The 57,671-nt window shown below is 41.9% G+C and carries 52 protein-coding genes (2 of these 52 cut by a window edge); 13 read left to right on the top strand and 39 right to left on the bottom strand.

Annotated elements, in window-relative coordinates:
* On the bottom strand, positions 1-589 hold the 5' portion of the coding sequence (locus tag EP58_RS17695) for a hypothetical protein (protein ID WP_052171425.1). 95 nt of this gene lie to the left of the window's left edge; the window shows 589 of its 684 coding nt (coding positions 1-589); its start codon is at positions 587-589; the stop codon falls past the left edge of the window.
* A 575-nt stretch (positions 590-1,164) separates the two neighbouring features.
* Between EP58_RS17695 and EP58_RS09865 the strand changes: the two genes are divergently transcribed.
* The 3 genes from EP58_RS09865 to EP58_RS09855 all read left to right on the top strand — a co-directional run bounded on the left by EP58_RS09865 (position 1,165) and on the right by EP58_RS09855 (position 5,118).
* On the top strand, positions 1,165-2,610 hold the full coding sequence (locus EP58_RS09865; protein ID WP_036093016.1) for a glycoside hydrolase family 1 protein: 1,446 nt from the start codon (positions 1,165-1,167) through the stop codon (positions 2,608-2,610).
* Positions 2,611-2,865: 255 nt separating this feature from the next.
* On the top strand, positions 2,866-4,227 hold the full coding sequence (locus EP58_RS09860; RefSeq protein WP_036093014.1) for a PTS sugar transporter subunit IIC: 1,362 nt from the start codon (positions 2,866-2,868) through the stop codon (positions 4,225-4,227).
* Between the two features lie 12 nt (positions 4,228-4,239).
* Positions 4,240-5,118 (top strand): ROK family protein, encoded by an 879-nt coding sequence (locus tag EP58_RS09855; protein WP_276329416.1) that lies wholly within the window; start codon positions 4,240-4,242, stop codon positions 5,116-5,118.
* A gap of 42 nt (positions 5,119-5,160) precedes the next feature.
* Here the strand turns inward: EP58_RS09855 and EP58_RS09850 are convergent, their stop codons facing one another.
* The 7 genes from EP58_RS09850 to EP58_RS09820 form a co-directional block, all read right to left on the bottom strand.
* Positions 5,161-5,889: a MurR/RpiR family transcriptional regulator gene (locus tag EP58_RS09850; RefSeq protein ID WP_036093012.1), complete on the bottom strand. Its 729-nt coding sequence runs from the start codon at positions 5,887-5,889 to the stop codon at positions 5,161-5,163.
* A 98-nt stretch (positions 5,890-5,987) separates the two neighbouring features.
* Complete coding sequence (locus tag EP58_RS09845; protein ID WP_036093010.1) at positions 5,988-6,605, bottom strand: NUDIX hydrolase; 618 nt, start codon at positions 6,603-6,605, stop codon at positions 5,988-5,990.
* Between the two features lie 140 nt (positions 6,606-6,745).
* Positions 6,746-7,405 carry a DUF1129 domain-containing protein gene (locus EP58_RS09840; RefSeq protein WP_036093009.1) on the bottom strand — a complete coding sequence of 220 codons (660 nt, stop codon included), beginning with the start codon at positions 7,403-7,405 and terminating at the stop codon, positions 6,746-6,748.
* A 77-nt stretch (positions 7,406-7,482) separates the two neighbouring features.
* Positions 7,483-8,580 (bottom strand): hypothetical protein, encoded by a 1,098-nt coding sequence (locus tag EP58_RS09835; RefSeq protein ID WP_036093007.1) that lies wholly within the window; start codon positions 8,578-8,580, stop codon positions 7,483-7,485.
* 10 nt (positions 8,581-8,590) lie between these two features.
* A complete protein-coding gene (locus tag EP58_RS09830; protein ID WP_036093006.1) occupies positions 8,591-9,679 on the bottom strand; it encodes an ABC transporter permease subunit in 1,089 nt (362 codons plus the stop codon).
* Positions 9,680-9,692: 13 nt separating this feature from the next.
* Positions 9,693-10,580, bottom strand: a complete 888-nt coding sequence (locus tag EP58_RS09825; RefSeq protein ID WP_036093005.1) for an ATP-binding cassette domain-containing protein — start codon at positions 10,578-10,580, stop codon at positions 9,693-9,695.
* Positions 10,581-10,964 (bottom strand): GntR family transcriptional regulator, encoded by a 384-nt coding sequence (locus EP58_RS09820; RefSeq protein ID WP_036093004.1) that lies wholly within the window; start codon positions 10,962-10,964, stop codon positions 10,581-10,583.
* A gap of 198 nt (positions 10,965-11,162) precedes the next feature.
* Between EP58_RS09820 and gshAB the strand changes: the two genes are divergently transcribed.
* Positions 11,163-13,490, top strand: coding sequence for a bifunctional glutamate--cysteine ligase GshA/glutathione synthetase GshB (gshAB, locus tag EP58_RS09815; RefSeq protein WP_036093003.1), 2,328 nt, complete (start codon positions 11,163-11,165; stop codon positions 13,488-13,490).
* A gap of 21 nt (positions 13,491-13,511) precedes the next feature.
* Here gshAB and EP58_RS09810 read toward each other — a convergent pair whose 3' ends face one another.
* Positions 13,512-14,303 (bottom strand): MurR/RpiR family transcriptional regulator, encoded by a 792-nt coding sequence (locus EP58_RS09810; protein WP_241481008.1) that lies wholly within the window; start codon positions 14,301-14,303, stop codon positions 13,512-13,514.
* A gap of 215 nt (positions 14,304-14,518) precedes the next feature.
* Between EP58_RS09810 and EP58_RS09805 the strand changes: the two genes are divergently transcribed.
* The 5 genes from EP58_RS09805 to EP58_RS09785 all read left to right on the top strand — a co-directional run bounded on the left by EP58_RS09805 (position 14,519) and on the right by EP58_RS09785 (position 19,693).
* Positions 14,519-16,078 carry an alpha-glucoside-specific PTS transporter subunit IIBC gene (locus EP58_RS09805; RefSeq protein ID WP_036093002.1) on the top strand — a complete coding sequence of 520 codons (1,560 nt, stop codon included), beginning with the start codon at positions 14,519-14,521 and terminating at the stop codon, positions 16,076-16,078.
* Between the two features lie 18 nt (positions 16,079-16,096).
* On the top strand, positions 16,097-17,422 hold the full coding sequence (locus EP58_RS09800; RefSeq protein WP_036093001.1) for a 6-phospho-alpha-glucosidase: 1,326 nt from the start codon (positions 16,097-16,099) through the stop codon (positions 17,420-17,422).
* A 74-nt stretch (positions 17,423-17,496) separates the two neighbouring features.
* Positions 17,497-17,997: a hypothetical protein gene (locus EP58_RS09795; protein ID WP_036092999.1), complete on the top strand. Its 501-nt coding sequence runs from the start codon at positions 17,497-17,499 to the stop codon at positions 17,995-17,997.
* Positions 17,998-18,021: 24 nt separating this feature from the next.
* Positions 18,022-18,501: a PTS sugar transporter subunit IIA gene (locus EP58_RS09790; protein WP_036092997.1), complete on the top strand. Its 480-nt coding sequence runs from the start codon at positions 18,022-18,024 to the stop codon at positions 18,499-18,501.
* Between the two features lie 25 nt (positions 18,502-18,526).
* Positions 18,527-19,693: an MFS transporter gene (locus EP58_RS09785; RefSeq protein ID WP_103034810.1), complete on the top strand. Its 1,167-nt coding sequence runs from the start codon at positions 18,527-18,529 to the stop codon at positions 19,691-19,693.
* Between the two features lie 127 nt (positions 19,694-19,820).
* On the opposite strand, the gene ychF is transcribed toward EP58_RS09785, so the two are convergent.
* The 3 genes from ychF to EP58_RS09770 form a co-directional block, all read right to left on the bottom strand.
* Complete coding sequence (ychF, locus tag EP58_RS09780; RefSeq protein WP_036092994.1) at positions 19,821-20,924, bottom strand: redox-regulated ATPase YchF; 1,104 nt, start codon at positions 20,922-20,924, stop codon at positions 19,821-19,823.
* Positions 20,925-21,040: 116 nt separating this feature from the next.
* The gene (locus EP58_RS09775; protein WP_036092993.1) at positions 21,041-21,739 is read right to left on the bottom strand and encodes a hypothetical protein; all 699 of its coding nucleotides are present in this window, start codon (positions 21,737-21,739) and stop codon (positions 21,041-21,043) included.
* A 342-nt stretch (positions 21,740-22,081) separates the two neighbouring features.
* Entirely contained in the window at positions 22,082-23,542 is a 1,461-nt protein-coding gene (locus EP58_RS09770; RefSeq protein ID WP_036092990.1) for a catalase, read from the bottom strand.
* A gap of 343 nt (positions 23,543-23,885) precedes the next feature.
* Between EP58_RS09770 and EP58_RS09765 the strand changes: the two genes are divergently transcribed.
* The 4 genes from EP58_RS09765 (at position 23,886) to EP58_RS09750 (ending at position 26,853) form a co-directional block, all read left to right on the top strand.
* On the top strand, positions 23,886-25,061 hold the full coding sequence (locus tag EP58_RS09765; protein ID WP_036092988.1) for a pectate lyase-like adhesive domain-containing protein: 1,176 nt from the start codon (positions 23,886-23,888) through the stop codon (positions 25,059-25,061).
* Positions 25,062-25,290: 229 nt separating this feature from the next.
* Positions 25,291-25,575 (top strand): hypothetical protein, encoded by a 285-nt coding sequence (locus tag EP58_RS09760; RefSeq protein ID WP_036066439.1) that lies wholly within the window; start codon positions 25,291-25,293, stop codon positions 25,573-25,575.
* A 196-nt stretch (positions 25,576-25,771) separates the two neighbouring features.
* Positions 25,772-26,575, top strand: a complete 804-nt coding sequence (locus EP58_RS09755) for a hypothetical protein (protein ID WP_036092985.1) — start codon at positions 25,772-25,774, stop codon at positions 26,573-26,575.
* 26 nt (positions 26,576-26,601) lie between these two features.
* Positions 26,602-26,853, top strand: a complete 252-nt coding sequence (locus EP58_RS09750; protein WP_036092983.1) for a hypothetical protein — start codon at positions 26,602-26,604, stop codon at positions 26,851-26,853.
* A 46-nt stretch (positions 26,854-26,899) separates the two neighbouring features.
* On the opposite strand, the gene EP58_RS09745 is transcribed toward EP58_RS09750, so the two are convergent.
* The 27 genes from EP58_RS09745 to EP58_RS17000 all read right to left on the bottom strand — a co-directional run.
* Positions 26,900-27,091, bottom strand: coding sequence for a DUF951 domain-containing protein (locus EP58_RS09745; protein ID WP_036081989.1), 192 nt, complete (start codon positions 27,089-27,091; stop codon positions 26,900-26,902).
* Positions 27,092-27,096: 5 nt separating this feature from the next.
* Positions 27,097-27,954 carry a ParB/RepB/Spo0J family partition protein gene (locus EP58_RS09740; protein WP_036092980.1) on the bottom strand — a complete coding sequence of 286 codons (858 nt, stop codon included), beginning with the start codon at positions 27,952-27,954 and terminating at the stop codon, positions 27,097-27,099.
* Positions 27,947-28,708 (bottom strand): ParA family protein, encoded by a 762-nt coding sequence (locus tag EP58_RS09735; RefSeq protein ID WP_036092978.1) that lies wholly within the window; start codon positions 28,706-28,708, stop codon positions 27,947-27,949. The genes EP58_RS09740 and EP58_RS09735 overlap by 8 nt, the downstream gene beginning before the upstream one ends.
* Positions 28,709-28,927: 219 nt before the next feature.
* A complete protein-coding gene (locus EP58_RS09730) occupies positions 28,928-30,349 on the bottom strand; it encodes a DHA2 family efflux MFS transporter permease subunit (protein WP_036092975.1) in 1,422 nt (473 codons plus the stop codon).
* Between the two features lie 167 nt (positions 30,350-30,516).
* Entirely contained in the window at positions 30,517-31,254 is a 738-nt protein-coding gene (locus tag EP58_RS09725; protein WP_036093198.1) for a helix-turn-helix domain-containing protein, read from the bottom strand.
* 123 nt (positions 31,255-31,377) lie between these two features.
* Positions 31,378-32,052, bottom strand: coding sequence for a YqeB family protein (locus tag EP58_RS09720; RefSeq protein WP_036092971.1), 675 nt, complete (start codon positions 32,050-32,052; stop codon positions 31,378-31,380).
* Positions 32,052-32,642 carry a TetR/AcrR family transcriptional regulator gene (locus EP58_RS09715; RefSeq protein ID WP_036092969.1) on the bottom strand — a complete coding sequence of 197 codons (591 nt, stop codon included), beginning with the start codon at positions 32,640-32,642 and terminating at the stop codon, positions 32,052-32,054. Before EP58_RS09715 ends, EP58_RS09720 begins: the two co-directional genes overlap by 1 nt.
* 103 nt (positions 32,643-32,745) lie before the next feature.
* Positions 32,746-33,612 (bottom strand): nucleoid occlusion protein, encoded by an 867-nt coding sequence (gene noc, locus EP58_RS09710; RefSeq protein ID WP_036093194.1) that lies wholly within the window; start codon positions 33,610-33,612, stop codon positions 32,746-32,748.
* A gap of 187 nt (positions 33,613-33,799) precedes the next feature.
* Positions 33,800-34,516 (bottom strand): 16S rRNA (guanine(527)-N(7))-methyltransferase RsmG, encoded by a 717-nt coding sequence (gene rsmG, locus EP58_RS09705; RefSeq protein ID WP_036092967.1) that lies wholly within the window; start codon positions 34,514-34,516, stop codon positions 33,800-33,802.
* Positions 34,517-34,525: 9 nt separating this feature from the next.
* Entirely contained in the window at positions 34,526-36,412 is a 1,887-nt protein-coding gene (gene mnmG / locus EP58_RS09700) for a tRNA uridine-5-carboxymethylaminomethyl(34) synthesis enzyme MnmG (RefSeq protein ID WP_036092964.1), read from the bottom strand.
* A gap of 11 nt (positions 36,413-36,423) precedes the next feature.
* Positions 36,424-37,803, bottom strand: a complete 1,380-nt coding sequence (gene mnmE / locus EP58_RS09695; protein WP_036092963.1) for a tRNA uridine-5-carboxymethylaminomethyl(34) synthesis GTPase MnmE — start codon at positions 37,801-37,803, stop codon at positions 36,424-36,426.
* 406 nt (positions 37,804-38,209) lie between these two features.
* Positions 38,210-39,379, bottom strand: coding sequence for an aminotransferase class I/II-fold pyridoxal phosphate-dependent enzyme (locus EP58_RS09690; RefSeq protein WP_036092961.1), 1,170 nt, complete (start codon positions 39,377-39,379; stop codon positions 38,210-38,212).
* A gap of 20 nt (positions 39,380-39,399) precedes the next feature.
* A complete protein-coding gene (locus EP58_RS09685; RefSeq protein WP_201740718.1) occupies positions 39,400-39,993 on the bottom strand; it encodes a sugar transferase in 594 nt (197 codons plus the stop codon).
* Between the two features lie 2 nt (positions 39,994-39,995).
* Positions 39,996-41,177: a glycosyltransferase family 4 protein gene (locus EP58_RS09680; protein WP_036092958.1), complete on the bottom strand. Its 1,182-nt coding sequence runs from the start codon at positions 41,175-41,177 to the stop codon at positions 39,996-39,998.
* 3 nt (positions 41,178-41,180) lie between these two features.
* Positions 41,181-42,308, bottom strand: a complete 1,128-nt coding sequence (locus EP58_RS09675) for a glycosyltransferase (protein WP_052171422.1) — start codon at positions 42,306-42,308, stop codon at positions 41,181-41,183.
* Positions 42,305-43,765, bottom strand: a complete 1,461-nt coding sequence (gene murJ, locus EP58_RS09670; RefSeq protein WP_036092956.1) for a murein biosynthesis integral membrane protein MurJ — start codon at positions 43,763-43,765, stop codon at positions 42,305-42,307. Before murJ ends, EP58_RS09675 begins: the two co-directional genes overlap by 4 nt.
* A 53-nt stretch (positions 43,766-43,818) precedes the next feature.
* Entirely contained in the window at positions 43,819-44,988 is a 1,170-nt protein-coding gene (locus tag EP58_RS09665; RefSeq protein ID WP_036092954.1) for a glycosyltransferase family 4 protein, read from the bottom strand.
* Positions 44,989-45,468, bottom strand: coding sequence for a DUF4352 domain-containing protein (locus tag EP58_RS09660; RefSeq protein ID WP_036092953.1), 480 nt, complete (start codon positions 45,466-45,468; stop codon positions 44,989-44,991).
* The gene (locus EP58_RS09655; RefSeq protein ID WP_036092950.1) at positions 45,455-46,816 is read right to left on the bottom strand and encodes an O-antigen ligase family protein; all 1,362 of its coding nucleotides are present in this window, start codon (positions 46,814-46,816) and stop codon (positions 45,455-45,457) included. The genes EP58_RS09660 and EP58_RS09655 overlap by 14 nt, the downstream gene beginning before the upstream one ends.
* Positions 46,817-46,832: 16 nt before the next feature.
* On the bottom strand, positions 46,833-47,501 hold the full coding sequence (locus EP58_RS09650; protein WP_052164967.1) for a CpsD/CapB family tyrosine-protein kinase: 669 nt from the start codon (positions 47,499-47,501) through the stop codon (positions 46,833-46,835).
* A 16-nt stretch (positions 47,502-47,517) separates the two neighbouring features.
* Positions 47,518-48,195 carry a YveK family protein gene (locus EP58_RS09645; protein WP_036092948.1) on the bottom strand — a complete coding sequence of 226 codons (678 nt, stop codon included), beginning with the start codon at positions 48,193-48,195 and terminating at the stop codon, positions 47,518-47,520.
* Positions 48,196-48,212: 17 nt separating this feature from the next.
* Complete coding sequence (locus tag EP58_RS09640; RefSeq protein WP_103034811.1) at positions 48,213-49,550, bottom strand: nucleotide sugar dehydrogenase; 1,338 nt, start codon at positions 49,548-49,550, stop codon at positions 48,213-48,215.
* Positions 49,547-50,947, bottom strand: coding sequence for a polysaccharide biosynthesis protein (locus EP58_RS09635; RefSeq protein WP_052164966.1), 1,401 nt, complete (start codon positions 50,945-50,947; stop codon positions 49,547-49,549). The genes EP58_RS09640 and EP58_RS09635 overlap by 4 nt, the downstream gene beginning before the upstream one ends.
* A 47-nt stretch (positions 50,948-50,994) precedes the next feature.
* The gene (locus EP58_RS09630; protein WP_036092946.1) at positions 50,995-51,450 is read right to left on the bottom strand and encodes a hypothetical protein; all 456 of its coding nucleotides are present in this window, start codon (positions 51,448-51,450) and stop codon (positions 50,995-50,997) included.
* Positions 51,451-51,572: 122 nt separating this feature from the next.
* Positions 51,573-56,159 (bottom strand): Ig-like domain-containing protein, encoded by a 4,587-nt coding sequence (locus EP58_RS09625; RefSeq protein ID WP_052171421.1) that lies wholly within the window; start codon positions 56,157-56,159, stop codon positions 51,573-51,575.
* 120 nt (positions 56,160-56,279) lie between these two features.
* Positions 56,280-56,969 (bottom strand): Crp/Fnr family transcriptional regulator, encoded by a 690-nt coding sequence (locus tag EP58_RS09620; RefSeq protein ID WP_036092944.1) that lies wholly within the window; start codon positions 56,967-56,969, stop codon positions 56,280-56,282.
* Between the two features lie 592 nt (positions 56,970-57,561).
* Positions 57,562-57,671 carry the 3' portion of an isopeptide-forming domain-containing fimbrial protein gene (locus EP58_RS17000; protein WP_052171420.1) on the bottom strand. It continues 3,340 nt past the right edge of the window, so only the last 110 of its 3,450 coding nucleotides appear in the window; its start codon lies beyond the right edge, outside the window; its stop codon occupies positions 57,562-57,564.

The raw sequence follows: 57,671 nt of genomic DNA, 5'->3' as shown, positions 1-57,671 counted from the left end.
GGAAATTATACGTATTAAATCCATTATATTCACTAACCACGATGTCTTCCTTCACAGACGTGTTAAAATGCAAATTCCGCAAATCCGTGTTCGGTAACACCTCTTTAAATCGCGCTTCATTGCCGTCGACGCTCGCTTCCACGTCCGTCACAGCCGTTTTTTCCTTCTCACCTTCCGCAGATTCAAAACCAAACGTAATCGCTTCGTTTCCCTCTCCAAAAGTACTATATTTCCCTTTTTCCATCCTCGGTAGGAATTGCGCTTGGATCTCCGTCCGTTCCGCCTCAATAACGTCCTCATCCGTCGTCACCAAGTCGTTCGAAACCCGCTCCCACTCGCCATCTTCCTTCACATTCACCGGCTCCGTAAAAATCTGTTTCGTGAAAGAACCGTTCTGATTATCATACACAATCTCATTCTCCGTGCGTTCCTCGACCAATTCCACCGGCTTCGCTTCCGCCGTCGTTTTCGGTGTTGGTGCCACATCTCCCTTTGTTTCCTCCGCGCGTGGCTCAAATGCTGGCAATGTTGAAATAACCAATGCAAAAACCAACCACACTAACAATCCCTTTTTAAGCAAAATCTTCATGTAAAAACTCCTCCGCTTTTTGTATTTTTCTTACCATCTCATTTTGGTGAACGCTTTCACCAAACTCCAAGATATCATATCAATTATTGGAAAACAATGCTTTTTTTCGTTTTTTTCTAAAAAATTATTCTTTTATTCTATTTCTAACTATAAATTTATTCAATTCCGCTATATCCCGCATAAAGCCCTCCAAAATGACATCCCCACCTTTCTTGATCTCTTAACCATTATACGAACGTTTGTTCTTTTTGTAAATACCAAAAGTCTCCCAAATTGAAATTGATACTTTTGATACCGATGTAAATTCTATCACAAAAAATAATCGAAAAACCGTTTTAGTCCTAAACGCTTGTTTTTTGATCCTGAACGCCGATACCCACCCTAAATATTGGATATTATCCCCTCATATGAAACAAGGCGTTTCCCACATGAAACATATTCCAACTCACTGAAACATCAACCCAATTCACCAATTCATATTTACATCCGACTCGAAACCGTTTACATTTAATCTATACAGAAAGCCCGCAAAACATGCTTTCTAATCAAGCTCGATAATTTTTCGGAGGTGCATTATGCAACACAAAACGTTAAAACCATTCCCAAAGGATTTTCTTTGGGGCTCGGCGTCTGCGGCTTATCAGGTCGAAGGTGCTTGGGACACAGAGGGTAAAGGCCCGTCTGTCTGGGATGAATTTGTCCACATTCCTGGCAAAACTTTTAAAGGAACGAACGGCGATGTGGCAGTCGATCACTATCACCGCTTTAAAGAGGACGTTGCGCTGATGGCTGAACAAGGTCTGAAGGCTTACCGGTTCTCCATCGCGTGGAGTCGTATCTTCCCGAAAGGCCACGGCGAAGCGAACGAAGCTGGTCTCGCGTTTTATGACGCACTCGTTGATGAGCTCGTAGCAAACAATATTACGCCGGTCATCACGCTTTACCATTGGGATATCCCGCAAGCCATTCAAGACGAGTACGGCGGCTGGGAATCGCGTCGCATTATCCAAGATTTCACCGATTACGCCGAGGTTTGCTTCAAGCGCTACGGTGATCGCGTCAAATACTGGGTGACGCTGAACGAACAGAACGTTTTCATCTCGCACGGCTACAAGTTGGCGCTACACCCGCCCGGCCTGACCGACGACAAACGGATGTTCCAAGCGAATCACATTGCCAACCTCTCCAACGCATCAGCCATCGCAAAATTCCGCGAACTAGGCATGGACGGCAAAATCGGCCCAAGTTTTGCCTACGGACCGAATTACGCGATTGACGGCAAACCGGAGAACGCGTTAGCGGCTGATAACAGCGAGGAATTCAACGCGCACCTTTGGATGGACGTCTACACATGGGGCGAATATCCGATCGCGGTTTGGAATTGGCTCGAGGAAAACGGTTTTGCACCGGAAGTTGAACCTGGCGACACCGAACTTCTCAAAAAAGGAAAACCAGATTTCATGGGCGTCAATTATTACCGCACAATGACGAACGCGGCGAACCCGCTTGATGGCGTTGGCGTTGGTAAAATGAATACGACCGGTGAAAAAGGCTCCACACAAGAAAGCGGACTTCCTGGCGTTTACCGTCATGTTAATAATCCATACCTTGAAAAAACCAACTGGGATTGGGATATCGATCCGACCGGTCTCCGCGTTGGCCTTCGCCGTATCGCGAGTCGTTACCGTTTGCCGATACTTATAACTGAGAACGGGCTCGGCGAATATGATACATTAGAAGAAGGAAACGAAATCCATGACGAGTACCGCATCGACTACATTCGCGCCCATTCCATTGCAATTCAAGAAGCAATTACCGATGGCGTGGAAATGCTTGGCTACTGCACATGGTCGTTTACAGATCTACTCAGCTGGCTCAACGGCTATCAAAAACGTTACGGTTTCGTGTACGTAGACCGCGATGAAAATGATGAAAAAGAGTTAGCACGTTACAAAAAAGACAGTTTCTATTGGTATAAAAAGACGATTGAAGAAAATGGGGCAAATTTGATTAAAGAGTAAAATTGGGAGTCAAGTTTGCGAGGCGTACCCCAAATGCGTTTCGTGAGCTTGGTTTATCAGAGTATAAAGAAAGCGTTAACAGGGTTGGTCATGTGAGGCGTCTAGTTTAGCGCCTCCGGATCCAGCTTCAGAAGCCAGACCCTCGAAATTTTCGGGCCCTCCGTAAAAACCAAAAGAAGGTTTTCACTGCGCCCCCTAACAAATTTTTTCGGGTCTAACGGGCTTCTTCAGCTTTTCAAAATAGGAGGTTCTCAAATGAGTTTAATGACAAAGTTCGAACACGGAATGGAGAAAGCGCTAGTACCAGTTGCCAACAAATTGAATTCACAGCGGCATATTGCTGCGATTCGTGATGCATTTATTTTAGTTTTTCCTTTAATCATGGCAGGGTCAATTATCCTTTTAATCAACTTCGCAGTGCTTAGTCCAGATGGTTTCATCGCTAAAATCCTATTCTTAGGTAAGATTTTCCCGAATCTCGCGGAGGCTCAAGCTATTTTTGCGCCGGTACTGCAAGGTTCCACCAATATTATGGCCATACTTATCACCTTTTTAGTAGCACGGAATCTCGCAATCTTTTTCCAACAGGATGATCTTTTATGTGGTTTGACAGCGATCGGTGCCTTTTTCATCATCTACACGCCGTATCTTGTTGTCGAAAACCAAGCATACATGACTACAAAATTCTTAGGAGCGCAAGGCCTGTTCGTAGCACTAATCGTTGGTATTATTACTGGGGAAGTGTTCAGCCGTCTTGCACGTGCGCCGAGACTTACCATCAAAATGCCAGCCCAAGTGCCACCAGCCGTTTCGCGTTCTTTCAAAGTTTTGATTCCAGTTATTCTCGTGATGATTTTGTTCTCTGTTTTGAACTACTTGATCACTTTAATCGCTCCAGAAGGCTTGCATGACCTCGTTTATACGGTTATTCAATCGCCACTTAAAGACATGGGTACGAATATTTATTCTGTCCTATTACTTGGATTTATTTCCAACTTACTATGGGTTCTCGGGATTCACGGTCCGAACACGATTGCTGCGATCCGCGATACCATTTTCACAGAGCCTAACTTGGCAAACTTGAACTATGTCGCACAGCACGGTTCCGCATGGGGCGCGCCTTACCCAACAACTTGGGCAGGTCTAAATGACGCTTTTGCGAACTATGGTGGTTCGGGAATGACGCTCGGTCTTCTGATCGCGATTTTCATTGCTTCCAAACGTGCCGATCACCGCGATATCGCGAAACTATCGATTGCGCCGGGCTTGTTCAACATCAACGAACCAGTTATTTTCGGTCTTCCAATCGTACTGAATCCGATCATGGTGATTCCGTTCATCTTTGTTCCAGCGATCAACACGCTCATCGGTTACTTCTTCATCCACTTCAAAATTATTCCGCCAGTCGCGTATCAAGTGCCTTGGACAACACCAGGCCCACTGATTCCGTTCCTAGGCACCGGAGGAAATTGGCTGGCACTGCTCGTCGGACTGCTCTGTTTGGCCGTCGCGACCATCTGTTACCTACCATTCGTACTCGTATCCAATAAAGTCGCGGCAAGTGACGCACAAATGGACGCGAACGCAACAGAATCAGCAGTAGCAACTGAAAAATAGGAGTTGAAAAATTTGAAAAACCTGGCAGCATTTGATATCGGCGGAACAACCTTGAAAATGGGACTTGTTTCGAGTGAAGGCGATATTCTCCAACACGAAAAAATGACAATCCCTGATTTTGACGGCGAACTGATATTAGCAGGGATTTCAGAGTATACGAAAAAACACGATGTGGCGGGCGTTGCAATCAGCGCGCCCGGCTACATCAATCCGAAAACTGGATTTATCACGATGGGTGGCGCAATCCGTGCCTTCGATAATTTTCCCATTCGCGAATACTTAGAAGAAAAAACCGGCCTTCCTGTCACCGTTGAAAATGACGCCAATTGCGTAGCCCTTTGCGAAAAATGGCTTGGCGGCGCGCAAGACTTGGACAATTTTCTCTGCATGACAATCGGAACAGGCATCGGTGGTGGCATTTTCATAGACGGCAAACTATATAGCGGCTCCCGGTTCCGCGCCGGCGAATTCGGTTACCTATTCAGCGACCGACCTGGCAGCTACGAACCCGGTAACTATACAATGAACCAAACCACTACGCTACTCGTTTTGCGTCGCCAATACGCCGCACATACAGGCAAAAACCTAAACGAAGTCACTGGTGAAGAAATTTTCGCAGCGTACGACAATCACGACCCAATCGCTGGGAAACTGATTCACGACTTCTACAACGGCCTTTGCACCGGCCTATACAACCTGATTTACTGCTTCGATCCGAGCCACATCTTCATCGGCGGCGGCATCACCGACCGGCCAACGTTCCTAGACGAGCTCAAACATCACATGGCCTTCTTCGGTCTACGTGACACCGAACTCGAACTCGTCTCACACAAAAACCAAGCCGGTCTACTCGGCGCAGTATATCATCATTTGTTGTTGACAGAAATCTAAAAATAAGGCGGAAAACTCCAGATTAGGAATTTTCCGCCTTATTTATATTTGGTGCCGATTATACGTCTTCTTCGCCATCGCCTCCAGCAAAAACAACACCGGAATCTGCGTCGTAATATTCGTCTCATGAATCATTTCCTGCGTCACAAAGTAAGGAATATTCACATCCGACAACCCTGCCAACGTATTTTTGCTAGAATTCGTAATGCTGATAATCTTGCTCCCGTACTGCTTCATGTTCTGCGCCTGCAAAATAACCTGCGGCGTCTCACCCGAAACCGACAAAATCACCATCACCGCATTATCAAATTGCTGCGCCGCGTTCGGGTAAAACGGGTCCTTAATGTAAAACGTCCGCTTCTGCAAATTCGAGAAAAACCGCGAGCCATATTCCGCGAGAATTCCCGACGTCCCGATCCCCACAAACACAACCAACTGCGCATCATCAATAATGTCGACAGCCTTATCCAAACTCACATCATAATCCCGACGCAACGTTCGCTCGAAAAACTCCTCCAAAACCTCAATCGTATCCGCCGTTTTTGTCCTCGTTTTCTCCTTCGATGCCTGTTTCAACTGCACCTTAAACTCCGAAAAACCATCATAGCCAAGCTTCCTTGTAAAACGAACAATCGAAGCCGCCGAGACATGCGTTTCATCCGCCAATTCGCGCACCCGCATGTACATCACCTTTTCAGAATTATCCATTATGTATCTGTATAAATGCATCTCCGTCTCAGTAAACTTACTCACAATTTCATAAGGAAACATCCATTACCACCCTTTCAACTAAAGGTTTCACGACTTCATTATGTCATATTCCAAAATGAAAAGCTAGCCGTTATTTCCCGGGAAATAATCAAACATTCCTATAATATTCCCCGCAACTCCATCGCGTTCACTAATTTCCCATAATAATTATTCTCTTCCAACGTGAACTGACGCATCCCCAGCACCTCATTCACAACCTCAATCCCAGCATCGCGCAACTTAAATCCCTCCACACGAAGCCCGTCCGACTCCCCTTTAAAAAATGCCCGAAATTCCTGCAAATTCGCCGTCACCATTCCACCGACCTCTTCCTCCTGCAACCTGAAATCCGCCAAATTCCCAGCAAATCGATACAAAAACACATGGCAAAACTCCCGATCCACAAATCCCGGTGAAACATAGCTCGTATCAATCACACCAAGCGATACCAACGCATCAAAAGCCACATCAACACCAAGCTCCTCCTTCACCTCACGAATCCCTTCTAAAACCGTCTCATCCTCCGTCAAATGCCCCGCCGCCGTAATATCATACAGCCCCGCAAAATCCTTTTTCCGCTCACTCCGATACTGAATAAAAATCCGCGTCAAATCCTCCGACACAAACCAACAATGAAACGTCTCATGCCACAAACCTTTGTGATGCACGTCATCTCGGCTCGCCGTCCCAATTTGCTGATGCTCCAGATTAAATATTTTCAACTTTTCTACCATCATAATCACCCTTTCATGTTTGATATGGTATGGATTAACCGTTCGCTTTACTCACGCTTACATTGGGGTTGTAACTCATTTTATTTCGAACAACCCAACAATAAAAGATGCTGCTCCTATTCAAGAAACAGCATCAACATCATTTATAAATTCGGTATATTTTTCTTTCTCTTCAAATAGAAACGCAATGCCAACAGCGCTACCCCAACAATAACAGTCGGATATGGCTCTAACGCTATATTCCATTTCGCCGGAACAACCACCTGCACGACCGTCATAATCGTCATCCACACAAGAATAACCACCATCGCGATCACGAGATACTTCCACGTTCCGCCCTTCTCACCTTGACGCATGGCACCCGCGTATTTACGCAATACCATCATCGCACCACCACCGACAAGGAACGTCACGAATAGCACGGCCAAGCCAAGTGTCTGCCCTTGAAAAATCGCGCTCACACCACTGATCAGCATCATCGCACCAAGTACGAGCAAGCCGCCATCCAGCGCAATCCACCATTTCCCAGCCGTTTCACCAACTGGCGCTGCTTTTACAGTCAAAGCTTTCACATATTCCGTAGGCGTCACGTCGAATAATTTCCGAGCCGTCACACCTTGTTTCTGATTCTCAAGCACTTTCTCCACCATTTCATAGATCAAATTCGCCTGTTGCTCCTCACCATATTGCCCCGTTTCGCGAAGATGCTTCTCCACTTCCTGAACATATTGCAAGTTACGCTTCGTCAAATTCGCCTTCATCTCGCCAATCTCAGGCTTCACTGTTTCTGCTTCTGTTGTCACCGATAAAATCCTCCCTCAAACATACTACCTCTATTATAACCCAATATACATCCCAGTAGAAATATATTTATGAAAAATTACAAACGTTTCCCGTAAACAAACCGAATCCCCACAAACACAGAACCAACCACACTCACACCAAAAATCACCAAGAACCCGACAAAACCAGCCGTTCCAGTCAATTTCACGAAGTCCTGAACCATATTCGCCACGAACATCCCAATCAAAATTGCTGCAATCCCAATTCCCCATGCCCGCATTTTGAGGAAAACAAATAATCTCCCATTCGTTTCAAGCGACTCCCGTTCCGCAACAACACCCGCGAAAACCAGCGCTCCAACCAATAATCCCACTTGCAAAATAAGCGGTCCATAAGCCGGCCGAATGAATCCCAGCGGCTCCAGAACCCGACTATAGTCACTCCAAAATCCCGATTCCACCGATACACCCTTATTTAAAAACTTTTCAATATGAGCCACAAACGCCAAAATCGTACTCGGCAACAACACCAAGCCAGCCGTCACCAAAATCCCACCAAGCGGCGAACCAATCACATAACCCACAACAATCGGCAACAAAAACAACAACAAATACGCCAGCCAACTTCCCAGCACATCCATGATTAATTTTTGCTGGTGAAAATCAACGAACTCTGCCGGTACCTGAGACGTAAAATACCACACACCAAGCCCCAAACTCACAAAATAACTCACCGTAATGACCGCAAAACCAAGCAGCACCTTCACGCCTAGAATCGCCCTCTTAGAATAAGGCATCACCGCTGTGAAATGATTCCCACGAGTATACCGCTCCAAAATCACCGAACACATGCCAAGAATCACCGCCAAAACAAGCGTCAACGTAAACGGCACACTCACCGTAAAACTAAAGAAAAAATATGTATACTGATCCACTTTATCCGATAACTTCGTCTCATACGCCAAATAACGCACCGTCAAATCGTCCCGAATCTCCTGTTTCGTCATCGCAAAATCCGGATCAAGCTCCTGTTCCAACTGAAAATCCTCCGACTTATAATGCGCCTGGCTCTTATTCCAAGCCTCCGTTTCATTCACCAATCCCACAAAAAACGCCAACAAAAACACCAGAAAAACAAGCGGAACGACCCACCTGATTCCCCGCCACTCCTTGTACCACAATCCCTTTTGCCACATAAAATCACCCCTATCTCCGCATCCATGTATTTCTATAAAGCACCATGTAGCAAATCACCAAGCATCCAATAAACGACCCGATACATATAATGAGAAAACCCGTCAACGAAGGCCCATCCGCCGAGCCACCACCCATCCAAAAATTCGTGACTAAAATAGCTCCACCAAACGAAATCAAAATCGCGCTCGGAATACGCAAATACGAGAACGCCAAAACCTTCCCATTATTCTCAATCGAATACCGCTTATAGAAAAACACCGACCCAACTACAAACAAAACAAGCAAAATCAGCTGCAAAATAAACGGCCCATACTCAAACTCACTATTCCCAAAAACAAGAAATACATTCGCATACGACGTCCAATTCGTCAATTTTTCTGCATCAACATCAGGGTACAACAGCTGCATCAAAACCGACCAAACCACATAAAGATAGCGCGGCATCATGGTGATCACAAGCATCGCAATAACCGTCGCCAGCAACTCGCCCATCACCGTTCCCACAAAAACAGCCACCACAAAAAGCAACAAAAACGTCCCCAAATTCCCGATTAATCCTAGATACACCTTTTGCATATCCAAGTCAATATATTCAGTCGGAATTACCTGAAACATATGCCACAGTCCCAGCCATAAGCTGATGCCATATCCCACCGTAATCGCCAAACCACCAAGCAGCAGCTTCGTTCCAATCATACTTCCACGCTTAAACGGCGCCGCCAACGAAAAATGATCCTTTCGCGTATACCGTTCCCAGCCAACCATCGCCAGCCCCAGAATAACCACCAAAATACTCAACGCAAAATAGGACTGAGACATCGTATACTGCGTCGAAAATTTATCACCCGGAAATCCCGTCGTAAAATAGTTCAACGTCAAACTCGATTTCACCTGTTCCGGAGTCATTTTTGCATCACTCGGCGATTGTTCTTGCTCTTTTTGAAACCCATCCGATTGGAAATAGTCATATTGCGACTGCCAACTCTCCGTATCCGAGTAAAGCCCACCGGTTTGCGCATAAAGAAACAACAACATTAATACAACCACAATCCACCGCACACCGCGCCATTCCTTCAACCACAAATGCTTATTAAACAATGCTCCTCACCCCTCAAATCTCGTAGTAGTCGACCTTATCATCCGCCAATCGAATTGTAAAAACGTCCTCAATCGTAATCGCCATTTCCTGATACAAAATCGGCTCTTCCATCCTAACCTTGCTCACGAAATCATCCGTATTTTCCGTCACCAACAACGTGTAAATCCGCCCATTCCGCTGCAAAAGCTCTGATTCCTCTTTCACAAACACAGGCACATGCTTCGACTTAAACGCCACCTGGATCTTCAACGCCGTGTCACGCAACGACTCCAAATAATAATCCAATTCCAGCGTCGTTCCCTTCAAAACCAACACCCGATCCGCCACCATTTCCAGCTCATCCAAGCGATGCGAGGCAATCAACACACTCGTTTTCCGATCCGCAACCGTCTCCAAAATAAACTGCAACAACTGCTTCTTCACAATCACGTCCAGCCCATCCATCGGCTCATCCAGCAACAAATAACGCACATCCAAAGAAAACGCCAAAATCATGAAAAATAACGCCTTGCGTCCCTTCGAAAACGACATCACCTTCGCTTTTTTCGGCAATTCAAAACGGTCCATCAACGAATCAAAAAACTCCTCATCAAATGTAGCGTAAACATTCTTATAAATTTTCACAACAGCCTTCACACTATACGAATTAAAATAGTTCATGTTATCTTCCAAAAAGAAAATATTCTTCTTCAACACCGGATGTTTGCGTAAATCTTGCCCATCAATCGCCACATGACCCGCATCCGCCAAATACATCCCCGCGATAATCGAGAACAGCGTCGTTTTCCCAACCCCATTGCGTCCAATCAGCGCCGTAATCTCACCCGACTTCAGCTCAAAAGAAATGTCCTCCAATACCAAATTGCCCTCAATCCGCTTCGTGACACCATCGATAATCATCTACTCCACCACTCCCAAGCTCGTATAATATTCGCTCACCAAACCTTGCAGCTCCTGTTCCTCGATTCGTAAATAATTCGCTTCCAAAACTAATTCCTCTAAATTCTGTCTAAATAACGCAAGCGCCTCTTCATTCGGACTATTGTCACTAGCATACGCTACATACGAGCCTTTTCCAAGCTTGGTCTCAATAATCCCCAGCCGCTCTAACTCCTTGTATGCCTTACCAACCGTATTAGGATTCACTAAAATATGCGTCGACATTTCACGAACACTCATCAATTTTTCGCCTGGCTGTAGGACTCCACTGATGCAATAGCCCTTGATTAAGGCTACAATCTGCTCATAAATCGGAACATGACTTTGAGAATCTAACGTATACATCCCCATCACTCTCCTCATGTGTCCTATTATAACTAGTACACTTCTAAAAGTAAAGATTTATATTACAAATGTTTCAAAAATGTTTCTTGTACGTTTCATCACGAAATATTGGTAATCTAAAACCATTTTCTATACTATTGCTCATAATTATTGTAAGATAAAGCTATTGAACAAAATGGACTACAAGAAGGTGAAATCGTGTTATATAAAAATGACAATTTGTTTCCAATACTAGAACAACACGCCGATTTGAAAAAAAGGCTCTTTAATGGAAACTTTGGACTTGAAAAAGAAAATGTGCGAGTAGATGAAAACGGAAATTTATCACTTACACCACACCCCGCCATTTTTGGCCTAAAAGAAGAAAATCCCTACATCAAAACCGATTTTTCGGAAAGTCAAATCGAAATGATCACACCCGTCAGCGGCTCGGTTGACGAAGTATATACATCCATGGAAAACCTGCAAAATATCGTATCAGACCGGGTTCGTGACGAATATTTATGGCCAAGCAGCAACCCGCCAATCCTTCCAGCAGAACAAGATATCCCAATAGCTGTTTATCAAGATCCGAATTCAGCGAGCAGACTCTACCGTGAGCACCTAGCCCGCGAATACGGCAAGAAAATTCAACTTTTCTCCGGTATTCACTATAATTTCTCGTTCTCAGATGACTTTTTAGAACGACTACACACAAGCATGGGCGGCGAAAAATCACTACAAGACTTCAAAAACCAGATTTACCTCAAAGTCGCCAAATACTTCATGCAAAATCGCTGGTTCCTACTTTACCTAACAGGAGCAAGCCCAGTCTATCTACCAAATTTTCTGAATAAAACTCCCGACAACGAAGTTTCACGTGAAACATCCGACCTTGCGCTTAAAAATGGTATCTCTCTGCGCAATAGTCACGCCGGGTATAAAAATAAATGTTCCCTTCACGTTGACTACGATAGCTTCGACGGCTATATTTCAAGCATCGAATCGTGGATTAATCAAGGGAAAATCGACAGTATGCGCGAACTCTACAACCCAATTCGGATGAAAAACGCCCATACCGATCAATCACTCGCAGGCCTTGCCAAAGCTGGCGTCGAATACATTGAAATCCGCTCATTGGATCTAAACCCATTCGACCCAAACGGTATCACGAAAGAGACGCTACATTTTATCCAGCTGCTCCTAGTCACAGGCCTATTAACCGAGAGCACCGCTTTTGACCAAATACAACAAGAACAATCCGACCAAAACGAAGAGCGAATCGCGAGCAACGGCTTAACCAAGCCAGATATATACGTTAACGGCGTAGAAGTCCCATTCGATCAAGCAGTTGAAAAACTCCTAACAGAAATGGAAAACGTCGCAAAACTAACCGACACAACCGATTTCGAAAGCATCATCGAGACACAACGCGACATAAGCCAACACCCAGAAAAAACAATCGCGTCACAAATCACAGCAACACCCGAATCATTCGTATCCTTCAACCTTGAAAAAGCGAAAACCTACCTAGAACAAAGCATGCAGAACGCTTACAAGCTCATCGGTTACGAAGATATGGAACTCTCCACGCAAATCGTTTTGAAATCCGCGGTAACAAAAGGTTTATCCATTGAACTCCTAGACCGCGAAGAAAATTTCATTCGTCTCGAAAAAGGAAATCAAGTCGAATACATCAAACAAGCAACGAAAACCGCGCGCGACAGCTACATCAGTGCTCTTATCATGGAAAACAAAGTCGTCACGAAACAAATTCTAGCAGAAAACGACATCGAAGTACCACACGGTCAGCATTTTTCAGATATTGAAACTGCACGCGAAAGCTTCGAACTATTCGCCGACAAACCGATTGTTATCAAGCCGAAATCAACCAATTTTGGCATCGGAATCAGCATTTTCAAAGACGGATTTAGCCAAGAAAACTACGAAGAAGCTCTAAAAATCGCTTTTGGCTACGATTCTTCCGTTATCATCGAGACCTACATCCCTGGCGACGAATACCGTTTCCTAGTTATCGACGGTAAAATCGCGGGTATCCTAAAACGCGTACCAGCCAATATCACTGGTGACGGGACACGTACGATTTCAGAACTCATCGACGAAAAAAACCTAGATCCATTACGAGGCACCGATCATCTCAAGCCTTTAGAAATAATCCAAAAAGGCCCAGAAGAAACACTCATGCTCTCCATGCAAGGATTCAGCATGTCCGATGTTCCTGAAGATGGCCAAATCGTATATCTACGCGAAAATTCAAATATAAGTACTGGCGGTGACAGCATCGACGTAACAGACCTGATTCACCCCTACTACCAAGAGCTAGCGATTAAATGCGCCAAAGCCGTTGACGCGAATCTATGCGGTGTCGATATCATTGTTTCACGTGAAACAATCGCAAACGGCCCCTATGCTGTGATTGAACTCAACTTCAACCCAGCCATCCAGATTCACTCCTTCCCATACCAAGGAGAAAACCGCCGAATCGGCGATATCATTCTAGACTTTCTTTTTAAAGATAAACTATAATATGCGAACACCTCATGTCAACTAGATATGAGGTGTTTTTTCTTGGCGCAGTTGGTTCTTATACAAATTATATTTCACAAACAATAATTCTGCGACAACATATAAACTAGCAGTCGCCTCAAAAGAATGAGTACTTTGATTATCAAAATGAATCTCCGTTGTTGAGATATAGATATTTTCTACACTTAACCTCGCAAGCGTACTGTTCTTCATTTTCGAAATCGAAACCACCGGCACACCCATCAGCTTCAGCTCCATCGCGGTTGAAACAATCGATTTCGACTCACCATTAAGCGATATTAAGATGACCAAATCGTCCGGTTTCACAATCTTAAAAAACTCCTTATTTATCGTAATAGAATCCACATCATACAGACAGTCCCCACCATGCAAAAACAGCCGTTTCAAGTGCTTTGCCACCGCCATCTGGAAATCCCCTGATCCAAAAACAAAAACACGATTTGCCCCGTAAATTAGTCGACAAATCGGCTGAAAATCCTTCTTGGTTACCTCATGAATCACATCCACATAACCGTCGCTAATAACCTCCGTTACCTCGTCCGCCATGTTCACACTATACTCCAAATCCCATTTCAAGTGTACCTTCAACTCACTATACCCTTCCAAAGAAATCTTTTTAGCAAAACGAAGAATCGTCGTTCGAGAAACATTGCACAGTTTGGCCATTTCATTGATGCTCATACTACTGCAATCTTTTTTGTGTGCCTGAATATACTTCCAAATATGCAGGTCATTTTGGTTCAGCAGCTCATAATTTTTATTGACTAGTTCCTCTAATTTCATTGCATTCATTCCTCACTCCATAGTCGTGTTAGCGTTTTCATGTATATTGTATCATTAAAAACTTCCGTGCGCGACCAGGTTGTGAAATGTCACAGCTTTTGTGAAAGATTCCTGTTCTTGTAATTAGGAGATAAAACGCCAAAAGGGATTGTAATGCGCCCAACTAGTGGCTAGAATAAAGCACAAGGACGTCTTAAAAAATAAAAAGGAGGTTTTCAAAAGATATGATGAAAAAGATTCAACGTTTTGGAGGCGCAATGCTAGCCCCAGCCCTTCTGTTTTCTTTTGCAGGTATTGTGGTTGGTTTCTCAATCTTATTTATGAACCCTGATATTATGGGAGGGCTTGCGAATCCAAATGGTCTCTGGTTTAAAATTTGGAATGTCATCGCCGAGGGAGCTTGGGCGGTATTCAGACAAATTCCACTACTATTCGTTATCGGTTTACCCATCGGTCTCGCAAAATCGCAAAGTGGTCGCGCTTGTTTAGAGGCACTGGTTACTTATGTCACTTTTAACTATTTTCTATCTGCTATCCTAACAACATGGAGTTCTTTCTTTGGTGTAGATATGACGCAAGAAGTCGGTGGTACGAGCGGTCTTGCTAACATTGCCGGCATTAAAACACTAGACACAGGTATGGTTGGTGCACTCATTATTTCCGGAATCGTTGTTTTCCTGCACAATCGTTATTTCGATACCGAATTACCCGAAGTATTAGGCGTTTTCCGCGGTACATCGTTTATCGTTATTTTAGGATTCCTAGTTATGTTACCGGTTGCATTCCTGTTCGCCTTCATCTGGCCACATTTCCAATCAGTAATGCTCGACATGCAAAAATTCTTCATCTCATCCGGCGTATTCGGCGTTTGGATTTACTCCTTCTTGGAAAAAATCCTGATCCCGACCGGGTTACATCACTTCATTTATTCTCCGTTTGCCTACGATAATGCCGTCGTTCCAGGTGGTATGGCTGCTTACTGGGCAACGCATTTAGGAGAATTCCAAACAACCGAACAAACATTGAAAGAAATGTATCCCGCCGGCGGTTTCGCGCTATCTGGCATGTCGAAAGTATTCGGTTCCATCGGGATTACACTCGCTTTCTACAAAACAGCAAAACCTGAAAAACGCAAAGCAGTGCTCGGTTTAATGATTCCGGTCGCAGCCACAGCCGTTTTCGCAGGAATCACTGAACCACTCGAGTTCACATTCCTATTTTTTGCACCGATTCTGTTCGTTATTCACGCCCTACTCGCTGCAACAATTTCTACCACTGCCTATGCATTTGGCGTTGTTGGTGATTTCGGCGGCGGTCTCATTAACTGGTTTGCGATCAATTGGTTGCCACTTTGGAAGTACCATTGGCCGACCTATCTGACGCAAATCGCCATTGGAATTGTATTCGTCTTCATCTGGTATTTCATTTTCAGCTTCCTTATCAAAAAAATGGATCTGAAAACGCCTGGTAGAGAAGACGATAGCGATGAAATGAAGCTCTACAGTAAATCTGATTACAAAGAGAAAAAATCCGGAAAAGGCAATGCTAATGCGGATAAAGCAGCAAGTTTCCTAACGTATCTCGGTGGAAAAGAAAACATTGTCGACGTTACGAACTGCGCAACAAGATTGAGGCTCACCGTAACTGACCCCGATCTCGTCGCCTCCGATGCCGTTTTCAGACAAGTCGGCGCCCAAGGACTCGTGAAAAACGGTGGCGCAATCCAAATTATCGTCGGCCTATCCGTCCCATCCTTACGTGATGAATTCGAAAAACTATTATAAGAAGAGGAGTTTTTAAAAATGAAAAAAAGTTCTGTATTAATCGCTGGTGGAGGAAGTACTTATACTGCTGGAATCGTAGTTATGCTACTAGAATCAGTCAAGGAATTCCCAGTACGAAAAATCAAATTATACGATAATGATGAAGAACGTCAGCGAAAAGTAGCCGAAGCGTGTGCCATTATTGTGAACGAATACGATCCAGAAATCGAGTTTTCCTACTCAACAGACCCAGAAGAATCCTTCACAGACGTGGATTTTGTCATGGCACAATTACGCGTCGGAAAATACGCCATGCGGGAACAAGATGAGAAAATTCCATTCAAACACGGCGTTGTAGGACAAGAAACCTGCGGACCAGGCGGAATCGCATACGGCTTACGCTCGATCGGTCCAATTATCGATTTAGTAGACTACATGGAGAAATACTCCCCCGACGCATGGCTTTTAAACTACTCAAATCCCGCCGCCATTGTCGCAGAAGGAACGCGCCGCCTAAGACCGAATTCTAAAATCATCAACATTTGCGATATGCCGATTTGTTTAGAAGATATCATGGCCCGCGCAATCGGCCTACAAAACCGCAAAGCCATGGAAGTTCGCTATTTCGGTTTGAATCATTTTGGCTGGTGGACGAGCATCAAAGACCACGACGGCAATGACTTAATGGAAAAAATCAAGGCGCACGTTAGCAAACAAGGTTACACAGAAAACACGCCTGCTGGTCAACACAAAGAAGCAAGCTGGCTAGATGCAATGCGCGCCGGGAAAGAACTACTCGAAATCGAGCCTCAGTTCCTCTCCAATACGTACTTAAAATACTATTTAATGGCCGACGAAACGGTTGCTCATGCCAATAAAGAATACACGAGAGCAAACGAAATCATCGACGGACGCGAAAAAGAAGTTTTTGCAGAGTGCGCTCGTATTGTTGAAGCAAAAACAGCAAAAGGCACAACACTTCATTCCAATGAGCACGCATCATTCATCGTTGACTTGGCTAAAGCACTCACGTTCAACACGAAAGAAAGAATGCTACTCATCACAGAAAACAATGGCGCCATCAGCAATTTTAGCGACGACGCAATGGTTGAAGTTCCATGCATCGTTGGAAAAGACGGATACGAACCACTAACAATGGGCAAAATCCCAACTTTCCAAAAAGGCATGATGGAACAACAAATCGCCTCTGAAAAACTGGCAATCGAGGGCTGGATAGAAGGCTCTTATCAAAAAGTTTGGCAATCCCTAACGATGAGCAAAACCGTTCCAAGCGCGAAGGTAGCCAAAGATATTTTAGACGATTTTATCGAAGTGAACAAAGAATTTTGGCCTGAATTAAAATAAAAAGAAGCATCCGTATCGGCGTGTTTTGCCTCGTCAAGATACGCCGACACCTGGATGTGAAAGGAAGTGCCACAATGAAAACCATCGTTCTATCCAAATTCCAAACCGTGCGAAGCCAAATAACCTCAGCAAAAATTTTGCACATCGCTGAAATCTTATTTATCGTCTTTCCGTTGCTGTTCCTCGGTTTACTAGGACTCGTATCTTGGCATAGTAACGCCGACATCATGGAACCAGTACGCCTAAATCCCGTTTACGCACTATACTTCATCCTATTTTTAAGCTTCTTTTTCTGCGCTTTTATCGTCAAAAATATGAAGAAATCACTGGCTAATAAGCAGAGCCAAGGTCTCCTAAAAATCGCCACTCTAGCCCTGATATTAACACAATTATTCGCGATGAATCTGATTTGCGGCTGGCTATTACTCTGGTTTGCGAAAAAAGAATATGGTATGGATGTTTTCCGAATTAGCTGGAAAGGCCTGAAACAAGCACCGCAAAAATGGCTGCTCCTTGTTAGCGGCTACACCTTGTTTATCTCCTCGTTCGTCTGTATCATCAGATTTAGCTTATAAATTACATAGAAAGAAGGAATTATGATGTTTTCATTCAAAAAAAAGACGCCAAAAACGACTGTCCTGCTATCTCCTGCAACTGGTAAATGTATCCCCTTAGAAGACGTTCCAGACGAAGTTTTCTCCACAAAAATGATGGGGGATGGCGTCGCGTTTGACTTGGCAGAAAGTACGATTTTTGCGCCAGCTGATGGGAAAATAACGTTCATCGCCGAAACAAAGCATGCAATCGGTATGACATTGACTTCGGGTATCGAGATTTTAATCCATGTTGGGCTTGATACGGTGATGCTTGGCGGAGAAGGCTTCGATGTGTTGGTGGAAGTTGGTCAAAAAGTGAAGGCTGGCGCAGAATTATTGGAGATTGATTTGGCCTTAATGGCGAAACATCATTTGCAGCTGACCACACCTTTGATTGTGATGGCAAACGACGCTATAACGCTCACACCAATGGCTCTCGAGAAAAAAGTAATCGGCGGAGAAACTGCTGTTTTAACTTTATAACTTAATAGGAATGGAGATTTTCTCTGTGAATCAAGAACGAGAACGAAGACTTTTTAGTTGGCTTTACGTATGTATGTATATGGCTTTTTCCTTTGGTTTAACGCAATTTACGCCGTTTTTATCAAAGATTGGCTATGATGAGATGGAACGGGGTATTTTGTTATCTTCTTACGCCTTAATTACGATTTTTTTGCAGATGTTTATCGGATTTTTTGCGGATAAATACCAGACAATTAAGCGGTTTATTGTCGTTTTGATGATCATCTATTTACTCACCACATGCCTGTTCTACCTGACCGAATCGAAACTGTTTTTCCTGCATCTACTCCTACTCGCCATTAGTGGTGGCCTCATTAATACGTGTACCGGACTGAGCGACACATGGATTTTAAAAAGTAGTCCTTATCTGCGAAATAACTTCCCATTTATAAAAGCATTCGGCTCCATCGGCTGGGCTGGCGGCAGTATTTTATTATCATTTTTAATCGCAAAAGCTGGTTATACGGGCTTGAGTTTCGGGATTTTTTTATTATCGCTGTTTAGTTTAGTACTTATTTTTTTCCTGACTGATGTTGGAGAATCGGCGAAGCACAGCGCAAAAGTGACGTTGGCAGATTTTAAGGAAGTCATTTTTAATAAGGATTATCGTTTGTTAGTTTTTATTTTATTCCTACTTTACAGCGTGATTATTGCGAATAACATTACCGTTGTCGATAAAATGTTGCAGCTAGGCGCGTCGGACTTGCAGATTGGTTACAAATGGTCGATTCAATCCTTACTTGAAATACCATCCTACTTATTCGGAGCCGCCTTTTTGCGCAAATATAGCAACTTCGCTTTGCTAATGATTTGTGCCGTGACACTAACGACGCAATTTATCGGTTTTTCACTCACGGAGAACGTGTGGGTTATTATTTTGCTGAGCGGATTACAATTCCTCACAACGCCGATTATCATGATTGCATCGAAACAACTGATTTTCCATATGACCACAGAACGAATGCAATCCACGAGCCAGCTATTCGCGCTAAGCATTTTCACAGGCCTATCTTCACTCCTCATCCCAATTGTAGCCGGCTCACTCATAAAATACTTCAATGTAAATCTGACACTATTACTACTAGCCACGTTGCCCATCATCGCATTCGGATGCATCATTTTCTTGAAAAAACGAGTCATCATACACGCATAAAAAAACCGCCTCACCATCCCTGGCAAAACGATTTTTTAACTATAACCGCCAAACCTCAGCGGGCCGACAAATACTTAGATCCTGGGCAAAGCGCGTTTAAATGAGCGTTTGTCGGTCCGTTGAGAGATTAGACGTTGAATAGGAAATGCACGACATCCCCATCTTTCATCACATATTCCTTACCTTCAGAACGCAGTCTCCCAGCCACTTTTGCGGCTTGTTCTGAACCGTGTTCTAGCAAATCATCATATGAAACCACTTCAGCACGAATGAATCCACGTTCGAAATCCGTATGAATGACGCCGGCACATGCTGGAGCCTTCATGCCATTGCGGAATGTCCAAGCACGAACTTCTTGAACACCTGCCGTAAAGTAAGTAGACAAGCCAAGTAACGTATACGCTGCACGAATCAATTGATCCAAGCCAGACTCTTCAATACCAAGTGCCTCAAGGAATTCCGCTTTATCTTCCTCATCAAGCTCAGCAATCTCTTCCTCCGCACGCGCACAAATAACGATAACCTCAGAACCTTCGCCAGCAGCCAATTCACGCACTTGTTGCACGTATTTATTGTTATCTGGATCGCCAACCTCATCCTCAGCAACGTTCGCCACGTACAATACCGGTTTACGCGTCAACAAGAACAATCCACGAACAATTTTGTCCTCATCGTCATTAAATTCAATAGAACGAGCCGGTTTATCATTCTCCAAAGCCTCTTTCAGCTTCACAAGAACATTATATTCCGCAATCGCATCTTTATCTTTTTGCTTCGTCGCCAGCTTCTCAACACGGCTAATGCGCTTATCAACCGTCTCTAAATCTGCCAAAATAAGCTCCAAATTAATGACCGCGATATCATCAAGCGGGTCAATGCGGCCTTCCACATGCGTGATGTTTTCATCTTCAAAACAACGCGTTACGTGACAAATCGCGTCCACTTGGCGAATATGAGACAAGAACTGATTTCCAAGCCCCTCACCCTTACTCGCGCCCTTCACGATTCCCGCAATATCCGTAAATTCGAATGTCGTCGGTACCGTTTTCTTCGGTTTCACAAGCTCCGTCAATTTGTTCAGACGCGCATCAGGAACCTCAACAATTCCCATATTCGGTTCAATCGTCGCGAAAGGATAGTTTGCCGCTTCCACTTTTGATTTCGTAATCGCGTTAAAAAGTGTTGATTTCCCAACGTTTGGAAGACCAACAATACCTGCTGTTAATGCCATTTAAATGAACTCCTTTGATCGAAAAGCACAATCGCTTCCCTCATTTTATATTCCACTCATGTATCTATTATAAAGGTTTTCCCAATAAAAAGACACAAGAATTTACCACACGCCGCCTAAACCGTATTTCCGATATCATTCAGCTTGTTAATCTCCGCGTTCATACTCCCCAGCATATCAATCGACAGCTCGTCCATCACCTGCACCAAGCGCTTTACGACCACCTTATAATGATCCAACTCCTTGCGAAAACCCTTCGAATCCCCAATCAAAAGCTCATGCTCCATCGTACTCAAATATTTATTACTGTAATTAAACGTCGACACAATCAACTTCACCTTCTCCAAATCATCCGGAAAATAAATACTCATCAACTCAATCTCGTGAATATACTTCTCCGTCTCATTCCGATTCTCAATCAACCGCGCCCGTATTTTCTCACTCTCCAAAATCTGCCCAATATCCTTAATAAAGCTCATAATTTCCTCATTTTTATAAATCGCCGTGTTCAGCAATCCATACGTCTTCTCTATCTTCTGAAAAAGCAATTCCTTGTATAAAAATTCAGCTTGAATCTGCCGCTCTTTCCGCGCATTCAGATCAATCTCATCCCGCAACGCCTTATTCTGTTGCTTCGTCTCACTAAAAGCCAGCATCACAGCACCAATAATTCCAAAGAACGAACCGATAAAATTATACATCCCGTCAATCGTCAACTCATTATCAATACTCCGCGTCAAAACAGGCACGATAATAAACAGCAAACCAATAATAATAATCCCCAACATCAACCAATGGTCTTTGATAAATCGCATATATGCCTCATCTCCCTTTGCGTTCCCTATCTTATTCCCCGTAAAAGGCGAGTTCTAACTTGAAAAATCATCTAAAAACTAATAACCCCTGACCTCTTCCTTACCATGGAAGTGCTCTCTTTATAACGCCTATTTTTCATATGTATTTCGAACAGCTACAGAAGGTTTACATGCTCGCTTCGCTCTCATGCATATTGGCGCTGTAACTCTTTTTATTCGAACAGCCACTGATGGTTTACATGCTCGCTTCGCTCTCATGCATATTGGGGCTGTAACTCTTTTTATTCGAACAGCCCCAACAAAAACCGATGAAGCATCATGCCCCACCGGTCTCATCAAATCTTATTTCAAATCAGCAATATGTTTCTCCAAGTCAACGCCAGTTCCTTTTGCCACGCGTTCTGCAAATACTGGTTCCACTTGATAGAAGTTGCGCAGGTTACGGATTTTGATATCCTCGCGAACGCCTTCCCAATCGCCAACAATGTTGTTCACTAGCGCGTCACGCTCGCCGTCAGAATAACGGTTCCAAACCTCGCGCGCATGACCAAAGTTGTTCGGTTTTTGTTGCTCAATACGGCCAAGCTTACCAGCAACCAAATCTTGCTCATCTTCCACATAACGCGGCGTCTCTTTTGGCGTCGTATCATAGCTATTCGGCTCATAGTTAATCGAGCTCGTTTGCTGTTTGAACGGCATCGCGCCGTCACGCTGATTATTATTCACATCCACTTTTGGACTATTAATCGGCAATTGCAAGTAGTTCGGCCCAACACGGTGACGCTGCGTATCCGAATACGAGAACAGACGACCTTGCAACATACGATCCTCAGACGGCAAAATTCCAGGTACAAGCACGCCCGGATTGAAACCAACCGATTCCGTTTCCGCAAAAATGTTCTCAGGATTGCGATTCAACACCATTGTCCCAACATGCTCATACGGGAAAACATCTTCAAACCAGTCTTTCGTCGCATCAAGCGGGTTAAAATCATAGTTATCGATGTCCGCAGGGTCAAGCACTTGAATGTAGAGCTCCCACTCAGGGAAATCGCCGTTTTCAATCGCTTCATAAAGATCGCGAGTCGCATGGCTAAACTCTTTCGCCTGAATTTGCGCCGCTTGGTCCGTCGAAAGGTTCACGATACCCTCTTTTGGCACCCAACGCATTTTGATGTAAACCGTTTTGCCTTCTTCATTCGTCCATTTAAAAGCATGCACACTCGAACCACGAATTTGACGGAACGAAGCAGGAATACCCTCATCACTGAATAGGTATGTAATCATCGTCGTAGCCTCAGGAGTCAAGCTGAAAAAGTCCCAATAACGGTTCGCATCTTGCATATTCGTGCTTGGATCCGGCTTCAAAGAATGAATAACATCCGGGAATTTAATCGCATCACGAATAAAGAATACAGGCAAGTTATTACCAACAAAATCGTAATTTCCCTCTTCCGTGTAAAATTTAACCGCAAAACCACGTGGATCACGCAACGTTTCAGGAGAATGCAAGCCGTGAATTACCGTAGAAAAACGCGCGAAAACCTCTGTTTGCTGTCCTTCTTCTTGTAAAAAAGCAGCTTTCGTGTATTTCTTCATGCTATTTTTAACTGTAAATACGCCATGCGCACCAATTCCACGAGCATGCACCACACGTTCCGGAACACGTTCACGATCAAAATGAGCTAGCTTCTCGATTAACACGTAATCTTCCAATAATGTAGGACCACGATGCCCTGCCGTCATTGAATTCTGGTTATCACCAATTGGAACACCTTGGTTTGTTGTTAGTTTTTTACTCATTCATCTAACCTCCGTTTTTATAATAATTATAAAGTAATACTAACTCCATTCTACAAAACATACGCTCGGAAAACAACTATAAGCCCTTACAAACCCCAATTCGTCGCCAATCCCTCCTTTAAAAAAGTATCATTGTGTACCTATAAGTCTATAGTATCATCTGATTTTACGCGAAAAACGAACATATATTACGATAGTAGCGCTCCCAGTTAGGTTTGTTCACACTCTTTTCGTTTTTTATCCACATAACTGTCACCCCTGAACGCAGCTATAACATGGTATCATGGCTGGAGTTGCATTTTTGGCCAATTTTGCATTAACTACAACAAAAGGAGAGAAAAAAATGAAAACAACAACAAAACTTGGTTTATCCGTTTTAACAGCGGCAGCGGTTCTCATCGCGCCAACATCATTATCTTTTGGAGGAAATATTTCTAATGTCGTAGCACAAGCAGCCGAAGTCAAAACGGTTACTGTCACTACTTTTGCAGAGTTAAAAAATGCTTTGGAAACGTCACCAACAGATATCATTTCTATCAACGCGGACATCACTGCGACGAGCGATATCATCATTCCTGGGCAACATAACCCGCTAGTTCTAGGTAATAACCATAAACTAGACATGAGCAAGTATGTAATCAACGCAAAACAATTCGGTGTCATCGCACTTGAGGACCTATCTATTGAATCCACTGGTTCATACGGTATTTACCGCACCGAAACGCCTGGACAACTCGCGCTTAACAACGTGACGTTCACCGGTAAACAAGTAGCCTATGCTCCAAAAGGCGCTGTTACCTTCCACGGCACAACAAAAGTAACAACAACATCCACACTTGAAATCGCGAAAGTAAACACCATCGTATTCGATAAAAACGTTCATTTCACGGCTACAACAACCGCTGATGCCTTCCTAATGGCCCAAGCAAATCCAAAAGTTTACGTTAGCGAAAATGCGACTGTTAATATCACATCCGCGAAAAAAGTCTTCAACATGACTGGCGCAACACCATTCTTCTCTACAGAATCCGGCTCTAAACTTACAACAAACTCTGTAGATGTCGCACTTTATATGAATGGAAAACCAACATTTGGCGCTAACTCAAGCACAGAATTCAATCAAGACGCAGCCGGTACAGCAGGCCTAATCTATGCTTCCACAGGTTTGGACGTTGAAAAAGATGCTAGCTTTGTCCTAAATGGCGGCGCTAAATCAACACAACTCATCAAAACAGCGAAATCCGTGATTGATTTTAAAGATGTAGCAAACGTTTACTTGAAATCAAACAACCCAAAAGGTAACATTTTCAGCGTAAGTTCAGGTAGCCTCGTGCAATTCAACACACCACAAACACTAACGCTAGGCACAAAAACAACAGACGCAATCTACACAGCAACAAACCTACGCGCGTTCTTGTCTGGATCTGGAACCAACCTATCCGTTCAATCATTCGCTGGCGATAACTCCATTGTCACGTATGACTTCAAAACAATGGGTTCTTTCAAATTAACAAAATAAGGATAGCCTTGCACTTGGCGTGAAATCATGCTATTCTGTAAGTAATTCATATTCTCGTTCCCGATAAGGGGAGTAGCAGTAATAGTAGAGTCGTCAGTACGGGGAAACCCCGGCTTTACTAGCAATGATATCATTGTTTGCGAGACCTTACGTTTCTTACGTAAGGTCTTTTTTGCGTACTTTTTTTGGAAACGGAGTCTATGAAAATCGCACAAAAGGAGACGATAGTATGGCTTTATTCGATTTTTTGAAAGATATGGCAACAGAAAAAGTAACCGATTTACTCGGCGGTGCAGGTGACGTCGTCGATCAAGTAACTGGTGGCGCAACAGATCTGACAGAACAAGCACAAAACCTAACCGAACAAATCAACCCCGAAGAAATCACAGGTCAAATCAGCGAACAAGCTGGCGGCCTCGTTGACCAAGTAACAGAAAACGCAAATATCACAGAATCGCTCGGTGATGTTGGAAATATCGTGGATGGAATTAAAGATTTATTTGGCGGAAAGTAATATCGCATGATGAAAGGCCAAGATGACTACATGAGATCGGTAGTGTCTTGGCCTTTCGTATTTTAAAATTAAAAATCGTTTTATTTGAATAAAAATATCCAAAATAACTACTTTTTTACATAAATTTGACATCCCATAAGTTTTATGTTAACCTGATTTTGGAAGCGAATACATAAATAGAAAGGACGAAACAACTATGAAAATGAAACAAACATTAATTATCCCCACTATCGCGCTTGCTATGGTAGTCGCGCCTTCAATCAACCTGTTTGAATCCGTGCAAGCTAAAGCCTCAACATTAGTAGAAAATGAACCTTCACACACCGTAGAAAATTTAAAAGACACTGGCACTGAGCAATCCTTCACACTAATTTTAAATGATGACGCAGAAGTAGACTTTAACATCGAAAAGACTGATGATACTTTAGAGTTAAAGACTGTAACGTCTACTGAAGATGGTATTGAAGAACACCTATTTGAATATGTTGCTGGGGACGAATTCGCTACGATGGATGGTGAAAAAGTATCTATAGATAGGGAGACATTTGTGGAATCTGAACTACAGAATGAAGAATTCACTAACAGCCCACAGTTATTAAAAGCATCCTCTCCATCAACACCTGTCTATATATCCTCTGGTAAAATTAAAATTGGAAAACCTATAAAAACTTTGGGAGCTATTGTAACAGTTATCGGAGGTGGAATTGCAGTTGCCGCTTTTGCAGGTGTAACTATAGCAACTAGTGCAATTGCAAACACTGTATCTGGATGGGCTAGCGTTGTCGGTTTAGGTACATTAACAGCTGGTTATTTATTTGACGGAAATATAACGTACAAACAATACCGTACAAAAGGACAAATATCAACTGGTTACGGAAATAATAAACAAACTGCATATCGATATCAAGATATACGAGCTGTTGGCACAGTTAAAAATAAAAAAATGGACAAACAGCTGAAGAGTACAGGTTCATGGTATTTCGCTTCTAAACCATGGTAAACTAAAAGGTAAAGGAGCTAAACCAAATGACTTTTCCCAAAATAATCTCCAGTATTTTTCTAGTTATATACGCTATCCTCTTTATAAATATAACGTATAGCATGATTCAAACACAAGAAGGCTTTGCTTACCCTATTTGGATTCAAATTCTACTTGCACTCTCCTTTTTAGCGGTAGCATTGCTGAATTTTACTCAAAAGCGTTACATTCTTGGTGGCGTCTTAACAAGCGCGGTTCTCATGCTTGGAATTAGCATTGTTATTACTTCCATTGCATAGTAAAAGCGTTGAATGAACCGCTCAGGCACTCATTCAACGCTTTTACTTACTCCGCTCTCTCCAAAACCCGCTTCATTTTCTTCGTAAACTCGCGTCTTGGAATCATCACACTGTGTCCGCAACCTTCGCACTTAATCCGAATATCCATACCCAATCGAATAATGCGCCAACGATTGGTACCACAAGGATGCTGCTTCTTCATTTCGACAATATCATTTAGATTAAAAGTCTGTTCCATACGCCTTAATCCTCATCAAACTGAACATCTAAAATTTCTAAAATACGACCTAGATCATCTTCAGATAAAAATTCAATCTCAATTTTACCTTTGTTATCACGACGTTTAATAGAAACTGCTGTTCCGAATTTATCACGTAATTGTGATTCACTCTCTTTGATAAAAACTGGGATTTTTTCCTGTTTTTTGGGTGTTTCACGTGAAACATTGTTATTCAAATCCCCAACTAATTTCTCTAACTGGCGAACCGTTAAGCCTTCTGCCACTGCCTTTTTAGCGACCGGTTTGATGTTCTTCTTATCCTTCAATCCGAGCAAGGCACGAGCATGTCCCATCGATAGCGAACCATCACGGAGCATCACCTGAACTTCTGCTGGCAATGAAAGTAAACGTACCATGTTCGCAATATAAGGACGGCTTTTACCCAGACGATCGGCTAATTTTGCTTGCGTCATGTCCAAGTTCTTCATTAGTAAATCATAGGATTCCGCTTCTTCAAGCACCGATAAATCCTCACGCTGTAAATTCTCCAAAACTGCTAACTCCATCATTTCGCGGTCGTCTAGCGTTCGTACAACGGCTGGAATTGCTTCTAATCCGGCCTCTTTCGCCGCGCGGAATCTGCGTTCACCGACAACCAGCTCATACCCTTTCGCCTCTGAACGACGTAAGATAACTGGCTGTAAAATACCGTGAAGCTTGATAGAATCGCGTAATTCGCGGAGTGCTGTAGGATCGAATGTTTTACGTGGTTGATACGGATTCGGGCGAATTTCGCTAACAGGGATGCTTTGCACAGCTTCCTCATTCTGATCGACATTGTTGAACAGCGCGCTAATTCCTTTTCCTAATCCTTTAGCCATGAGCAATCACTTCCTTTGCAAGATCTACATAAACCTCAGAACCACGGGATTTATCATCGTATAAAATAATCGGTTTACCGTGACTTGGCGCTTCACTCAAACGAATGTTACGCGGAATAATTGTTTCGAAAACTTTATTTTGGAAGTATTTCTTCACTTCGTCTATAACCTGAATGCCCAAATTCGTTCTGGCATCTAGCATCGTCAACAGTACACCTTCAATTTGCAAATCTTCATTTAGATGTTTTTGAACGATACGAATTGTATTTAATAGTTGGCTCAAACCTTCTAGCGCATAGTACTCACACTGAACCGGAATTAAAACCGTGTCAGAGGCAGTAAGCGCGTTTAGCGTAAGCAGCCCTAGGGATGGCGGACAATCAATAATCACGTAATCGTAATCATCGCGAACAGAATCGATCGCCTTTTTCAGACGAATTTCACGTGATATAGCGGGAACAAGCTCAACCTCTGCCCCAGCAAGTTGAATCGTAGCGGGAACCACTTTTAATGTTTCCATCGCTGTTGGTTTAATAACATCTTTGAGTGCAACGTCATCCACAAGCACATCATAGATACAATGCTCGATCTCACCTTTATTGATGCCAACTCCGCTCGACGCATTCCCTTGAGGATCGATGTCCACAAGCAGTACTTTTTTACCTAGAAACGCAAGACTAGAACTTAAGTTAACAGATGTCGTCGTCTTGCCTACGCCACCCTTTTGATTTGCCAGTGCGATCACTTTGCTCAATCTATTTCACCAACCCTCACATATTTATAGCATCCAAACGCGGATAAACCCATTCCACGTGATTAATCGCCGAACTTCCATACGTCGACAAATGCTTCATTTCGTTATACTTCTCCTCTTCTATTCTATCAAAAAATTAAGGTTTAGTCTTACTTTATGCGAAAATAAATTTCATTATACGCAAAAGCCGCGTCAAAAATTCATCGACACGGCTTACTTTTATGCTTTTTTGCGAAGAAATAGTGATATAACTAGACCGATAATCGCCATCACAAGGCCGAACGTAAACGCGTGACGCGAACCTTCAACAAGCGATGCGGCTAAGTCTTGTGGTCCCGGATTCGTCACGGTCGCCATGTATGTTTTTTGACCTGCCGACATAATCGTGATCGCCACCGCTGTACCAATTGCGCCTGAAACCTGTTGTAACGTATTCATGATCGCTGTACCATCTGGATACATTTTTGGCGGTAGTTGATTTAAGCCGTTCGTTTGTGCGGGCATCATGATCATACATACGCCAATCATGAGCGCGCTATGCAGGATAACGATGGTAACCGCCGTTGTTTCTAGCGTGATTTGCGTTAAGAACCATAGCGTTATGACCGACACGATGAATCCTGGAACAACTAGCACGCGGGCACCGAATGCATCGAACAGACGCCCTGTAACCGGTGATAGCAAGCCGTTTATAACCCCACCCGGCAAAAGTACTAATCCAGCAGAAAATGCGGCTAAGGCCAGTCCTGTTTGCAAATAAAGTGGCAATAAAATCATCGTGGATAGGATAATCATGAATGCGATGAAAACGATCAATAATCCAAGCGTGAACATTGGAAATTTGAAAACGCGCAAGTCCATCATTGGCTGATCCATCGTCAGTTGGCGCCAAGCAAATAAGCCCAAACTGATGACACCAATAATCATCGTCGTAATAACGAGTGCACTACCCCAGCCACTTTCGCCGGCGCTACTAAAGCCGTACACAATTCCCCCGAAACCAAGCGTCGATAAAATAATCGATAAAATATCAATACGCGGCTTGGTTACTTCGGATACATTTTTCATATAACGCAGTCCAAAAAGTAATGAGAAAACTAAGAACGGTAAGGCAATCCAAAAAATCCAATTCCACGTTAAATTCTCAATAATTAAGCCTGAAATCGTGGGTCCAACTGCGGGCGCGAACATAATAACAAGTCCGATAAGCCCCATCGCAGATCCCCGTTTATGCTCTGGAAAGATAACCAGAATCGTGTTGAACATTAATGGTAGTAAAAGTCCGGTACCAATCGCTTGGATAACGCGGGCGATCATTAAAATGCCGAAATCTGGCGCCAATGCTGCGATTAGCGTTCCAACTATCGAAAATCCGACAGATGCAAAAAATAATTTTCGCGTGGTAAACCATTGTAATAAAAGTCCTGAAACTGGTACTAAAATACCTAATGTCAGCAAGTATCCCGTCGTTAACCACTGAATCGTTGCTGAACTTACATCAAATACACGAATTAAATCCGTAAGTGCCATATTTAAAGCCGTTTCACTAAACAAGCCTATAAATCCTGCAATTAGAAAAGCCGTGACAATCGGTACAGTCTTAAACTCCTGTCTTTCTTGCGCTGTTACTGTTTTACTCAAAGAAAATTCCCCCTCTTCACCTTCATTTGCGTGAAGCTTCAATTTTAATGGTTTTCGTGGGTAAAGTCAAGTAAATAAGAACGTACGTTTTCGTTTAAGAGTTATATCCAAATAAAAAATGGCTCCCGATTACACCAGAAACCATCTCCTTATTTCCATTCAAAACACTATTCAATCGTCAAATGATCATCCGTAAAATCCGTCGTAACATCCAGCACTTCACATGCCTTTTGGTACATACGAACCGTCATATCCGGATCTCCTGCTTCCAATCGCGAAATCACAAGCGGCGATAAATCCGATTTCAGGCCTAAATCCAACTGCGACCATTTCTTTTTCACGCGTTTCGCAAAGATAAATTGACCCAAACGCGCCGAAAAACTATCCAAATAATGAACAATCGCTTCGTTCTGCCACGCCAATTCTTTCAGCGACTCAAATTCATAATCGTCCTTGCCAATACTCAATCTTGCCTCTGCACGACGAAGGAAAATCCGCTTCACTTCTTCCCGGTAAGCGCCCATTTTATCATTGAACGGGTTGCGATCTTTAAAATAGCCTTTTACGAAGCAATAATACGTTTCTGTATCCGAAAAAGCCGTGAAATAAAGCATCCGACAATTCTTATCCTTGAAGTGTACTTTCATTTCCTCGATTGGCTGATCAACCGACGTTTCGATTTTATTCGTTTGTAGCGAATACGATTGATTTTTGCCGATTGTCAAATGGACTTCCGGTAAAATCTGTTTTCCCGTTGTTAATTTTCTAGTTTCCGCTTTTTCTAGCTGCATCAGGCCTTGCAATAAAAGGGTCGACATTAAAGGTTGTTCTTTTATCAAACTGTGTAGGAAATCATATGCTTGAAATTCATCTTGTTCATCTCTTACAAAAATTATTTTCGCCATATTGTTCGCAGTAACACATTTCGAGTGCACCGCTTCCCTCCTTTATCTATCGTTCTACCTTCATTGTATAGGTTTTCATGAAAAATTGCACCTTACTTGCGCGGCTGAACACAATTCTTCTTTTTACCTACGCCAATATTGCTTTTTACCATCCTCTTTCACCGAAATACCAACATTCCAAATCTCCCTGCGAAGTTCCCGCGCGTCCTTTTCGTCAGACTTCTCCAACGCCTTTTCACGAGCCGCAAATAAAGCATTTTCACCCGTCTCCAGTTCCGGTGTTTGCGCCACCCATCGCTTAAATTCTGCCTGAAAAGGATCCACCGATTGCCAGCTATAACCGTGTTCCGTAAACGCCCGCTCCACTTTTCCAGCCTTCATTTCCTGTTTTTCTCGATACATTTCCCGATTCTCAAGGTCCAGCAAAACCAATTGCTTCTTATCTAAAGACACCATCGAAATCCGCGCTTTAGGAAAAATCGACTCCACACCAGAAATCGTTAATTTCACATCGTCGTCCCCTATATCCATCATCAGACTTTCGTGAAAAGCCATGATAGACAGCCAAATCCCAGCAACAATACCAAACCCCGTCGTCACAAAAATAATCCAGGTTTCGCGGATGGAAACAATGAGTTCGAAAGGTCCCTTCAACGGAATCCACGGTAAAGACACCGCCCATTTTGCAATATCCGGTATGAAAAATCCGAGAATCAGCCCTATAATCGGTGGAACAAGGCATATTAACAGTTTATCAAAGGTCGAAAAGCTTAATATCGTTCGCTTATTTTTATGCATTATTTATCCACTCTCTCCATTATATTTGTGATAGCCAGCTTCCATATTTTCCGGTATTCCACTTGGATGCCCATTAACATATAGTTTGAAATATTATCAATTGTAAGCGCCAAAAGCTGTGACTTTGCCTTACTATCTTTTGCATCGACAACGCCTAGCTCGACACCTTTATCCATACAACGCTCAAAACCTAGTAGAAAATCCTTCTGTAATTCCACGATCTCTCCTGCATAATTATGCTCTCTTCCCGCAGTTAAAATGAATTCGTTCAGCACTTTCATCACGATAAAATTCTCTTCATTTGCTTCTGGAATCATGGAAATCCCACCACTATATAGCTTTTTCTCGAAGTTTTTTGCCGTCATTTTATCTATTTGGAAGTAATTGTCGAAGCGATAATCCGCAAATATGACTTTAAAAACGGTTTCTATTAGCGCATCTTTGGACGGGAAATGATAATAAATGGACGGTTTTGAGATCCCTACTTTTTCAGCGATCATGGCTAAACTCGTACCTTGGATACCAAATTCCGCAAATAAGATAAATGTGGCTTCTAATATTTGCTGATATGTCTTCTCTTTTTTCTTCATACTACCACTCTTTTCTACCTATCGTTAGGTAAATTATATGATGATATTCGCCTAATGTCAATAAAAAACAGAAATCCTCGTTGGAAATCTGTTTTTTGATCACTTATTTGTTTTTTTGCTTTGGAATTTGAATCGTAATTTGATAATAATCATCCGACTCTTCTTCTTCCATCTGTAAATCCATACCGTTATCTTTTACCATCGTGATGGATTGCTTGATCGTGTTCACAGCAATTCGAACGTCGCGACTGATCGCTTGGCGTTTCGGTTTTGCTTTTTTAGGTTTTGGCTCGGCGGGTAGTAAAGTCTGGATATATTGCTCCGTTTCCTTCACATTCCACTTGTTCTCGATAATTTTCGCCAAAACATCGAGTTGCTTTTCCTCCGTCTCCAAAACGAGTAAAGATCGACCGTGGCGCTCCGAGATTTGCTTGTCTAAAACGGCTTGCTGGGCGGCTTCTGGCAACCTTAACAAACGCAATTTATTAGCGATCGCGGATTGACTTTTCCCAACGCGCTGAGCTAGTGCTTCCTGGGTCACTTCTTGCATATCTAGCAAACTTTGATACGCTTTTGCTTCTTCAATTGGTGTCAACTCTTCACGTTGTAAGTTTTCGATGAGGGCAATGGAAGCTACTTCATCATCCGTAAGATTTTGGACGATAGCAGGGATTGTGTCCCATTCCAATGAAGAAACAGCGCGGAATCGTCGTTCACCAGCGATAATCTCGAATTTTTCGGGCTCATACTCACGCACAACAATTGGCTGAATGACGCCATGAATACGGATTGTTCTGGCTAATTCCTCTATTTTTGACGCATCAAAGACCGTTCTGGGCTGATAGCGATTCGGAATGATAGCTGCGACAGGAAGTTCCACGATTTGTTGCATGAATTCCTCCACGGTTTCTTCCGTTTCAATCTCAATATATTCCTTATCTTTCTTTCCGAATAAGCGCGAAAAAGGCATTATCAAATCATCCCTTCTAATGTTAAGCGTGAATATCGTCCAGCGTGTCGACAAACGCTCATCTCCGTCGTTAAAATCTGCGCTGGAGTTCGGCGCAATTTTTACGGAAATCGTTTTTTCGATCGTTTGGAATTTCACTTTATCTACTGTCCATTTTAGCAGAAACTTGCTGATAAATATATGCTTTTCATTCAATTGGTTGTTTGTTTGGTGTTCCTGCTTTGCGAGGATACTTATTTGGCGTCTCTTTTACTTTTTCGATCAAGTATAGGTTCCGCTCGCTTTCTTCGATTGGCAATGAAAAGGCATAATGGTCTTTCACTTTACCGCCTAGTGTCGCAATGGCTTTCGCACCGATTTTCAGTTCCTGCTCCGCTTGCATCGCTTTCATCGCTAGGAAAAAACCACCCTTTTTGACTAGCGGCAAACAAAGCTCGGTTAATACGCTCATTCTTGCGACGGCGCGCGCTGTAACTAAGTCAAAACTGCCGCGGAACGCCTTATTTTGGCCAAATTCTTCCGCTCGTGCATGGTGAAAATGAACCTTATCCAATTTCAATGCATCCGCAAGCGCGTCTAAAAAGGTAATCCGTTTCTGCAAGGAATCCACAATCGTAACGTCCAAATCCGGGAAACAAATCTTAATCGGAATGCTTGGAAAACCAGCTCCCGCACCAACATCACAAACCGTCCCCACACCTTTAAAATCAACATAAAAAGCCGCAGAAATCGAGTCATAAAAATGCTTCAAATAGACTTCATCGTGCTCTGTAATAGCAGTCAAATTCATTTTCTCATTCCACTCGACAAGCATCTTGAAATATAGGTCGAATTGCGCCATTTGCGTATCGGATAACTCGATTCCTTTTTGCAATAATTGCTCTCTAAACTGTTCTGGATTCACGTTTTTCCCTCACTTTGTTTTTGCGATTTTGCCTTGCTCAATATACACTAACAAGATGGAAATGTCGGCGGGATTTACACCTGAAATACGGCTAGCCTGCGCGATCGAAAGTGGCTGGATTTTCTTCAATTTCTCCAATGCCTCCGTTGCCAAACTGCCAATCGCATCATAATCGATGTTTTCCGGAATTTTCTTGCCTTCCATGCGCTTCATTTTTTCCACTTGGTTCAATGATTTCTCGATATAACCTTCATATTTAATCTGAATTTCGACCTGCTCCTCGATATCCGCAGTTAGCGATGTTTCACGTGGAACAATCTCCATCAAAATATCGTACGTAATCTCTGGACGTCTCAAAAAATCCGCTGCTAAAACGCCATCCTTGAGCTCCGTGCTACCCATATCGACCAGCATTTTCTGTACAGCCGCAGTCGGTTTGATACGCGTCGTTTTCAATCGTTGTTTTTCAGCCTCAATAGCTTCGCGTTTCGCAACAAATCGGGCGTAACGTTCGTCGCTGATTAGACCAATTTCATGCCCAATCTCGGTCAAACGCAAATCCGCATTATCGTGGCGTAACAACAAGCGATACTCCGCGCGAGACGTCAACAAGCGGTACGGCTCATCGGTTCCCTTCGTCACGAGATCATCAATGAGAACGCCGATATAGCCTTGATCGCGTCCAAGCACCACCGGCTCTTTTCCAGAAGCACGGCGCGCCGCATTGATTCCCGCCATTAAACCTTGTCCAGCCGCCTCTTCATAACCACTCGTCCCGTTCAATTGACCCGCTGTATACAAATTCTCGATTCGTTTCGTTTCAAGCGACGGCCACAATTGCTCCGGCATCACCGCGTCATATTCAATCGCATAACCAACACGCATCATTTCGACATTTTCCAGTCCAGGAATCGTCGCTAACATTTCACGCTGTACATCCTCTGGCAAACTTGTCGACAAACCTTGCACGTAAACCTCTTCCGTATTGCGACCCTCAGGCTCTAAGAAAATTTGATGGCGCGGCTTATCGCTAAAACGCACAATCTTATCCTCAATCGACGGACAATAACGCGCACCCGTCCCTTTTTTGGTCGCAGTAAACATCGGCGAACGATGCAAATTTTTCTCGATAATTTGGTGTGTTGCCTCGTTTGTATACGTTAACCAACACGGCAACTGATCCATAATAAAATCCACCGTCTCATAACTAAAGGCACGCGGAACATCGTCTCCAGGCTGTTCTTCTGTCTGCGAATAATCGATGGAACTCGACTTCACGCGCGGCGGTGTCCCCGTTTTAAAACGACGCAACTCAAAACCTAGCTCTTCCAAATGCTCAGAAAGCTTGATCGACGGCTGCTGATTGTTCGGACCACTAGAATAACGCAGTTCCCCAACAATAATCTCACCACGTGAAAAAGTCCCTGTTGTCAGTACGACCGTTTTGGCATAATAAATCGCGCCGCTGTTCGTGATAACGCCTTTACAGACACCATCCTCCACAACAAGACGATCCACCAAACCTTGACGCAGCGTGATATTTTCCTCTTTTTCAATCGTGTGCTTCATTTCGTGTTGATAATCCCACTTATCCGATTGCGCACGCAAAGCACGAACCGCAGGGCCTTTTCCAGTGTTAAGCATCCGCATTTGAATGTGCGTTTTATCCGTATTCCGACCCATTTCGCCGCCGAGCGCATCAATTTCGCGCACAACGACACCTTTCGCAGGCCCTCCAACAGAAGGATTACACGGCATGAACGCCACCATATCTAAATTAATTGTGAGCATCAACGTTTTCGCGCCAATTCGGCCACTCGCAAGGCCCGCTTCCACGCCCGCATGCCCCGCACCGACCACGATTACATCATAATGTCCCGCATCATAAGTTTGCATATTTCAACACATCACTTTCCTAAACAAAATTGGTTAAATAACTGGTCCAGCAACTCATCCTGAACCGATTCACCGATAATTTCTCCGAGCAAATCCCAAGCCCGCGTCATGTCAATCTGAACGATATCCACTGGCATTCCAGCTTCCACGCCATCAATAACCGCCTCAATCGCACCAATCGCCTCATGCAAAAGTGCAATATGACGCGCATTCGAAACATACGTCGCGTCCCCAGCATCAATTTCTCCCGCGAAAAATAAATCCTTAATCGCGATTTCAAGCTGCGCAAGTCCCGCATCATTCACAAGCGACGTCTCGACCACTGGATTATCCCCAGCAAGCTCCCGAACCCGCGCCACATCAATATTCCGCGCTAAATCCGTCTTATTCAAAACGACCACAAAATTATGACCCGCGACCGCCTCAAACAACGCCTCATCTTCCACACTCAGCGGCTCGTTTTGATTCAACACCAACAAAATAAAATCCGCTTCCTGCAAAGCTTTGCGCGACCGTTCCACGCCAATTTTTTCAACAATATCTTCCGTCTCGCGAATCCCCGCCGTATCAATCAAACGCAGCGGCACCCCGCGAACATTCACATATTCCTCAATAATATCACGCGTCGTACCCGCAATATCCGTCACGATCGCCTTTTCCTCCTGAATCAACTGGTTCAAAAGCGACGATTTCCCGACGTTTGGCCGACCAATAATCGCCGTCGCCAGTCCCTCACGCAAAATCTTGCCCTGTTGCGCCGTCAGCAACAACTGCTCCACCGAAGCCCGCACCAATTGCGCCTTCTCCACCAACATCCGCTGCGTCATCTCTTCCACATCGTCGTATTCCGGATAATCTATGTTCACCTCGACCTGCGCCAAAGCATCTAAAATTTCCTGTCTCAAATTGCGAATCAAGCGCGACAAACTACCGTCCATCTGCTGCAGCGCAACACCCATCGCCCGATCCGTCTTCGCACGAATCAAATCCATCACAGCCTCCGCTTGCGACAAATCAATCCGCCCATTCAAAAAAGCTCGTTTCGTAAATTCTCCAGGTTCCGCCAATTTCGCCCCATTTCGAAGCAACAATTGCAGCACCCGATTCACCGAAACAATCCCACCATGCGCATTAATCTCGACCACATCTTCCCGAGTAAACGTCCGCGGCGCACGCATCACCGTTGCCATGACCTCCTCGACCGTCTCCTTCGTGCCCGGATCCACAATATGACCATAATGAATCGTGTGACTCTCGACCGCGCTAAGCTGTTTTTGCGCACAAAAAATGCGATCCGCTATCTGAATCGCCTCATCACCGCTCAAACGAATAATAGCAATGGCTCCCTCGCCCGGCGGTGTTGAGATCGCAGCAATTGTATCAAATTCCATTCTTTACCCTCACCTTCCTAGAAAAACGGCTCACAAAGAAACCGATTTCCTAATCGAATAAATTTTGGCACATGACCTGTGCATATCATCAACATTTGCTCCGCTTTCACCAAAGCTAATAATGATTGGTTTTATATAGTTATCCGAAAAAAGTTATCCACATATCCAGATTCTTTAAGATTTAAAAAATATCCTACCCTTTATTTTAACTTATCCACATGTGAATAACAATAGTTTTGGACCAACTTTTGAAGTTATCCACAAGAGATTAATTATCACAGCAAAAAGTACGTTCCTCATTTCCGAACGTACTCACTTTTTCACAACTTCTTTAGATGGCGATCTACCCGTATGATCTTTAACTCGTATCAATATCCAAATATCTTTGTTGCATTACTTTTAACATCTATACTACTGCAACGTTCAGCTCTTCCTCCAAAACATGGCACATTGTTTCACTAACGTATTGGAGTTCCGTTTCTGTCAAATTCGAGCCTGAAGGCAAACAAATCCCTTTCTCAAATAACTGCTCGCACACAGCTTGTTGCCTCATGTCATGAGAGTAAAAAATGACATCTGCAAACACTGGCTGCAAATGAAGCGGCTTCCACAATAATCGTGTCTCAATGTTCGCAGCTTTCATTTTCGCCATCACAACATATGGCGACAAGTGCAAATCTTTCACGTCCAGTGTTATCGCAGTAAGCCAATGATTGGACACGGTATCCGACAATTTAGGCATCATCGTAATCCCATCCACATCACCAAAATGACGCTCATAGTACTGATACACACCCTGCCTTGCAGCGACACGTTCTGCTAAAACCTCCATTTGACCGCGACCAATTCCTGCTGATACATTACTCATGCGGTAATTATAACCAATCTCCTCATGTTGATAATACGGTGCTTGTTCACGTGCTTGTGTAGCTAAAAAGACTGCTTTTTCAATCATCGCCGGATCTTTCGCTACCAGTGCACCACCACCAGATGTCGTAATAATTTTGTTCCCATTGAAAGAGTATATACCAAAATCACCGAATGTTCCTGTCTGCTGTCCCTTATATGTCGATCCAAGAGATTCTGCGGCATCCTCGATAATCGGAACACCATATTGCTCACACATAGCTACGATTTCATCCATTTTAGCGCTTTGACCGTAGAGATGCACCACAATAACTGCTTTAGGTAATTTATTTTGTTCTTTGGCATCCCTCAAAGCCCGTGCCAATGCTTGCGGCGACATATTCCACGTTTCCGGTTCGGAATCAATGAATACGATATCAGCTCCTAAATATTTAATGGGGTTAGCGCTCGCAATAAAAGTGAATGAGGCGCAAAATACAGTGTCACCTACACCAACCTCTAGTAACCGTAAAGCTAAATGAATCGCTGCTGTGCCAGAACTTGTCAAACAGGCGGCATTCGCATTCGTGTACGCCTTTATTTGTTCCTCCATCGCTGTCACATTTGCTCCAAGTGGGGAAATCCAATTCGTATCAAATGCTTCTTTCACATATACTTGCTCCCGCCCGCTCATATGCGGCGTAGATAATAAAATCGGTCTTTGCATCATCCTACCTCTTTCTTCATTTTTTATTCCGTCGTCCCTTGAAAACTTTCTGCTGTCACATGATTTTCTTGGCTGATATCCGCTCCACGCATTACTTTTCCAATTGTTTGAAATAATATAGCGCCATCTAATTTCATGGATTGTTGTTCCACATATTGCACATCCATTTCAAACTTTGCTTCCCAGCTGATTGCGTTTCTTCCATTTACTTGTGCGAGCCCCGTTAGACCTGGCTTAACAGAAAGACGTTTGCGCTGACGCTCATTGTAAAGACTAGTGTAAGTAACTGGCAACGGCCGTGGTCCAACTAGACTCATATCTCCAATCAGAATATTCCACAGTTGTGGCAATTCATCAATACTATACTTCCTCATAAAACGGCCAAATCCTGTAATCCTCATATGATCTGGTAACGGTTTCCCATCCTTATAAAAACTCTGACGCATTGATTTCAACTTATAGATTCTAAAACAACGCGCTTGCTTCCCAGCACGTATACTTACATAGAAAGGCATTTCACGATACAAAATAAAAAATAGACTCGCGCAAAGAATAATTGGAATCAGGGCAACCAGTCCAATACTTATCGCAAAAAGAATATCTATCCAACGTTTCATAGTCATTTCTTCCTCTCTAGTATTTGTTCCAATAAGCAGGACGCCCTGCCTGCAAGTAACTGAACATCATAACGTTCACTCAATCGCTTGCTCGCTAACCGTGATTTTTTATAGCTTTGTTCATCCCTCACCATATCTTGCAAAAACTGGCAGTAGCCCACCGTATCATGATACAAAAAACCGCGACCAGCCCCACTATCCTGCAAAATAGTATGCTGCCATCCCTGATAATTAAGTACGACTGGCAAACCAACCGCTAGAAAATCAAAAAATTTGTTGGCACTATTATCCCAAAGTATTCGCTCATTTTTCACGCTCATCGCGCCCATATCACACTGCTTCATCAAACTAAAAAGATTTTCTTTTGGCATACTACCTATAATTTTCACATTCTCTAATTGCAATGTCTCCACTTGCTGTTCTAAAGTTGCTTTCTCTGAACCTTCACCAATTAGCAAGAATCCAATAGATGCAAAAGCTTTCATATCCGAAGCCACTGTCAGTAAATGCTGCAAACCATTTACTTCCCCCATTGTTCCTGGATGCACAATGACAAAACGATTTTTCATCCATTGCTGCAATACTTCATCCTCAGGGGGACGCGCTTCAATAGCTGCCACCCACTCACTGTTTGCCATATTTTCAATAACAGTTATTTTTTCTGCCCCAATCCCTTTGGAAACAATCCTCGCCTTCATCGCTGGTGACAAGGCGATAATCTCGCTAGCTCCGTTATAAATCATTTTTTCAATGAGGATGAGCGCTCGTATCAATAGCGGATTGGTGATATATCCCAATTTCACAGGTACATCCGGCCAGACATCTCGTACTTCAAATACAAAAGGGATACGCTTGACTTTACTAAGCAGTAGACCTACCAATCCCACGGTGAGAGGAGTTGACGTGGCGTAAATAATATCCATCTTTTTTCGCGTCAAACCTTTCCAAAAACTACCTAGCATAAAGTGACCAAACGCTAAAATACGACGTCCTTTACTCATTTTTTGACTATAATTCGTCGCTGTAGAAAGAACTTGCACGCCTTCTTCCGTTTGTTCACTTTTACCAGTCCCTGTAATCAAAGTAACGTGATGTCCTCGTCGCAAGAAGTATTTAGAAAGCTCGTAGGATCGTGTCGCCCCAGTTTTTTTCTGAAAGTGTTGATGTAAGTATAAGATTCTCAAAACTTATTTCTCCTCCCATATCGATTGGTATAACTCTATTAGCCGCCGTTCTTGTGTTGACCAGTTAAACATGGTTTGATGGTGAATGTAGCCATTATCACCTAAATATTTCTGTCTTTCTGGATTATTCAATAACAGTTGAATCTGTTTGGTGATTTCCTGTGGCTTTTGAGCATCTACGACAATGCCACTAGCTGTTTTCTTTACTAGCTCCCTATAGACTTCAAAATCAGATAAGATATAAGGCAACGAAACCGACATATATTCAAATATTTTTGTCGGTAATGAGCGCAAATAATTGTCTACAGGATGGAGTAGCGCTAAGCCTATATGCGATTTAGCATAGTACATCATCAACTCGCTTAAATCCAATCTACCAACAAGCGTAACCTCTTGTTTCAAATCATACTTCCTCTGAAAATTCGTTGCATAAGTTTCCAGCCTCGCAGGTACTTGTCCAATAATCAAGAGTTGAAATGTGTATCCTGTCTTTTTTAACAAGCGTGCTACCTCCAACATTTCTTTAAATCCACGAATTTCATGAATCGCACCTGCGTAGATTAATGTTGGTATCTCATATTTCTCAGCAGATACAGGCTGTTGCAAAAAAGGATAGTTATAAACATCGACTTGCACTGTTGAAACGTCTCTATAATTTTCTTTATAGTAAGCTTCTGCAAAAACGATAGCACTGACTTTCTGAAGCATTCTCTTTTCCAAATATGTCGCTAGGTGTAGGAATGGTTTAGCAATTGGGTACCTCGCGATTTTTTTCGATTTTAGCACAGCCGGAAAATCCTCATGCATATCAAAAACAACTTGTTTTTTGTGGAAAATTTGAAGTATATAGCCAAGTGGTAATAATTCGGGGTCATGTAGATGGATTATGCTAGCTGATGATTTCCTGGCGATGTTAAAAAACGTCCACCATGTTTGGAATCGTTTTCGCTTGCTTGTTTTAGATAAGGTTTTCACCGTTAAATTTGAAATTTCATGGTGATACGTTCGATTGCTTTCCATCGCGTAAAGCGTCACTTCGTAACCAGCATTCGCCAAACTAATAGCTTCTCGGTGAAAAATACGTGTATCATTCCACGGATGGACAGAGCTCATGATTAATACTTGTTTCAACTTTCGGACACTCCTTTATTTTTCAATTGTCGAAGGATGCTTCGTTGTGTGATACACACCAGTAAGCCGTAAACTATGATGCCAACTATTACTAGAATAAAGAACGCAGCGCTAGATTCCATACGCCATTGCATACGCAGTAAATAAAGAACAATCCCCATCACGACTGCATTCACGAGCGTTATAATATGTTGCTTCAGTAAGGTATGTTTTGGGTCTATTTTCCCCACTCGCTTTTCTAATAATCGATAGACAACTAATCCCGATACAATATTCATCACGCTTGGAATCAGAATCACCGCATAAATACCAAAGAACGGCGTCAATACCAACAGCAATATAATATTGATACCTATTGTCACAAGGGAAATACGAGAAGGTGTTCGGGTATCTTCCAAGCAAAAATAGACACGGTAAACAAAATCCCGCAAAACCAAACCTGGCAATCCGATACTAATTATCGTCATAAAAAAAGTCACTTGCGCGGTATCCTCCGCCGTAAAAGCTCCTCTTTGGAATAATAGAGCTGTAAGTAAATCCCCGACAATGATCATACCCACAACAAGCGGAATAACGAGCATATTGGCCACCGTCACATAGTTGATAAAGAGCTGCTTTCCTATCTTGATTTGCTTATTAAAAGCGCGAGACATCGTTGGGTAAACAAGCGTCAATATATTAACGATAATAACTGCTTGAATAATACTCACTATCTGGTTGGCATAACCTAATGTCGCTACATAACCTTGTCCTAAAAAGCCCGCCAAAGTTATCGAAAAAATTAACGAAATCTGAAACACAATCGAGTTGAAAACCACTGGTCCTGTTTGACGCATCAGTTTCCGAAAAGCATTATTCTTCCATTGCAATTGAAAACGGAAAGAAACACCTTTATTTTTGATAATGAGGAAGATACATTCCAATAAAAAGGAAGCTGTTAAGAAAAAACTAACACCGATAATCGAAGGGTTAGATGCCATGACAACGTAAGTAGCACTGAAAATCGTACTGCATAATATCGCTACTTTCGGCGTAACAAAGTCATTATCCACTTGTAGGAATGCTGTTAAAATAGCGGTTAATACACGAAAAATCTGTGCGATACTCAAAATCATAATGATTAAGAGTGTCCACTGCATCGTTTCAGATAATAGTACATCACTTTGTAAAAGAAATAGTGTCCCCCCTGAACCAAACAGGACAAGCAACGAGATACTTAACAAAAGAGTACTAATGTAGGTATTCAGCGCGCTTTGTATGACTAACTCATTCGTCCTTCTCGTTAAAAATGGTATCAGGACCACAGTGATAGCCGGTATTGCTAAATTGGTAATAGATACGGTGTAGGTATTCGCCAAATTGTAAGCATCTACCTCTGTACTGACACCAAAACCTTTCGCAATGAATATATTTTTTACTAATCCGACAAATTGAATCGATATGGTGAGCAATGTCATCCACAGGAAGGACGTTAATAGCTTATTTTGAATTAGAATGCACCTACTTTATTTCATAATAATCGCTGTAATTGTTTCTCATAAAAATCAGTTGTTTTGTGTGCAATTTCTTGCCACGAAAAGTTTTGCTGTACGGAATACAAAGCTGCATGCCCCATTCCTAGACGAATATTATCATCTTCTAATATACTTAAGACACCTTCCGCAATAGCTGTTTCTGACTTAGCAGGAATGAGCACTCCTGTTTTATTTTGCTTAATAATTTCCGGAATGCCACCAACTTCGGTACCCACAAGTGCCTTTCCACATGCCATTGCTTCTAAACCTGCGATACTCGTTGCTTCCATCAATGAAGGGAGTACGACCAGATCCGCCGCATTAAAATAGTAAGGCATCTCTGGATTCGCAACACCTGTTACAAGACTTACTTTGTCATCCCAGCCGTTCTCCTTCACGAAATCACGAATTATTTGTTCCTGACTCCCGCTCCCTACCATCAAAATTCGAATATCCTCATTTTGCGTGAGCATCATTGAAATAGCTTTCACGAAATACAAGACACCATTTTTCTCTTCTAATCGTCTAGCAATCATCACAACTTTATTCTCGTTTTTATAACCAAGCCTCGCGCGCATTGTTTCTCGCTTATCCTGATCTGGGTAAAACTTCGTCGTGTCTACTCCATTGGAAATCGTCAGCGCTTGTTTCATGGGAAAAACCGTAGAGATTTTTGCCGTTAACTCAGTACTTGGTGCAATCACACCATCCATATGCCCCAATAAAAATCGGAACCTAGCAAATCGCTGTTCTTCATACCAGTGAAGGAAAGTGGAAGAGTGATTCGTAAATATTTTCACGCCGTCAAACGGAATCTTGGTAATCATCGAATCTGCAATTAGCTTGTGCCAATGAATGACTTGGTAATCATCTTTGGCTAGCAACTCTTTGATTTTTTTACGACCTCTGTACATAAATTGCAAGGCTCGAATTTTCCGTTTTTCACTGACTCGTACGCGTATTACTCGAATCGTATCGACCATCTCTTCTTCTGGTAATGCACCGCTAGGATCGTATATTTTAGTAAGCAAGACCACGTTATGGCCGAGTTTACTAATAGCCTTACTAATTTCTAGCACGTGTGCCGCAATACCACCAACTTGTGGATAAAAATCATCAGAGACCATCAATACATTTAATTTTCTAGGCATGCTGGTTTCTGTCATCTACTTCTCCACCTTCCATTCATAGAAAGCACTTCTGACTTGATCGTCATAGATTACTTTTTCAATCACACGTTCTTTAGGAATCGCAAAATAGACAGTTCCTTTTATCTCTTTATTACCTGGTATCAATTGTCCTAATTCACCTTCGACCGCGTAGTTAGCATGGTATTTCCCACTGGAATCCAATACACGAAAGGTACTCGCAGCAATCGGAATACTGTACTCTGTTATATTTTTCACTGTCACTTCCAGTTTCACCAATTTATTTCCTCCAAGTTTATCGCCCTTGGGAATATCTTTTTCGGCATTCTTTATTGCCCCTACTGTCATATCCAAACTTGATACATTCACCTTATTATCCTTTGGAAAAGAAGCTTGTGTTTGCTGCGTTTCTTTTGGTACGGTTACACTTTCATTCGCACATGCTGTTATAAAAATTACTGACAGAAATAGTAGTAGTATCGGTTTAAATCGTTTCATCTTTCGTCTCCATTCGTTTATCATATTGATTGAGTATGGCTAAAACAATTCCAAAACTAATCCAGATATAGCTTTTTTCAAGTGTTGTACTAGATGCAAACGCGATAAATGGGAAAGCAAGTGTTATCAATAGTGGAATGAGATATTTCACCTTTTTTTCTTTATTCTCTAACCAGTAACGCCAACTGCGATAGAAAAGGTAGAACAAAAAAGCCAATAAAAAGAGTAGCGATAGTAAGCCATAATTCGCCAGTACTTCCAAAAGAAAGTTATGCACAGATACAGCACCATCATTATTTTGCTCCTCTGCTGGAAAATATTTCGCTAACTCTATTTGAACATTCCCTGGACCAACACCCATAAAATAGCTTTCTTTTGCGGTTTGCCAAGTGTAATTCGTAATATCTAATCGTAAATCTGTGGAATTCGTTTTATCGGTATAGGTTTGATTCACTTGATTGATGGTATCTTGCATACCTGGTAACTGTAATACAAACGGGATACATAGCAACGCTAGTGCCCCCCAGCGCCACGAATAGCGTAATAAAAGCAGAAAGAGGATAACAAGGATTAGGACGAAGGCAATACGCGATTGAGTTTCGATGATAATATAAACGGCTCCTATAACCAACAAGCCTTTGTATAAGCTACCAATGATAGTTCTACTTTGCATATAGACCAGTGTAATCGGCAAAAATAGAGCTAGAAAAGAAGCCAAATCGTTTGGATTGAAAAATATTCCACTTGGCAAAAACTGTGCATTCCCAATGACATCTGTTAATCCCGACTTACTTAAATGTAGCCCCGTGTTGATTTCATATAACCCAATACCGATATTGACCGCCATAACACCGCTAGTAATCGTAACAAGCCATTCTATCTTCTTATCCGCTTTCAAGTAATAAATGGCTGTGAACAGGAGGTAAATCGCCTCTATCATAAAGTACACATTTCGAAACGCAATCCCCTGATACTCGGTCCAGATGATAGTGATAAGCGCGGAAGCTAACCAGCCAACAAGAAAAAGAAGCATTGTCCTTGTTCTTTTGCTCATCCAAGACCAGTCATCCCATGTGAGTAGAAATAGCGTTATTTGAACAGGTAGTAATAGTCGATAGAGAAACAAGCTTTCTAAACCTGGAATCGAAAGAATCGATCCAAAAAAAGAGGCAATAGCCAACATAAACCATGTCAATTCTGCGAGTTGCTTCAATGTGAAAAAGCAACTAAAAACAAAGATTCCTATAAGAAGCGGTACTATTAGCATTATTGAATAGAAGAAACTCAGCACCAGCGTCACTAGGAAGCCAAGCACAAAAATCATTTTTAAGATAAGTGTTCTATCCAACTCACATCTTCTCCAATCAATATTTGTATCGATAACCTTTACGATCATTTTTAGACACTACAACACCATTCAAAATACCACCGATAACATTCGCATCTGCAATTTCCAGATAACGCATCGCCTGCTTGATTTCACTTCGCTTCGTCTTTTTCACAAAAGCAACAAACAACACACCGTCACATAAAGAACTCAAAATTCGACTATCCGTAATTGGAAGTAATGGCGGGGCATCAATAATCACATAATCAAAGGTTTGTTTTGCCACCTCAATAAGTTGCCTCATCTCCGCCGAGTCCACCCATTCACTAGGATTAGGTGGCGCAATCCCCGTTGGCATCAGCTTTAAATTAGGGTGATGCGTATCTTGACAAGCTTCCTCAAGCTCTATTTCACCCATCAAATAATCGATTGTTCCTACGTTTTCGCTAACTTGCATATATTTACGCAAAGATGGCCGATGAAAGTCCACATCAATCAGAAGCGTCTTATTTCCTTTTTCTGCAAACACTTCCGCAATATTAGCACTCGCAAAACTTTTGCCTTCACTCATATTAGCTGATGTAATCATGAAGTTACGTATACCTTGTTTTTTCAACATAAACTGTAGGTTGGTTTGAATACTATTAAATTTTTCCTTGTAAAAAGAATTGTCTTTATTTTGTTTAAACTCATTGTATGTTTTCATTTATGAATGTATCTCCTTATTTTATTAATGGAATATCACCAACAAATTTCAATGATAGTTCGCTTAAATCTGACTCACCTTCAATATGATCGCGGAATAAATAGATACTAGATACAAAGATGAAATTAGCTATCATTCCAAGAACAAAAGCAATCAGCGTATTTAATAGAATATTAGGTGATGTTGGCTCTAGTGGGAGATTCGCTGGTTCTAAGACGATGACTTTATTATTGTCTACTAACTGCGGCAAGTCTTTTTTATACGTTGCGGTGATTTTGTCGACGATTGCACGTGCGCGGCTTGGTTCTCTATCTTCTACAGATACTTTAAATACTAAAGAGTCTTTATCTGATTGGATGTTGATTTTTTTTGACAATGCTTCATCCGTTTCGTCTAATTGTAGTTCGCTCCTTACTTTTCCTAGTGTACGCGAGCTTTTTAAAATCGTGTTAAAGGTGTTCGCCAACTGGATATTGGCTTTTAATTGTTCGGAGTACACCGCTGATTTTCCATCCTCTGATTTGACGTTAGTCGTAATGAAGATCTGCGCAGAAGAGGTGTACATCGGTTGGATATAATATTTGCTAATGCTAAATACCAGAACCATCGAAACAGTAGGGATAGCGATAAGCCACCAGATATTATTTTTAATTATTTTTAGGACGACGCTAAGTTCCATTGTTTTCAAATTCATCTATCTTACTCGCTTCCTTATACGCCACCGATTTTGAATACATTGGCTTTTTTTTCAGTCCATACATTGCGCGTATCAATAATACAGTCGCATGATTTTAAAAGTACATCGTAGTCGATATTAGAATGTTTTGTCATGATAATTGCACAATCGTAATCTGACATATTTCCTACTACCGACACAGGCCTCACTATTCGTCCTGCTTCATCACGGAAAATTGTTACAAACGGGTCTAGCACATCCAACTGAGCATCTGCTTGCTTTAATTGTTCGTAAACATGCAATCCTGGTGATTCACGTACATCATCAATATCGCTTTTATACGCCACACCGACTAATAATACTTTAGAAGTACTCAGTGCTTTTCCATGTCTATTAAGCGCTTGACTAGCTAATTCGACGACATGTTTTGGCATCGATGTATTAACTTGCTGAGCCAACTCGATAAAGCGACTGAAGAAATTCTTCTCCTTGCCCTTCCAATAGAGATACATTGGATCGAGCGGGATACAATGTCCGCCAACACCTGGTCCTGGATAAAATGGCATGAATCCAAATGGCTTTGTTTTTGCGGCATCAATAGCTTCCCAAAGATCAATTCCCAATTCTTCACAAAGCATCGACATTTCATTTATAAAAGCGATGTTGATACTGCGGAATGTGTTTTCTAACAACTTGGTCATCTCTGCAATTTCAGGTGTAGAAACAGGGACAATTGTATCAAAAGCATGGGCGTAGTATTGCTGACCTAGCGCTAAGCATTTTTCAGTCATACCACCAACCACTTTTGGCACTTGCTTCGGTTGAAATTGTTTATTCCCTGGATCGATACGTTCTGGAGAGAAGCAAATGAAGATATCTTCACCAATAACCCAGCCATCTTTTTCAAATTCACAAGCGATAAGTTCCCGTGTGGTTCCAGGATATGTCGTACTCTCTAAAACCAGAAGCGTCCCTTTGGATAGTACTGGCTTTAGCCTCGCCACTGTATCTTCTATATAGCTCATATTTGGTTCGTGAGATTTCGTAAGCGGAGTTGGAACACAAATACTGATGACATCGGCTGCTTTCAAAGTGGCATAGTCTGTTGTTGGTAGGAATTTATCATCCGCAATGACCGCTTGTACCCTATCTGTTGGAATATCAATGATGTGTGACTTCCCATCTGCTAGTTTCTCGATTTTTAGCGCATCAATGTCCACACCAATCACTGAAAAATCTGCTGTAGCGAGTTCCATTGCTAAAGGTAAGCCGACATATCCCATCCCGATAACACCTATTATGGCCTGCTTCGACCGTATTTTATCTGATAATATTGCATAACTACTGTCTTTTACGACTCCTGTTTCTATCATATTTTTGTATATCTCCAATCTGCTTCTATTAATTCAAATAACCGTTCTTTTCGACGCTTATCTGTCATATCCATGTAGCTACCTAGCAATGCTTGAATATTCTGGAGCTCTGAAGGAGATGGATGCCCCTCGCCAACCAAGATTTTTTCAAAAATTTGCGTATGTGCTTTTTCATCACTTTCGAATAGCTCTTCTCGCACCTTTTCACCTTGGCGAATACCAATAAAGTCAATTTGCACCGACTCACGATCTTTTCCCGTCAAGTCGATTAACTTGTAAATCACATCCATAATCTTAATCGGCTCCCCCATATCAAGCACGAAAATTTCGCCACCGTTCGTTATCATACTTGCTTGAATCACCAACTTACTCGCCTCTGGGATGGTCATAAAATAGCGTTCCATATCCGGATGCGTTAACGTTACTGGTTCATCGTTACAAATTTGTTCATAGAAAAGAGGAACCACGCTCCCGCTACTACCAAGTACATTACCAAATCTGACCACACAAAAAAGCGTTTTAGATTTCTGATTAAAGAGCTGGATAATTTTTTCCGCCATTCGTTTGGAAGCGCCCATAACCGTCGTTGGTTTTACGGCCTTATCCGTCGAAATCATGACAAATTTCCCCACGTTATATGTGTGCGCTACACTTGCAAGATTCCATGTACCTTTAGCATTATTAGCGATCGCTTCTGTTATATTTTTCTCCATCAGCGGTACATGTTTATGCGCCGCGGCATGATAGACGATATCTGGAGAATACTCGCTAAAAATTTCGGCCAATCGCTGTTCATTTTGAATGTCTGCGATACAAGAAATAATCTCTGTTTGGTGATTCATCTTTTGAAGCTCTCGGTGGATTTCATAAATACTCGCTTCGCCATGGCCAAGTAGCACCAGTTTTCTCGGGTGAGCATTCATGAGTTGACGTGTTATTTCAGAACCAATCGAACCGCCCGCGCCTGTTATTAAGATCGTTTTATTGGCTACTTCCTGCTCTACCATAAGATAATCCAGTTCGAATTCTGCGCGATCAATAATATCTTGATATGAAACAGCTCGCAAAGTTAATTTGTCTTTTTTAGAATGAATATCCTGCAATTTCGGTAAGACTTTCGTTTCCATTTTGTATTTCTGACATACCTCAAGTATGTGTTTTCGTTTACGGATTTCTAGAGACGGTATGGCAAGAAAAATACTCGTGATACTTTCATTTATGATTGTTTCTTCTAACTCGGAAAGTGCTCCAAGTCTCGGTACTTCCTGTAGTTGGACCTCTGGGCTATCGTCGAGAATACCGATAATTTGATAATTCATAGTTTCGTCTTTAGCAATGGTGTGGAACACATATTGCGCTGCTTCACCACCACCTATTATTAGCGTTCGTTTCAACACGGTATCAGTGCACCTCTTTATTATTTCATCATTTTTTGTTCTACAATTTATTTATCGTCTGGCGTTACTTCCCATGTGAAAACATCTTTCGTGATAGGGTACGTGTAACTCACACGATAGGGGACATGTTCTGTGGCAATAAAGTAGCTGTAACCTGTTAGGCTTTGTTTCGGGGGCATCTTCTCCACCATGTTTTCATAGGGATATACTTTTAAATCCTTCCCTTTGCTGTCGGTTACTCGAAGCTTCGTAGCATCGAATATTTGTTCTTCTGCTGCTATATTTTTCACCGTTACCTTTAGGCGGAGTATTTTTTCTACCGATTCCTTATCTTGATCACGTTCCTCTGTGTACGTTGCTTGATCTAAGCTTATTTTCCAACCTTTAGCTTCAACCCTTTCATGAAGTTGGTGAAATGGTTCCTTTACTTCATTTTTGCTACAGGCTGATAATAGTATTAAAATAGTTGAAAAGATAGTTATATTTTTAAATATTCGTTTCATTTTTAAGCCTCCTCAACCAGATGTTCATTCCTTTTATATCTTGCTCTCAGTTTCTTCGCATGACAGAAATACAAAATGGGAGGGAATCAAAATACATTGATTCCCTATAGCCCCATTAAAACTTATATCTCAAACTTTGCTGATAATTCGCTGTTCATGCGTTTATCACTATTCTTTGCTGCTGCCTGAACGTTTGTCGTACCTGGTGCAACATAACCGCGGAAGGATAGACTACCATCTGGATTTGTTGTCATTTGTGATGCTGAAATCGTACGTTTTGCAACGCCGCCTTCATAAATAACAACGGTTTCTGTTCCTTTTACAGCTGTACCAACGATGTAGTTACCATCCATACGTTCTAGTGTCGGCGCATCTAGTTTCGCAACAGCTGATTCTGTAACTTTAACTGTGGAAACACGCAATGCGTTGTATCCATTTGCGTCTTTGATTTCAATCTTCACTTCTGTTCCTAATGCTTGTTTACCAATAGATGATTGGAAAGTTCCGTCTGCTGCTATAGTACCCGTTTTCACTGCTACTCCGCCAATGCTTACACGGAAAAAAGTTGCTGATCCTGCTGTTACATGACCTTTTATGACATCATCATCTACTGTTAGTGGGCCCAGAACTGGTTTTTCATCGTTTATAATGTTAACCTTCACACGAGCTACTTCTACTTTTCCACTATATCCTACGACTTCTACCTCAGAGCCTTCTTTGATGAGGCCATTTGTTGCGATGCTGTATGTCCCATTAGTGATTTGACCTACTTTTACAATGGCACCATCAATAGATAAGCGAACACTATCAATGCCACTACCTACTGTTCCTGTGATTGTTGCTGTTGAAATACCTGCATCATTTGCTTTCAAAAGATTGGAAAGATCATCTTTTCCTGCTACTATCGCTGTTGCTATTTTTCCTTCTTTACCTTTTGCATCTACAGGACGTACTTCGAAAGTGACACCCGTGTTTAAGCCTAAGCCATATGTGTCAAACTTGTAATTACCTAAAGCGTCTGGTGTCGCACGTTTCACACGAACGCCATTCACGTAAAGAGATACGGTTGCTGTTCCAACGCTTACTTTACCTGTTACATAGCTATCTAAATACGTATATTTATCAATCGTTGGGGCATCTAAAACTGCATTTCGATTGTTTAATTGTTTTTGCGCTTCATCTAGATTTTTTTGTAGTTCTGCTTTTTTCGTTGGATCTGTGACAGCATCAACGACTTTTTGTGCTTTATCAATCGCTGCTTGATCTGTTGCATCTTTGATGGTTCCTGTCACGTCATCATTATTGAATAAATCTTTCACGCTTTTTTCCGCTACTTCTTGACGTGCTTTTTCTTCTGCTGCCGCTTTTCTCGCATCTAGTTGTTTTTGCGCTTCATCTAGATTTTTTTGTAGCTCTGCTTTTTTCGTTGCATCTTTGACAGTATCAACGACTTTTTGTGCTTTATCAATCGCTGCTTGATCGGTTACATCTTTGATGGTTCCTGTCACGTCATCATTATTGAATAAATCTTTCACGCTTTTTTCTGCGGCTTCTTGGCGTGCTTTTTCTGCTGCTGCTGCATTTTTCGCATCTAGTTGTTTCTGCGCTTCATCTAGATTTTTTTGTAGTTCTGCTTTTTTCGTTGCATCTTTGACAGCATCAACATCTTTTTGCGCTTTATCAATCGCTGCTTGATCTGTTGTATCTTTGATAGTTCCTGTCACGTCACCGTTATTGAATAAATCTTTCACGCTTTTTTCCGCGGCTTCTTGAGTAACCGTTGTTGATGCGCTCGATGTCTTACCATCTTTCGTAGCAGTTGTTGTTACGACCGTGTTTGCTGCTTGTTTCGGAATCGTCAAGCTATAGTTGCCGTCTGACCCTACTATTCCTGTTGCAATTGTTGTCGAGCCTGCTTTCACCACGATTGCTGCATTTGGTTCTGCTTTTCCTGAAACAGACACTGAATCTGTTGTAAGGGCGCTGATTGTTGTCGCCGCAATGTTTTTACCTGCTGCTACTGTTGTAGAAGCAGTTGAAGTTTTACCCGATTTTGTTGCTGTTGCAGTTACGGTTGTCCCTTCAGTCTGCTTAGGAATGGTCATGCTGTATTTACCATCTGATCCTACTGTTCCTGATCCGATTGTTTTTCCTTCTGCATCTTTGATAACAATCGCAGCATTTGGTTCTGCTGTTCCGGTTGCTACGGTTGCATCGGCTGTTAGTGTATCAATTGTTGTTGGCGTGATACCATCACGTATTACGGTTGTGTTTGCACTTGATGTTTTACCATTAGAAGTAGCTACAGCTGTCACAACAGTTCCTTCTGCTTGTTTCGCAATGGTTAAACTGTAAATGCCATCTGATCCAACACGACCTTTTGTCAATTCCTTACCATCTTGATCCGTTAAAACAATAGTTGCGTTTGGTTCTGCTGTTCCTGAAGCAGACGTGGAATCTGTCGTAAGGGAATTAATCGTTGTTTGATCAATACCATTACGTGCCACAATAGTCGATGCTGTGGATCTAAATTCCCCTAAAGAAGCTGTTGCCGTAAGAATCGTTCCTTCTGATTGTTTTGGAATCGTCAAACTATACACGCCATCTGATCCTACGCGACCTGTTGCCAGTTCCTTACCATCTGAATCTTTTACAACAAGTGTTGAGTTAGCCTCCGCTGTTCCTGAAACTGATGTTGACTCTGTGGTAACTTCGTTAATCGTTGTTTGATTAATTTCACCACGAACGACCGTTGTTTGAGCGATAGACATTTTTCCAGCTGATTTCGCTGTCACTTTTACAACTGTTCCTTCTGCTTGTTTAGGAATTGTGATGCTGTAGTTACCATCTGATCCTACTTTTCCAGATCCAATAATAGAATCATTTGCTGTGATTTCAATGTTGGCATTTGGTTCTGCTGTTCCGATTGCTACAGTTGACTTTGTTGTTAACGCTGCAATCGCTGTTTGTGCAATATCACCCTGTGTTACTGTTTCTGTTGCTGAAGAAGTAACTTCTCCAAGTGTTGCTGTTGCTGTTACTCTTGTACCAACGTCTTGTTGTAAAATAGTAATGCTATAGTTACCATCTGATCCTACTTTTCCAGATCCAATGACAGAACCATTTGCTTTGATCTCAATGTTTGCATTTGGTTCTGCTGTACCTGTTGCTTTAGTTGAATCTGTTGTTAAAGGTGCAATTGTTGTTTGTGCAATGGCAGCTTGTTTAATAATTGTTGTCGCAGAAGAGTTGCCAGCTGTTGCTGTTACTTGTGTTCCTGCAGCTTGTTTGGGAATTGTAATGCTGTAGTAACCTTCTGATCCTACTTTACCTGTTCCTAAAGTAGTTCCAGCAGCATTCTTAATAACGATTGTTGCATTTGGTTCTGCTACACCTGTTGCTTTTATTGAATCTGTAGTAAGCTCATCAATTGTAGTTTTAGCAATATATATATCTGAATAGCTACCGCCAAAAAGTTTTGCTGTTGTTTTACTTACAAATTGCGATTGGAATTGAGCACTGTTTGAAGTCAAATTCTTTTGACTTAAATTCCCTTTATCCCACCCAGATAAATCCAATGTTGCTGTTGTAAAGTCATTATAGCTACGTGTTGGTTCTACACTATTGGTTAAACCTGAATCCCAAGTTGATAGCCCTTTATCGGAATTGATATTAATTTTTGTTGAAGCTCCTGCATAGTTCGCAAAAACAGAACCTGTACTATTCGTATTTGTAATGGCAAAATTGGAACCGTTCTCAAATACTAATTTACCACCCGTTTGAACTGTTCCTTGTGTTCCTTTTGAAATCGCAGTAAAATCAGCCCCTGATTGAACTGTCAAGTTACCGTTTGTAATGGAAATACCTTCTTCAGCCGTACTACCTCCAGTAGCCTTAAATTTAGCCCCTGTTTTAACAAGCATATCTCCACCGTCTGCATAAATCGCTTGCTGATTTTGAGATGATAGTTCCATATTACCCGCTATAGAAATTTGTGCACTAGCACTAGTAGCATGGATAGTTTTATATCGTGAAGCCACTTTCACATCAGAATTTTTTTCTTGAGTTAGATTTCCATGTACCCAAAATGCCGAGTATCCGGGAGCTTCAACTGAGGAGACATCCATGGATGCGCCCTCTTTAATTAAAAGGTTTTTCCCTTCAAAAATTTCACCTGATGTGGAACTTCCTGTGTATCTCCCTTCTATAATAATTGTACCGTTAGCGTTATACATACATTGCTTACCACTAGAACTTACATTCTTAAAAGTGACCTCTACATTTGCAGCCACCGAATAGAAAAGCGTATAAATATTTTGATTAATTATTGTTAAGTCTTCTACGCGATTGACTGAATCTGCTTTCAAAAGTTGGATATCAAAATTGTTCATATTAATCGTATGCCCGTTACCGTATAAGTTTTTTTGTGTTTCTACGTTAATGCTTCCTGTTAATTTAATATCTGCTGTTAATTTAATGTCTGTTATAGTTTTACTTAATAATGCTGTTTTTAAATCAGCCAATGTCGCTACTTCAGTTGCGCCAGCAGGCACTGTTGATACGCTATTTGTTTCTGCTGCGAAGATGTTTGTTGGTAATACTGTAACTACTTGACTTGCCATAACAGTAGCGACTAGTAAAGCCTTAGCTGCTTGTTTCATTTTTTTTGTAGATAAAACGTTTTGATAATTTGTCTGTTTCGATTTCATGTAAAATTTCTCCCACTTTCTTATCTCTAGTTTTCGTCTCATTTAAATTAGTCTCTAACTTAGCGCCGTTACATAAAGACCACTCCTTTCATTTGAATTAGATAGGGAATATTCCAATATTTATACTGTTTCTAAAGATATATTTGCTAGTTCTTTAATATCGAATATTTCAATTGGACAATGTTTATATCTAATTAACTGCTCTTCTTCCAGATGATTCAATATTTTAATAGCGCTTTGCCTCGTGCATCCACAATAGGCAGCAATATAATAGCTGGTAATACCTCTTGGAAGTATATGCTTTTCTCCATTTTTGATACCCAGCTCTAAAGCTAACTTTTTGAGTAGTAAAATAACTCTGTCTTTTATTTGATACTGAAACTGTGAAGAAAATATATATTCGCGTTGGTTTAAATCATGAATAATTTCAAGAAGCACATCTGTAAAAAAAGGTGTTTTCTCTAATATTTCTAAAACGATGCTTGTTTCAATCCGAACTAGCGTAGCCCTGGTAATTGCAGAGAAATCAAATTTTTCATTTTGTGAAAACTTTTTATTTAAAATAATATTATCTTTTGTTAAAAATGAAGTACAGATGATTTGCTTCCTAACATCATTCCTACCAATTAATTGTGCTAATATTCCTGATTCCAAGATGTAAATATACTGACTGTCCTTTTGATTTATCCACTCGCCTTTTTCCAATACAAGTTTTTCTTTATTGTTATGAAATAGTGGATCTGAGGCAAGGATAAATTGAAAGATATTACCCTCTTTCATCAGTAGCTCATGTACATCTAGATAATTCACTCTTCTCATCCCCTTCCTAGATTACTTAATTTATTATAGCTTAAGCATTTTTAACAAAGAACAGCTTTTTTTTAAGATTTATTACTTAAAATTTGTATTATCTTAATCCTCCAATATTCTAGAAATCATAAGTTATTGTTATTGCTGATTAGAAAGTAATCGTATCAAGTAACTTGAACACTTTATTGATTCGTAAAAAATATTACGAAATTGTGTCTTTGCTTACTTTAGTATGGAGGAATGTTTGAAAGAAATTTTCAAAGACAGATTCCCCTCATTTGATTGATTATTGTAAAGATACATATATTTTATGTTGTGCTGGACTCTATAATTCAATGATATAGGATTCTTATTTTGTATAACGTAAAATTTTTTACCTTTTTATTGTTTTTTTAAAATTATTTTTTTATAAAAAAAGGCTGTAAAATGGGCATTTTAATTTGATTTTCCTTATCCCTTTTACTTTTATAATTCCTTTAGACATATTTTAGACAAAGTACGCTTCTAATTACGAATGATTTGATATAATCCCCTAAAAAACAACTCCTTGCTAGCTTTCGCAGGCAAGGAGTCAGACTCTGTCCTATCTATATTATGCTTTTCTATACTGTCTTACAACTACTGCTCCTAGGATGAAGAGAATCGCTGCGCCTAATAGAATCCAGATGTACTCTAATGCGTCACCTGTACTTGGTAGGAAGC

Origin of the sequence: Paenilisteria newyorkensis, from assembly GCF_000766145.1 — a bacterium.
Lineage (GTDB): Bacteria > Bacillota > Bacilli > Lactobacillales > Listeriaceae > Listeria_A > Listeria_A newyorkensis.
The sequence above is the reverse complement of the archived record's forward strand: the minus strand, read 5'-3'. Positions and strand labels throughout refer to the sequence as shown.

Bases quoted from the DNA above. Each gene is read 5' to 3' on its own strand.
- EP58_RS09865 (WP_036093016.1), top strand. From the start codon at position 1,165: ATGCAACACAAAACGTTAAAACCATTCCCAAAGGATTTTCTTTGGGGC.
- EP58_RS09860 (WP_036093014.1), top strand. From the start codon at position 2,866: ATGAGTTTAATGACAAAGTTCGAACACGGAATGGAGAAAGCGCTAGTA.
- EP58_RS09850 (WP_036093012.1), bottom strand. From the start codon at position 5,889: ATGTTTCCTTATGAAATTGTGAGTAAGTTTACTGAGACGGAGATGCAT.
- EP58_RS09845 (WP_036093010.1), bottom strand. From the start codon at position 6,605: ATGATGGTAGAAAAGTTGAAAATATTTAATCTGGAGCATCAGCAAATT.
- EP58_RS09835 (WP_036093007.1), bottom strand. From the start codon at position 8,580: ATGTGGCAAAAGGGATTGTGGTACAAGGAGTGGCGGGGAATCAGGTGG.
- EP58_RS09825 (WP_036093005.1), bottom strand. From the start codon at position 10,580: ATGATTATCGATGGTGTCACGAAGCGGATTGAGGGCAATTTGGTATTG.
- EP58_RS09820 (WP_036093004.1), bottom strand. From the start codon at position 10,964: ATGTATACGTTAGATTCTCAAAGTCATGTTCCGATTTATGAGCAGATT.
- EP58_RS09810 (WP_241481008.1), bottom strand. From the start codon at position 14,303: ATGAATGCAATGAAATTAGAGGAACTAGTCAATAAAAATTATGAGCTG.
- EP58_RS09805 (WP_036093002.1), top strand. From the start codon at position 14,519: ATGATGAAAAAGATTCAACGTTTTGGAGGCGCAATGCTAGCCCCAGCC.
- EP58_RS09800 (WP_036093001.1), top strand. From the start codon at position 16,097: ATGAAAAAAAGTTCTGTATTAATCGCTGGTGGAGGAAGTACTTATACT.
- EP58_RS09795 (WP_036092999.1), top strand. From the start codon at position 17,497: ATGAAAACCATCGTTCTATCCAAATTCCAAACCGTGCGAAGCCAAATA.
- EP58_RS09790 (WP_036092997.1), top strand. From the start codon at position 18,022: ATGTTTTCATTCAAAAAAAAGACGCCAAAAACGACTGTCCTGCTATCT.
- ychF (WP_036092994.1), bottom strand. From the start codon at position 20,924: ATGGCATTAACAGCAGGTATTGTTGGTCTTCCAAACGTTGGGAAATCA.
- EP58_RS09775 (WP_036092993.1), bottom strand. From the start codon at position 21,739: ATGCGATTTATCAAAGACCATTGGTTGATGTTGGGGATTATTATTATT.
- EP58_RS09770 (WP_036092990.1), bottom strand. From the start codon at position 23,542: ATGAGTAAAAAACTAACAACAAACCAAGGTGTTCCAATTGGTGATAAC.
- EP58_RS09765 (WP_036092988.1), top strand. From the start codon at position 23,886: ATGAAAACAACAACAAAACTTGGTTTATCCGTTTTAACAGCGGCAGCG.
- EP58_RS09760 (WP_036066439.1), top strand. From the start codon at position 25,291: ATGGCTTTATTCGATTTTTTGAAAGATATGGCAACAGAAAAAGTAACC.
- EP58_RS09755 (WP_036092985.1), top strand. From the start codon at position 25,772: ATGAAAATGAAACAAACATTAATTATCCCCACTATCGCGCTTGCTATG.
- EP58_RS09750 (WP_036092983.1), top strand. From the start codon at position 26,602: ATGACTTTTCCCAAAATAATCTCCAGTATTTTTCTAGTTATATACGCT.
- EP58_RS09745 (WP_036081989.1), bottom strand. From the start codon at position 27,091: ATGGAACAGACTTTTAATCTAAATGATATTGTCGAAATGAAGAAGCAG.
- EP58_RS09740 (WP_036092980.1), bottom strand. From the start codon at position 27,954: ATGGCTAAAGGATTAGGAAAAGGAATTAGCGCGCTGTTCAACAATGTC.
- EP58_RS09725 (WP_036093198.1), bottom strand. From the start codon at position 31,254: ATGGCGAAAATAATTTTTGTAAGAGATGAACAAGATGAATTTCAAGCA.
- EP58_RS09720 (WP_036092971.1), bottom strand. From the start codon at position 32,052: ATGCATAAAAATAAGCGAACGATATTAAGCTTTTCGACCTTTGATAAA.
- EP58_RS09715 (WP_036092969.1), bottom strand. From the start codon at position 32,642: ATGAAGAAAAAAGAGAAGACATATCAGCAAATATTAGAAGCCACATTT.
- noc (WP_036093194.1), bottom strand. From the start codon at position 33,612: ATGCCTTTTTCGCGCTTATTCGGAAAGAAAGATAAGGAATATATTGAG.
- mnmG (WP_036092964.1), bottom strand. From the start codon at position 36,412: ATGCAAACTTATGATGCGGGACATTATGATGTAATCGTGGTCGGTGCG.
- mnmE (WP_036092963.1), bottom strand. From the start codon at position 37,803: ATGGAATTTGATACAATTGCTGCGATCTCAACACCGCCGGGCGAGGGA.
- EP58_RS09690 (WP_036092961.1), bottom strand. From the start codon at position 39,379: ATGATGCAAAGACCGATTTTATTATCTACGCCGCATATGAGCGGGCGG.
- EP58_RS09685 (WP_201740718.1), bottom strand. From the start codon at position 39,993: ATGAAACGTTGGATAGATATTCTTTTTGCGATAAGTATTGGACTGGTT.
- murJ (WP_036092956.1), bottom strand. From the start codon at position 43,765: ATGACATTGCTCACCATATCGATTCAATTTGTCGGATTAGTAAAAAAT.
- EP58_RS09665 (WP_036092954.1), bottom strand. From the start codon at position 44,988: ATGACAGAAACCAGCATGCCTAGAAAATTAAATGTATTGATGGTCTCT.
- EP58_RS09660 (WP_036092953.1), bottom strand. From the start codon at position 45,468: ATGAAACGATTTAAACCGATACTACTACTATTTCTGTCAGTAATTTTT.
- EP58_RS09650 (WP_052164967.1), bottom strand. From the start codon at position 47,501: ATGAAAACATACAATGAGTTTAAACAAAATAAAGACAATTCTTTTTAC.
- EP58_RS09645 (WP_036092948.1), bottom strand. From the start codon at position 48,195: ATGAATTTGAAAACAATGGAACTTAGCGTCGTCCTAAAAATAATTAAA.
- EP58_RS09640 (WP_103034811.1), bottom strand. From the start codon at position 49,550: ATGATAGAAACAGGAGTCGTAAAAGACAGTAGTTATGCAATATTATCA.
- EP58_RS09630 (WP_036092946.1), bottom strand. From the start codon at position 51,450: ATGAAACGAATATTTAAAAATATAACTATCTTTTCAACTATTTTAATA.
- EP58_RS09625 (WP_052171421.1), bottom strand. From the start codon at position 56,159: ATGAAATCGAAACAGACAAATTATCAAAACGTTTTATCTACAAAAAAA.